Origin of the sequence: Fictibacillus barbaricus (assembly GCF_014635025.1) — a bacterium.
GTDB classification, from domain to species: domain Bacteria; phylum Bacillota; class Bacilli; order Bacillales; family Fictibacillaceae; genus Fictibacillus; species Fictibacillus barbaricus.
On the sequence record NZ_BMCE01000002.1, the window covers coordinates 461,372 to 519,042 of the forward strand.

General features: G+C 40.5%; 55 protein-coding genes, 1 riboswitch and 1 other annotated feature (2 of these 57 running past the window's edge). Of the genes, 3 read left to right on the top strand and 52 right to left on the bottom strand.

Translation table 11 applies throughout. The features are described 5' to 3' along the window. The 4 genes from ffh to smc all read right to left on the bottom strand — a co-directional run. Positions 1 to 286: the beginning of a signal recognition particle protein gene (ffh, locus tag IEV52_RS11685; protein ID WP_188402716.1), read on the bottom strand. The gene continues 1,061 nt to the left of window position 1, outside the view; 286 of the gene's 1,347 nt are visible here — the first part of the coding sequence; its start codon is at positions 284 to 286; its stop codon lies off the left edge, out of view. 15 nt (positions 287 to 301) lie between these two features. Further along, the gene (locus IEV52_RS11690) at positions 302 to 625 is read right to left on the bottom strand and encodes a putative DNA-binding protein (RefSeq protein ID WP_188402717.1); all 324 of its coding nucleotides are present in this window, start codon (positions 623 to 625) and stop codon (positions 302 to 304) included. Between the two features lie 648 nt (positions 626 to 1,273). Beyond that, positions 1,274 to 2,263: a signal recognition particle-docking protein FtsY gene (gene ftsY, locus IEV52_RS11695; RefSeq protein ID WP_188402718.1), complete on the bottom strand. Its 990-nt coding sequence runs from the start codon at positions 2,261 to 2,263 to the stop codon at positions 1,274 to 1,276. Positions 2,264 to 2,277: 14 nt separating this feature from the next. Then, positions 2,278 to 5,844, bottom strand: coding sequence for a chromosome segregation protein SMC (gene smc, locus IEV52_RS11700; RefSeq protein WP_188402719.1), 3,567 nt, complete (start codon positions 5,842 to 5,844; stop codon positions 2,278 to 2,280). Positions 5,845 to 6,327: 483 nt separating this feature from the next. Between smc and IEV52_RS11705 the strand changes: the two genes are divergently transcribed. Further along, a complete protein-coding gene (locus IEV52_RS11705) occupies positions 6,328 to 6,552 on the top strand; it encodes a DUF1128 domain-containing protein (protein WP_188402720.1) in 225 nt (74 codons plus the stop codon). Positions 6,553 to 6,599: 47 nt separating this feature from the next. Here the strand turns inward: IEV52_RS11705 and rnc are convergent, their stop codons facing one another. The 11 genes from rnc to IEV52_RS11760 form a co-directional block, all read right to left on the bottom strand. Continuing rightward, positions 6,600 to 7,310, bottom strand: a complete 711-nt coding sequence (gene rnc, locus IEV52_RS11710) for a ribonuclease III (protein WP_229754342.1) — start codon at positions 7,308 to 7,310, stop codon at positions 6,600 to 6,602. A 185-nt stretch (positions 7,311 to 7,495) separates the two neighbouring features. Then, positions 7,496 to 7,729: an acyl carrier protein gene (gene acpP / locus IEV52_RS11715; protein WP_066289334.1), complete on the bottom strand. Its 234-nt coding sequence runs from the start codon at positions 7,727 to 7,729 to the stop codon at positions 7,496 to 7,498. A 91-nt stretch (positions 7,730 to 7,820) separates the two neighbouring features. Beyond that, positions 7,821 to 8,561 (bottom strand): 3-oxoacyl-[acyl-carrier-protein] reductase, encoded by a 741-nt coding sequence (gene fabG / locus IEV52_RS11720; protein ID WP_188402722.1) that lies wholly within the window; start codon positions 8,559 to 8,561, stop codon positions 7,821 to 7,823. Next, the gene (fabD, locus tag IEV52_RS11725) at positions 8,554 to 9,504 is read right to left on the bottom strand and encodes an ACP S-malonyltransferase (RefSeq protein ID WP_188402723.1); all 951 of its coding nucleotides are present in this window, start codon (positions 9,502 to 9,504) and stop codon (positions 8,554 to 8,556) included. Before fabD ends, fabG begins: the two co-directional genes overlap by 8 nt. 2 nt (positions 9,505 to 9,506) lie before the next feature. Continuing rightward, on the bottom strand, positions 9,507 to 10,505 hold the full coding sequence (plsX, locus tag IEV52_RS11730; RefSeq protein ID WP_188402724.1) for a phosphate acyltransferase PlsX: 999 nt from the start codon (positions 10,503 to 10,505) through the stop codon (positions 9,507 to 9,509). Between the two features lie 6 nt (positions 10,506 to 10,511). Then, positions 10,512 to 11,084, bottom strand: a complete 573-nt coding sequence (gene fapR, locus IEV52_RS11735) for a transcription factor FapR (protein ID WP_188402725.1) — start codon at positions 11,082 to 11,084, stop codon at positions 10,512 to 10,514. A 173-nt stretch (positions 11,085 to 11,257) separates the two neighbouring features. Further along, complete coding sequence (gene recG / locus IEV52_RS11740) at positions 11,258 to 13,294, bottom strand: ATP-dependent DNA helicase RecG (RefSeq protein ID WP_229754269.1); 2,037 nt, start codon at positions 13,292 to 13,294, stop codon at positions 11,258 to 11,260. 2 nt (positions 13,295 to 13,296) lie between these two features. Then, the gene (gene sdaAA / locus IEV52_RS11745) at positions 13,297 to 14,184 is read right to left on the bottom strand and encodes an L-serine ammonia-lyase, iron-sulfur-dependent, subunit alpha (protein WP_188402726.1); all 888 of its coding nucleotides are present in this window, start codon (positions 14,182 to 14,184) and stop codon (positions 13,297 to 13,299) included. A 12-nt stretch (positions 14,185 to 14,196) separates the two neighbouring features. Then, the gene (gene sdaAB, locus IEV52_RS11750; RefSeq protein WP_188402727.1) at positions 14,197 to 14,859 is read right to left on the bottom strand and encodes an L-serine ammonia-lyase, iron-sulfur-dependent subunit beta; all 663 of its coding nucleotides are present in this window, start codon (positions 14,857 to 14,859) and stop codon (positions 14,197 to 14,199) included. A gap of 94 nt (positions 14,860 to 14,953) precedes the next feature. Further along, the gene (locus IEV52_RS11755) at positions 14,954 to 16,630 is read right to left on the bottom strand and encodes a DAK2 domain-containing protein (protein WP_188402728.1); all 1,677 of its coding nucleotides are present in this window, start codon (positions 16,628 to 16,630) and stop codon (positions 14,954 to 14,956) included. Between the two features lie 15 nt (positions 16,631 to 16,645). After that, on the bottom strand, positions 16,646 to 17,008 hold the full coding sequence (locus IEV52_RS11760) for an Asp23/Gls24 family envelope stress response protein (RefSeq protein ID WP_066240675.1): 363 nt from the start codon (positions 17,006 to 17,008) through the stop codon (positions 16,646 to 16,648). A 235-nt stretch (positions 17,009 to 17,243) separates the two neighbouring features. On the opposite strand from IEV52_RS11760, the gene rpmB reads away from it, so the two are divergent. Continuing rightward, positions 17,244 to 17,432, top strand: a complete 189-nt coding sequence (gene rpmB / locus IEV52_RS11765; protein ID WP_066240673.1) for a 50S ribosomal protein L28 — start codon at positions 17,244 to 17,246, stop codon at positions 17,430 to 17,432. Positions 17,433 to 17,625: 193 nt separating this feature from the next. Here rpmB and spoVM read toward each other — a convergent pair whose 3' ends face one another. The 17 genes from spoVM to IEV52_RS11850 all read right to left on the bottom strand — a co-directional run bounded on the left by spoVM (position 17,626) and on the right by IEV52_RS11850 (position 35,530). Then, positions 17,626 to 17,706, bottom strand: a complete 81-nt coding sequence (gene spoVM, locus IEV52_RS11770) for a stage V sporulation protein SpoVM (RefSeq protein WP_066240671.1) — start codon at positions 17,704 to 17,706, stop codon at positions 17,626 to 17,628. Positions 17,707 to 17,811: 105 nt separating this feature from the next. Next, complete coding sequence (locus IEV52_RS11775; protein WP_188402729.1) at positions 17,812 to 18,456, bottom strand: thiamine diphosphokinase; 645 nt, start codon at positions 18,454 to 18,456, stop codon at positions 17,812 to 17,814. Further along, positions 18,453 to 19,022 (bottom strand): energy-coupled thiamine transporter ThiT, encoded by a 570-nt coding sequence (gene thiT / locus IEV52_RS11780; protein ID WP_188402730.1) that lies wholly within the window; start codon positions 19,020 to 19,022, stop codon positions 18,453 to 18,455. The genes IEV52_RS11775 and thiT overlap by 4 nt, the downstream gene beginning before the upstream one ends. A gap of 95 nt (positions 19,023 to 19,117) precedes the next feature. Continuing rightward, positions 19,118 to 19,224, bottom strand: a riboswitch (TPP riboswitch). 20 nt (positions 19,225 to 19,244) lie between these two features. After that, positions 19,245 to 19,892, bottom strand: coding sequence for a ribulose-phosphate 3-epimerase (gene rpe, locus IEV52_RS11785; protein WP_188402731.1), 648 nt, complete (start codon positions 19,890 to 19,892; stop codon positions 19,245 to 19,247). Continuing rightward, on the bottom strand, positions 19,892 to 20,782 hold the full coding sequence (rsgA, locus tag IEV52_RS11790) for a ribosome small subunit-dependent GTPase A (protein WP_188402732.1): 891 nt from the start codon (positions 20,780 to 20,782) through the stop codon (positions 19,892 to 19,894). Before rsgA ends, rpe begins: the two co-directional genes overlap by 1 nt. 2 nt (positions 20,783 to 20,784) lie before the next feature. Then, entirely contained in the window at positions 20,785 to 22,806 is a 2,022-nt protein-coding gene (gene pknB / locus IEV52_RS11795) for a Stk1 family PASTA domain-containing Ser/Thr kinase (protein WP_188402733.1), read from the bottom strand. Then, the gene (locus IEV52_RS11800) at positions 22,803 to 23,657 is read right to left on the bottom strand and encodes a Stp1/IreP family PP2C-type Ser/Thr phosphatase (protein WP_229754270.1); all 855 of its coding nucleotides are present in this window, start codon (positions 23,655 to 23,657) and stop codon (positions 22,803 to 22,805) included. Before IEV52_RS11800 ends, pknB begins: the two co-directional genes overlap by 4 nt. After that, positions 23,569 to 24,654 carry a dual-specificity RNA methyltransferase RlmN gene (gene rlmN / locus IEV52_RS11805; protein WP_188402735.1) on the bottom strand — a complete coding sequence of 362 codons (1,086 nt, stop codon included), beginning with the start codon at positions 24,652 to 24,654 and terminating at the stop codon, positions 23,569 to 23,571. Before rlmN ends, IEV52_RS11800 begins: the two co-directional genes overlap by 89 nt. Next, positions 24,647 to 26,020, bottom strand: coding sequence for a 16S rRNA (cytosine(967)-C(5))-methyltransferase RsmB (gene rsmB, locus IEV52_RS11810; protein WP_188402736.1), 1,374 nt, complete (start codon positions 26,018 to 26,020; stop codon positions 24,647 to 24,649). Before rsmB ends, rlmN begins: the two co-directional genes overlap by 8 nt. 2 nt (positions 26,021 to 26,022) lie before the next feature. Then, entirely contained in the window at positions 26,023 to 26,952 is a 930-nt protein-coding gene (gene fmt, locus IEV52_RS11815; protein WP_229754271.1) for a methionyl-tRNA formyltransferase, read from the bottom strand. Positions 26,953 to 26,956: 4 nt separating this feature from the next. Then, positions 26,957 to 27,430 carry a peptide deformylase gene (gene def / locus IEV52_RS11820; RefSeq protein WP_188402737.1) on the bottom strand — a complete coding sequence of 158 codons (474 nt, stop codon included), beginning with the start codon at positions 27,428 to 27,430 and terminating at the stop codon, positions 26,957 to 26,959. Positions 27,431 to 27,448: 18 nt separating this feature from the next. Then, entirely contained in the window at positions 27,449 to 29,857 is a 2,409-nt protein-coding gene (gene priA / locus IEV52_RS11825; RefSeq protein ID WP_188402738.1) for a primosomal protein N', read from the bottom strand. Then, positions 29,854 to 31,065 carry a bifunctional phosphopantothenoylcysteine decarboxylase/phosphopantothenate--cysteine ligase CoaBC gene (coaBC, locus tag IEV52_RS11830; RefSeq protein ID WP_188403895.1) on the bottom strand — a complete coding sequence of 404 codons (1,212 nt, stop codon included), beginning with the start codon at positions 31,063 to 31,065 and terminating at the stop codon, positions 29,854 to 29,856. The genes priA and coaBC overlap by 4 nt, the downstream gene beginning before the upstream one ends. A gap of 141 nt (positions 31,066 to 31,206) precedes the next feature. Further along, on the bottom strand, positions 31,207 to 31,413 hold the full coding sequence (gene rpoZ / locus IEV52_RS11835) for a DNA-directed RNA polymerase subunit omega (RefSeq protein WP_188402739.1): 207 nt from the start codon (positions 31,411 to 31,413) through the stop codon (positions 31,207 to 31,209). Then, on the bottom strand, positions 31,413 to 32,030 hold the full coding sequence (gmk, locus tag IEV52_RS11840) for a guanylate kinase (RefSeq protein WP_188402740.1): 618 nt from the start codon (positions 32,028 to 32,030) through the stop codon (positions 31,413 to 31,415). Before gmk ends, rpoZ begins: the two co-directional genes overlap by 1 nt. A 15-nt stretch (positions 32,031 to 32,045) precedes the next feature. After that, a complete protein-coding gene (gene remA, locus IEV52_RS11845) occupies positions 32,046 to 32,303 on the bottom strand; it encodes an extracellular matrix/biofilm regulator RemA (RefSeq protein WP_066240628.1) in 258 nt (85 codons plus the stop codon). Between the two features lie 554 nt (positions 32,304 to 32,857). Next, positions 32,858 to 35,530 carry a calcium-translocating P-type ATPase, SERCA-type gene (locus IEV52_RS11850; RefSeq protein WP_188402741.1) on the bottom strand — a complete coding sequence of 891 codons (2,673 nt, stop codon included), beginning with the start codon at positions 35,528 to 35,530 and terminating at the stop codon, positions 32,858 to 32,860. 97 nt (positions 35,531 to 35,627) lie between these two features. Here IEV52_RS11850 and IEV52_RS11855 point away from each other — a divergent pair, with 97 nt between their 5' ends. Further along, positions 35,628 to 37,337 (top strand): Rqc2 family fibronectin-binding protein, encoded by a 1,710-nt coding sequence (locus IEV52_RS11855; protein WP_188402742.1) that lies wholly within the window; start codon positions 35,628 to 35,630, stop codon positions 37,335 to 37,337. A gap of 209 nt (positions 37,338 to 37,546) precedes the next feature. Here the strand turns inward: IEV52_RS11855 and IEV52_RS11860 are convergent, their stop codons facing one another. The 20 genes from IEV52_RS11860 to pgeF form a co-directional block, all read right to left on the bottom strand. Then, a complete protein-coding gene (locus IEV52_RS11860; protein WP_229754343.1) occupies positions 37,547 to 38,206 on the bottom strand; it encodes a class I SAM-dependent methyltransferase in 660 nt (219 codons plus the stop codon). A 30-nt stretch (positions 38,207 to 38,236) separates the two neighbouring features. Continuing rightward, positions 38,237 to 38,875 carry an orotate phosphoribosyltransferase gene (pyrE, locus tag IEV52_RS11865; protein ID WP_188402744.1) on the bottom strand — a complete coding sequence of 213 codons (639 nt, stop codon included), beginning with the start codon at positions 38,873 to 38,875 and terminating at the stop codon, positions 38,237 to 38,239. Then, positions 38,844 to 39,578: an orotidine-5'-phosphate decarboxylase gene (pyrF, locus tag IEV52_RS11870; RefSeq protein ID WP_188402745.1), complete on the bottom strand. Its 735-nt coding sequence runs from the start codon at positions 39,576 to 39,578 to the stop codon at positions 38,844 to 38,846. Before pyrF ends, pyrE begins: the two co-directional genes overlap by 32 nt. Next, entirely contained in the window at positions 39,551 to 40,489 is a 939-nt protein-coding gene (locus IEV52_RS11875) for a dihydroorotate dehydrogenase (RefSeq protein ID WP_188402746.1), read from the bottom strand. Before IEV52_RS11875 ends, pyrF begins: the two co-directional genes overlap by 28 nt. Beyond that, positions 40,486 to 41,256, bottom strand: coding sequence for a dihydroorotate dehydrogenase electron transfer subunit (locus IEV52_RS11880; RefSeq protein WP_188402747.1), 771 nt, complete (start codon positions 41,254 to 41,256; stop codon positions 40,486 to 40,488). The genes IEV52_RS11875 and IEV52_RS11880 overlap by 4 nt, the downstream gene beginning before the upstream one ends. Beyond that, the gene (gene carB, locus IEV52_RS11885) at positions 41,253 to 44,459 is read right to left on the bottom strand and encodes a carbamoyl-phosphate synthase large subunit (protein WP_188402748.1); all 3,207 of its coding nucleotides are present in this window, start codon (positions 44,457 to 44,459) and stop codon (positions 41,253 to 41,255) included. The genes IEV52_RS11880 and carB overlap by 4 nt, the downstream gene beginning before the upstream one ends. Next, complete coding sequence (locus tag IEV52_RS11890) at positions 44,452 to 45,549, bottom strand: carbamoyl phosphate synthase small subunit (protein WP_188402749.1); 1,098 nt, start codon at positions 45,547 to 45,549, stop codon at positions 44,452 to 44,454. Before IEV52_RS11890 ends, carB begins: the two co-directional genes overlap by 8 nt. Further along, positions 45,546 to 46,838, bottom strand: coding sequence for a dihydroorotase (locus IEV52_RS11895; protein WP_188402750.1), 1,293 nt, complete (start codon positions 46,836 to 46,838; stop codon positions 45,546 to 45,548). Before IEV52_RS11895 ends, IEV52_RS11890 begins: the two co-directional genes overlap by 4 nt. Further along, entirely contained in the window at positions 46,813 to 47,733 is a 921-nt protein-coding gene (locus tag IEV52_RS11900; RefSeq protein WP_188402751.1) for an aspartate carbamoyltransferase catalytic subunit, read from the bottom strand. Before IEV52_RS11900 ends, IEV52_RS11895 begins: the two co-directional genes overlap by 26 nt. Positions 47,734 to 47,863: 130 nt before the next feature. Further along, the gene (locus IEV52_RS11905; RefSeq protein WP_188402752.1) at positions 47,864 to 49,183 is read right to left on the bottom strand and encodes a solute carrier family 23 protein; all 1,320 of its coding nucleotides are present in this window, start codon (positions 49,181 to 49,183) and stop codon (positions 47,864 to 47,866) included. 166 nt (positions 49,184 to 49,349) lie between these two features. Next, complete coding sequence (gene pyrR / locus IEV52_RS11910; protein WP_229754272.1) at positions 49,350 to 49,892, bottom strand: bifunctional pyr operon transcriptional regulator/uracil phosphoribosyltransferase PyrR; 543 nt, start codon at positions 49,890 to 49,892, stop codon at positions 49,350 to 49,352. 194 nt (positions 49,893 to 50,086) lie between these two features. Beyond that, a complete protein-coding gene (locus IEV52_RS11915; RefSeq protein WP_188402753.1) occupies positions 50,087 to 51,001 on the bottom strand; it encodes an RluA family pseudouridine synthase in 915 nt (304 codons plus the stop codon). Next, positions 50,994 to 51,458, bottom strand: a complete 465-nt coding sequence (gene lspA / locus IEV52_RS11920; protein ID WP_188402754.1) for a signal peptidase II — start codon at positions 51,456 to 51,458, stop codon at positions 50,994 to 50,996. The genes IEV52_RS11915 and lspA overlap by 8 nt, the downstream gene beginning before the upstream one ends. Before the next feature lie 139 nt (positions 51,459 to 51,597). Next, the gene (gene ileS, locus IEV52_RS11925; RefSeq protein ID WP_188402755.1) at positions 51,598 to 54,360 is read right to left on the bottom strand and encodes an isoleucine--tRNA ligase; all 2,763 of its coding nucleotides are present in this window, start codon (positions 54,358 to 54,360) and stop codon (positions 51,598 to 51,600) included. Positions 54,361 to 54,455: 95 nt separating this feature from the next. After that, positions 54,456 to 54,691 (bottom strand) — a binding site (T-box leader). 39 nt (positions 54,692 to 54,730) lie between these two features. Beyond that, positions 54,731 to 55,240 (bottom strand): DivIVA domain-containing protein, encoded by a 510-nt coding sequence (locus IEV52_RS11930; protein ID WP_188402756.1) that lies wholly within the window; start codon positions 55,238 to 55,240, stop codon positions 54,731 to 54,733. Between the two features lie 76 nt (positions 55,241 to 55,316). Continuing rightward, entirely contained in the window at positions 55,317 to 56,090 is a 774-nt protein-coding gene (locus tag IEV52_RS11935) for a YlmH family RNA-binding protein (protein WP_188402757.1), read from the bottom strand. Between the two features lie 9 nt (positions 56,091 to 56,099). Then, positions 56,100 to 56,372: a YggT family protein gene (locus tag IEV52_RS11940; protein ID WP_188403897.1), complete on the bottom strand. Its 273-nt coding sequence runs from the start codon at positions 56,370 to 56,372 to the stop codon at positions 56,100 to 56,102. A 28-nt stretch (positions 56,373 to 56,400) separates the two neighbouring features. Beyond that, on the bottom strand, positions 56,401 to 56,832 hold the full coding sequence (locus IEV52_RS11945) for a cell division protein SepF (protein ID WP_188402758.1): 432 nt from the start codon (positions 56,830 to 56,832) through the stop codon (positions 56,401 to 56,403). 12 nt (positions 56,833 to 56,844) lie between these two features. Further along, on the bottom strand, positions 56,845 to 57,525 hold the full coding sequence (locus IEV52_RS11950) for a YggS family pyridoxal phosphate-dependent enzyme (protein WP_188402759.1): 681 nt from the start codon (positions 57,523 to 57,525) through the stop codon (positions 56,845 to 56,847). A gap of 7 nt (positions 57,526 to 57,532) precedes the next feature. Beyond that, on the bottom strand, positions 57,533 to 57,671 hold the final stretch of the coding sequence (pgeF, locus tag IEV52_RS11955; RefSeq protein ID WP_188402760.1) for a peptidoglycan editing factor PgeF. Its footprint extends 683 nt past the window's final position; only the last 139 of its 822 coding nucleotides appear in the window; its start codon lies beyond the right edge, outside the window; the stop codon is at positions 57,533 to 57,535.

The following is a 57,671-nucleotide window of genomic DNA, read 5'->3' on the forward strand; positions in this document are numbered from 1 at the left end:
CTGCGATCTTGCTTTGTTCCCCGCCCATAAGTGCTGTCAGTTCATCATTAACAACTTTTACTACTTGCTGCCCAGGTGTCAGGCTCTTTAAAACTTCCTGACCCACTGCGCGTTCAGATACTTTTTTCACAAAATCTTTTACTACTTTAAAGTTAACGTCCGCCTCAAGAAGAGCAAGGCGTACTTCCCTCATCATTTCCTTTACATCCGCTTCGTTTACTTTCCCTTTTCCACGAATTTTTTGTAAAGTGTTCTGAAGACGGTCGGCTAAACCTTCAAATGCCATCTCACTGAACGCCTCCTATTCCATATTTTCAAGGCGATCGATAATTGCAATTACGTTATCAGGTTCAGATTTCAGAAGCTCTCTTAAAGATGACAGCAACTGATCACGTTCCTGAAACTTTGCAAAAAGCCCTAACTTCTCTTCGTATTCTTCCAGCATCGCCTCTGTCCGTTTAATATTATCATAAACGGCCTGGCGGCTGACATTATATTGTTCAGCAATTTCACCGAGAGAATAATCGTCCAAGTAATATAAACCCATGTAATTCTTTTGTTTAGGGGTTAATAATGATTGGTAAAAATCAAATAGATAATTAATTCTCATTGTTTTATCGAGCATTTTTCCACAACCCTTGTTAAGTGAAATGCCTTTACGTGAATACTATACAACTACACCATTTAGATGTCAAGTTTTTTTCTTGACTTTATACGAAAAGCTGAGACAACCGATTAGACACGACAAGCACATAATCTCCTGACAACGGATACGCTCTTTGTATCCTAGGAAGGAGAGAATGTGACCTCGAGTGTCTGGTTGTCGAAGCTGGACATATGAAATGTTGAAGCGGCTCGTTTAAAAGCGACAAGCACAAAAGTTTTCGAGTGCGAACACGCATTTTGTGTTCCTCGAGAAAACGTTGTGACCTCGAGCTTTTAGCCGCTGAAACTGGACTGGGAAAAGCTGAGACAACCGTTTAGACACGACAAGCACATAAAATTTCAAATTCCGTGATAATCCCATCTTTTTACGTGATCTCGTCTATTTTTTACGTGATGTCGTCTATTTTTTACGTGATATAAGCTGTTTTTTACGTGATAATAACCATTTTTTACGTGATCATGGTTATTTTTATAGTGTTCATCAGCACTTTACTATTTGGTAGCGTGTTTTTCAGATGTTTGGTTAAAAAAATAGCATTATCGGCTTATTCTCTCCGTTTTAATAACCATTTCCATGACCTTCTAAAAGTAAAAAAAGAAGCAGATCTTACTCTGCTTCTTCCTCTTCCGTTCCCGCAAATAAACCATACACAAACTGATCAGCATCAAACTCTTGCAGATCATCGATCTTCTCACCTAAACCAACAAACTTTACTGGAATATCTAGTTCATGGCGAATTGCTAATACGATACCGCCTTTAGCCGTTCCATCAAGTTTTGTTAACACCAGACCAGTAACGTCTGTAGACTGACCGAATGTTTTTGCTTGGTTCATTGCATTTTGTCCAGTCGTTGCATCAACTACGAGCAGGACTTCGTGAGGAGCTCCAGGTATTTCACGTTCAATTACACGCTTTACTTTTGAAAGCTCGTTCATTAAATTAACTTTATTTTGTAATCGGCCAGCTGTATCACAAAGTAAAACATCCGCTTTTCGGGATTTTGCAGCCTGGATGCTGTCAAAGATAACAGCAGCGGGATCGGCTCCTTCATGGTGTTTGACCACATCAACTCCAGCACGTTCTCCCCATACTTCCAATTGGTCGATAGCTCCCGCACGGAAGGTGTCTCCTGCAGCTAATATAACTTTCTTCCCTTCATTCTTCAGCTGATGAGCAAGCTTACCGATTGTTGTCGTTTTTCCGACTCCATTCACCCCTACAAATAGAATCACAGTCATTCCATCGGTTTGCATGTTCAGTTTGTTATCGCCACCATCTTTTTGAAGCATTTCAGCCAATTTTTCGGTGATCGCAGAACGAAGCTCCATCGGATCTTGTATGTTTCGGGTACGAGCTACATCTTTCAATTCATCAATGATATCGAGAACAGTATGGACTCCCACGTCAGCACCGATCAAGATTTCTTCTAGTTCTTCAAAAAATTCTTCATCTACCTTTCTGAACCTTTTTAGAAGGTCATTCACTTTAAATGAGAAAGAATTTCTTGTTTTCTCGAGACCGCTCTTAAATTTTTCTGATGAGGCATCAGACTGTTGATTAGAAAATTTTTCTTTTAAACGTTTCAAAAAACTCACTATCGATTTCCTCCCTATGATGTTACAAGTTCTTTCGTTTCTTCAAGTCTTACCGATACCAGTTTTGATACTCCGGATTCCTGCATCGTTACTCCATAAAGTACATCCGCTTCTTCCATCGTACCTTTTCGGTGAGTAACCACAATAAACTGTGTTTCTTTACTAAACGTACGTAAGTATTTAGCAAAACGATTTACGTTGGCATCATCCAGCGCTGCTTCAACTTCGTCTAATATGCAGAAAGGTACTGGTCTAACTTTAAGGATCGCAAACAATAATGCGATTGCCGTTAGAGCCCTCTCACCGCCTGAAAGCAAGCCTAATTGCTGAAGCTTTTTACCAGGCGGTTGTGCCATAATATCAACACCAGTTGAGAGCATATCTTCTGGCTGAGTTAAAACGAGATCTGCGCGGCCTCCGCCAAACAGCTCTTTGAAAATAACACCGAAATGAGAACGGATAGAAGTAAACGTTTCTTCAAACCGATTCTTCATCTCTTCATCCATCTCGGAGATTACACCATACAGTGTATCCTTTGCTTCAGTTAAATCATTCCTTTGCTCTGTAAGAAAATCAAAACGCTGACTGACTCTGTCATATTCTTCAATTGCTCCAATGTTAACAACACCCAGTTCTTCAATAGCCATCTTGATCAATTTTACTTTTCGTTTTGCATCCTCCAACGGAATCTCAAGTCTATGCTTTTGTTTAGCACCTTCATAAGATAATTCATATTCCTCACGAAGGTGGGATAGCCTTGACTCCAATTCCACATCGAGTCTGTTGATGCTGACTTCTTCAGTTTTTAGTCCATCACTCAGCTGTTTATACTGACGTTTCGCCTCTTTTAGTTCAGACTCCATTTTTTCAATAGATCGGAATGATTCTGTTCGCTCTTTTCTTCGTTCAGCGATTAGCTTTACAGCATTATTTTTTTCATGTCTTCTTTGAAGGATCTGTTCATCAAGTGAATCTTCACCAGATGAGCTAGAGTTCATTTCCTCTTCAAGAAGCCAATAGTCTTCTTCCGTTTCTTTACTTTTGGATTCAACACTTTCAAACTCTTCTTGTATCCGGAAGCTTTTTTCTCTTTGGTTCGCTACCTGTTGTTCAAGTTCAGCCGCTTTAATCTTTAGTAGCGTTAAAGCCTCTCTTAGTTCTTCTTTTGAACTTTGATTCATCTTCTTCTTTTCAGTCAAATCAGCAATCGTCATTTCAAGTGCTTTTCCAGATTCAACTGCAGAATCAAGTTTCTTTTCAAGTTCAATGAGGCGTGTGTCTGCAGCAGTTCTTTCCGTTTCAAAGGAAAGCTTTTCACGATCATATAACTGTAATCTGTCATTTAAACTTTTTTCTTCAATCTCTACTTCTCTCAAAGAAGATTTAAGCTCTTGCTCTTGCTCTCTTAATTGCTCTCCCTCGATTTGAAGCATCTCAAGTTTTTCTTTTTTCTTTGAAACTTTTGATTTCAATTCTCCAACTTTTTCTTCAAGCTGAAGGGTTTGCTTTTCCATTGAAGATATTTTCTCCGATAAAGAATCAATTTCTCGTTGTCTGCTTAATAGAGAACTGCTTTTTTGTTTCAAGCTTCCTCCAGACATCGACCCTCCTGGTGAGACTACATCTCCTTCAAGGGTTACGATTCGATATCGATAGTTCACTTGTTTTGCAATGCTGTTTGCCCCAGCCAAGTCTTTCGAGATAATAATGTTTCCAAGTAAATTCCCAACGATATTTTTATACTTGGATTCAAACTGAACCAGGTCAGATGCTATTCCAACAAAAGAATCTAATGTACTTGCCTGATTAGCATCAATACTAGAGAGCTGACGGCTTTTTATTACATTAAGAGGAAGGAATGTCGCTCTACCGGCTCTTGATTGTTTCAGATATTGAATAGCTCTCATAGCATTCTGTTCATGATCGACAACGATATGCTGCATGGATGCACCTAATGCTGTTTCAATAGCTGTTTCGATCTCTGAAGGAACGGAAAGAAGTTCAGCAACTGCTCCTTCTATTCCTGACAGCTTTGTTTCTTTAGCCTTAAGAACCTCTTTTACGCCTTGCATAAAGCCTGCGTACTCATCCTGCATGGATTCCAGCATCTCTTTTTTAGACTTGAACTGCTGTATAAATTGATAAGCTTGGTACAATTTGTCTTGTAGAGAACGGGATTCTTGATCTTCTAACGATATCTCTGATTTTAGAGACTGGTATTCTTCTTGCTTTCTTTTCAACTCAGATTCCGCTTTACCGTATGCTCTTTCTGCTTGTTCTCTCGTCTTTTTTAGTTCTTCTCTATGCACAAGAAATTTAGTGTTTTCTTCATCAAGCCGATTGCTTTTAAAGTTCTGAAGTTTTGCTTGATCCTCAATATAACGCATCTCATTCTTTATCGTTGTCTGTTCATTCAGCCGTTCGAAGTAATCACTTTTTAATTTCTCTAATTCTGCCTCTACATCCATCTCTAAAACAGATAACCGGCTTTCTTCATCTTTAACTTGCCTTTTAACGCTTCTTAATTCTTTTTCTTTATCTTGTAAGATCTCGCTTTCAACTTTGAGCTGATTTTTCAATTCTTCTTTTTTAGCTTTCAGCTGCTGAATCTGTTCCAAGAGTGAGGTTTTATTTTGGTCGTAGTTTTTCTTTCTTTCTTTTAAAACTTCCTTTTTGCCCTCTAGCTTCTCTAATGTTTCACTAGCTAAAAGAAGTGCACCTTGTAATTCATCAATAGATTCGTCCATTGCTTGCATATCAAGTCTAGCTCTTTCGATGGACGATTCACCTTGCCTCACCTTAACTGAAAGCACAGATTCTTGTTTTTGAAGATCGGCTACTAAGCTTTTTTGTTTTTCCCAGCGAAAATGCAGGTCCTCAATCTCCTGTACCAAAACTGCCGTTTCTACGACCTCGAGTTCTTCTTTCTTCTCGAGGTAATCTGTTGCTATTGAAGCTTGTATTTTGAGGGGTTCTACCTGCCCTTCAAGTTCATGGAGAATATCTTCTACACGATTAAGGTTTTCCTGTGTTTCTGAAAGTTTTACTTCTGCTTTTTGTTTACGGGTTTTGTACTTTAAAACACCAGCTGCTTCTTCAAAAATCTTACGTCGTTCATCAGATTTACTGCTCAAGATTTCTTCTACCCGGCCTTGTCCAATAATAGAAAACGCTTCTTTACCAAGTCCTGAGTCCATAAATAACTCTACTATATCTTTCAAACGGCATTGTTGTTTGTTAATTAAGTATTCACTATCACCTGAGCGGTACACTCTTCTTGTAATAGAAATCTCGTTATAATCCAATGGCAGATGCTGATCTTCATTGTCTAATGTAAGTGTAACTTCAGCCACGTTTAATGGTTTACGGTTATCACTTCCAGCGAAAATAATATCTTCCATTTTAGATCCGCGCAGTGATTTTGCAGATTGCTCACCAAGCACCCAGCGTACAGCATCTGAAATATTGCTTTTCCCGCTTCCATTCGGGCCTACCACTGCCGTGACCCCTTGTACAAATTCTACTTGTATCCGTTCTGCAAATGATTTAAATCCTGCTACATCAATTCGTTTGAGGAACATCATTAAATCCCCCTTTTTTCTAGCTTTCATTTATGTATCAAACTATAAAAATTTGTTTTATGTAATATCATGCTTCATTTTTTCCAGATCAGTTGTCTCAGCTTTTCCCAGTCCAGTTTCAGCGGCTAAAAGCTCGAGGTCACAACGTTTTCTCGAGGAACACAAAAAGCGTGTTGGCACTCGAAAACTTTTGTGCTTGTCGCTTTTAAACGAGCCGCTTCAACATTTCATATGTCCAGCTTCTACAACCAGACACTCGAGGTCATATTCCTCTCTCCCTTGACACAAATAGCGTGTCTTCAGTCAAGAGTTATATGCTGGTCGTGTCTAAACGGTTGTCTCAGCTTTTCTATTTTATCATAGATTAACTCTCACATAGTCACAAAGATTGCAGTGTGCTAAAATGAAGTGTGTTTAGACAATTGGTCATATGAGGATTTTGTAACTCACATCAAAATAAGTGTATAAAAAGGAGCCCGTTGAATGGACTTAACCAATCAAAATCATGAAAACTTATCGTTTATGATTGAAGGATTAAAAAAGAAACTGCAGCTTGTAAACAGCGGATTGATTCAACCTGAAGACTACGAACTTTCTAAGTATGATGATATAAAAGAGCTGTATGACATGGTCATGAAAATGCCTTCTTTCAGCATTCGGGACATGGAAGGCATAGTCGAAGAACTTGCATCTCTTAAAACGAAATAATAGAACCCCCTTAAACGGCAAAGCAGCCAGTTGAAAGGGGGTTTTGTTTAACTCTTTTTTGCAACTTTTTCAATTGCTTCTTGTGCTGCGTGCTGTTCTGCTTCCTTTTTGGATCTTCCATAACCAATTCCGAATGTAGCTTCATTCAATCTGACTTCAGAAACGAATTCACGGTTATGCGCCGGCCCTTTTTCTTGAATGATTCGATAATCAATATGACCTAATCCTTCACGCTGTACATATTCTTGCAGCTGACTTTTAAAATCCATCACATGAGAAAAAGCACCTTCATTTATTCGGGGCACCACATACTGATTTAAAAACTCTTTTACCTTTTCGAGTCCTTGATCAAGGTACAGCGCACCAATGAACGCTTCAAATACATCCGCTAACAAAGCAGGCCTTGATCTTCCTCCAGTATTTTCCTCACCTTTTCCCAACAACACAAAATCTCCAAAATGAAGATCGTTCGCAAACAGAACTAGTGATGGTTCACATACGATAGCTGCTCTTAGTTTTGTAAGTTCACCTTCACTCATGCTTGTAAACTTGCTGTATAGATATTGAGAAATCGTCAGTTCCAGAACGGCATCACCGAGAAATTCAAGTCTTTCATTATCCTCGAAAGTTCTTCCTCGATGCTCATTCACATATGATGAATGCGTAAATGCTTGCGCTAAAAGTTTTTCATTTTCAAACTTAATGTTTAAACGCTCCTGAATCGGGGCCACTTTTTGAATGCGCACTTTGTCATCCATGCCCTTTTTGGAAGCTGATTTAAACCGGTTTTTAACCGTTTTCTTTTGAGTTGATTGCTGTTTTGAACCTTTCATAAACTTCCTCCAAAAAATCTTGTAAAAGGGCTATTTTTGCTTGCAATTGTTCATCCTTTAAAAGGGAAGAAAGCCCCGCTAATTTGCACGGGACTTTATCCGTAAAACACTTATTGTTTGCTGTTTATGTAATCAACAACGTCACCGACAGTTGCAATTTTCTCAGCATCTTCATCAGAAATTTCTAGTTCGAACTCATCTTCAAGTTCCATAACTAGTTCTACTACATCTAGAGAGTCTGCACCAAGATCTTCTTTAAAGGAAGCTTCAGGTTTAACCTCAGATGCGTCAACACCTAGACGGTCCACAACAATCTTTGAAACTCTTTCTAAAACGTCTGCCATTTTGTGTGTCACCTCCTTTCAATAGTATATGCTTTTTCCTTTTAAAAAACTAGAGGCATTCAAAGTCTTTTAAAAGACATGTTTTTAGGGATTACATCACCATTCCGCCATCTACATGAATGGTTTGGCCCGTAATATATGAACTTACATCACTTGCTAAGAATGCAGCTGCTGCAGCAATATCTTCAGGCTGTCCAAAACGGGCAAGCGGAATATTTCTTAGCATGTCTTCTTTAATACCTTCTTCGAGTTTTCCAGTCATATCTGTTTCGATGAAGCCTGGTGCTATGGCATTCACGGTAATGCCTCGGGAAGAAAGCTCTTTAGCGGCCGTTTTTGTAAGCCCGATCACACCTGCTTTTGCAGCAACATAGTTAGCTTGACCAGGGTTGCCTGACACCCCTACGATTGAAGCAATATTAATAATGCGTCCTTGTCTTTGCTTCATCATCTGTCTCGTTACTGCTTTTGTGGTCAGGAATACACCTTTCAAGTTTGTATTGATAACAGCATCCCAGTCTTCTTCTTTCATTCTCATCAGTAGATTATCCCTCGTAATACCCGCATTATTCACAAGGACATCAAGACTGCCGAATTCATCAATAACAGACTTCACCATTCTAGTAACATCTTCTGAACTTGAGATATCCGCTTTAATAGCGAATGCTGTTCCACCATTGGCTTTAATTTCTTCTACAACTTCGTTGGCTCTAGCTTCACTTCCTGAGTAGTTCACTGCCACTCTTGCACCGTTTTTCGCAAAATAAAGGGCAATCGCACGTCCGATACCACGGGAAGCTCCCGTAACCAATACTGATTTATTATTAAGCATCTACTGATTCCCCTTTCAATTTATCAACTGCTGCTTGAATCGATTCTACGTCACTAACTGCTATAACATTAGCTCTTCGATTTACTTTCTTCACAAGGCCAGACAATACTTTTCCTGGTCCTATTTCAATAAAAGTATCTACACCTAAATCCATCAATTCTCTGACCGTTTCTTCCCATCTTACTGGAGAATACAATTGTTCAATCAACTTAAGCTTGATTTCTTCTTTTGATGTAATAGATTTCGCAGTAACATTCGCTATTACAGGTGTTTTTGCATCACTGATTGCAATTTGGTTCAGGATCTCTTCAAATTTCTCAGCTGCTGGTTTCATAAGTGCAGAATGAAAAGGACCGCTGACTTGCAACGGAATCACCTTTGCTCCTTCTGCCTTAGCAAGACCACTTGCTTTTTCAACACCGCCTACAGTTCCAGAGATAACAATCTGGCCAGGGCAGTTTAGATTGGCAACTTGTACACTGTCTCCTTCATTTGATACTTCAGCAGTTATTGCTTCTAAGCGTTCTTGATCAAATCCGATCACTGCAGCCATCGTTCCAACACCAGCAGGCACTGCTTCTTCCATTAGAAGACCTCTATTTCTAACAGCAAACACAGCATCTTCAAAGGAGAGACTCCCTGCAGCAACGAGAGCAGAATACTCGCCAAGGCTGTGACCAGCCGTGTAATCAGCTGAGATGTCATGCTGCTTAAAAACTTCAAGAACGGCTGTTGAAACCGTTAGTAATGCAGGCTGTGTATTTTCTGTTTTCTTTAACGTATCTTCAGGACCCTCGAAGATAATTTCCGAAAGATTCATTGAAAGTCTTTCGTCTGCTTTGTCAAAAATAGCTTTAGCAGAAGGTTCTTGATCAGCTAACTGTTTTCCCATCCCTACAAATTGCGAACCTTGTCCAGGAAAAAGAAAGGCAATTTTCCCCATCGTTATTCCTCCTTTTGATCATCCGATTTTATATGACTCTGAATAGTAGGTACAACATTTTTCTCAACCATATTTACGGTTTGTCTTATCGCGTTTAATACTGCATTAGCATTTGAAGATCCGTGAGCCTTAATAACAGGAGCTGCGAGGCCGAATAACCCTGCGCCACCATACTCCGTATAATCAAGTTTATCCTTTATTCCGCGAAGTTTTGGCTTTAACACACCTGCTGCCAGCTTACTCGTAAAACTGGAAGTAAGCTGTTCTTTAATCATTGAAAACATACTGATGGCTGTACCTTCAATTGATTTAAGTACAAGGTTGCCAGCAAACCCATCACAAACTACCACATCTGCAGCTCCCATAAGTAAATCTCTTGATTCAACATTTCCTACAAAGTTGATATCCGCATCTTCCAATAAGGGAAATGCCGCCTTTGTTAGCGTATTTCCTTTTTCGCTCTCTGTCCCAACATTCAATAAACCAACACGAGGCTTCTCAATGCCTCGAACTTGCTGGCAGTAGATTGAACCCATTAATGCATATTGCAGAAGATGTTCGGGTTTTGCATCCATATTTGCACCAACATCCAGGAATAAAAATCCCTTCCCATCAAGTGTAGGAAGTGTCGGGGCTAAAGCTGGTCTTTCTATTCCTTTTATCCGACCAACATAGAAAAGTCCGCTTGCCATCAAGGCTCCTGTATTCCCTGCAGATATATAGGCATCAGCCTTACCTGATTTCACTTCATTTGCAGCAAGCACCATGGATGAATTTTTTTTACGTCGAACTGCGCGCACAGGCTCTTCTGATGTTTCAATTACCTCATCCGTATGTATAATACTGAACTTGTGATCTGCCGGCAGATGCTGCTTAATTTTCTCTTCATCTCCCACTAATGTAATGGCGAGTTCTGGATATTGTTCTACAGCAAGTAATGCACCTTTTACGATCTCCTGTGGTGCATTGTCACCGCCCATTGCATCAATTGCAATATTCATGCTGAATTAACTTCCTTCCTTTGAATCTTGTGTTGATCTGTACATCGTAAATTCTCCGTTAAACACAAGCTCTTTTTCTACAAAGCTGTTAACTTCTACGATCGATCTTTCCGAACCTGTTTCCTTTACTTTTGCTTTTGCAATAATTCTTTCTCCAACCCTGACTGGCCGGGAGAAACGAATACTCGCTTTTGCTGTTAAAGCAAGCTCATCATTGATAATAGCAACAGCAAGCGAATTGGCTTGTGCAAAAACATGGTGTCCCCTTGCAATCTTATTCCGGGAAAAAACATGCTCTTCTTTAATATCTAATATTGAAATGGCGGATTCATCAAGTTGAAGGTCAATAATTTCTCCAATGACCTCTTCTATTGCCAGTGCTTTAACATCATCAAGCTTTGTTTCCGCAACAGACTTGATTCTTTCTCTTAATTCAGGGATAGAAAGTTCAAGACGGTCCAGTCTGATTGTCTGTACACTGACACTAAACTTTTCTGCCAATTCTTCATCTGTAATAAAAGGTGTTTGTTTTATCGTCTCTCTTAGCAGCTCTTGCCGCTCTTTTTTTGTTTTTTTCATAAATCCTTTCCTTCTTCCATAAAAAGGTCTCATTTATGAGTAAGATAGTTGATCGTTAAATGCAACGCATTAGAAAAGCAGGTACCGCATCAAAGCGTACCTGCCAATTATCTTTCTGCTATTAAGAGCTGGTACTAATAGTAGTATATAGTATCAGTCTGCTTCTTTCAAGATTAATCTAGTCTTTCTTTATCCAGCACACCTTGACTGGTTAGAATCTCTCTAATTTGTTGGTACGTATCGCTGCTCCAGAACTCATCTGAATTGACTAACCTGGCTGCGTCATTTCGTGCAGTTTCTAATATACGATAATCGTGAACAAGATCAGCTACTTTAAAGTCCGGTACACCGCTTTGTTTATTGCCAAAAAAATCACCGGGACCCCTTAGCTCAAGATCCTTTTCAGAGAGTTCAAAACCATTCGTTGTCTCTGTCATAATTCTCATTCGCTCTTGTCCCTCTTCTGTTTTCGGATCAGCAATGAGAACACAATAAGATTGGTCACTGCCGCGTCCAACCCTGCCCCTCAGCTGATGAAGCTGGGATAAACCAAATCTCTCTGCGTCATATATGACCATGACTGTTGCATTTGGCACGTTCACACCAACTTCAACAACAGTGGTAGATACTAGGATCTGACAGTTATTCGCTGCAAACTTCCTCATTACCTCATCCTTCTCTGTTGGATGAAGTCTTCCGTGCATTAAACCAACATTATACTCTTGAAAGTAGTTGCTGAGCTGCGCATGTACATCAATAGCATTTTGCACATCAACCTTTTCAGATTCCTCGATCAAGGGACATATCACATAAGCTTGCCTGCCGCTTTCGATTTCCTTTTTAATAAAATCCAGAACCCTGTCTAACATGCCATGCTTAGCCCAGTGTGTAATGATTGGTTTTCTTCCTGCTGGCATTACATCAATCGTTGATACATCCATGTCACCAAAAGCTGATATCGCAAGTGTCCGAGGGATAGGTGTAGCAGTCATAAAGAGAACATCCGGGCTTTCTCCTTTTTCCCTGAGCACCCTTCTCTGATTCACGCCGAACCGGTGCTGCTCATCTGTAATCACTAAACCTAGATTTTTAAAATTTACTTCGTCTTGAATGAGAGCATGTGTACCAACCATGATCTGTATCTCACCTTGACTTAATAGGTTTAATGTTTCTCTGCGCAGTTTACCTTTTACCGAGGAGGTTAAAAGGGCTACTGTGATGCCAAACGGGGTGAAGAGCTCCTTTAACGACTGAAAGTGCTGTTCTGCCAGTATTTCAGTAGGGACCATCAAAGCACCTTGTCTATTTGCAGTTACTGCGGCGTATAATGCGATTGCGGCTACGACTGTTTTTCCAGATCCAACATCCCCTTGGAGCAGCCGGTTCATACGGCTAGCAGCAGACAGGTCCTTTAAGATTTCATCCACCACTCTCTGCTGAGCATCCGTCAGTTGGAACGGCAAGGATTCAATAAACCCATCTACTCGTTTCCTGTCAAACTTCAAAGAGGCTCCTTTTGACTGCTGTCTGTTCCATTTTCTGAATATCTGCATCTTTAGTTGAAAAAGCAATAGCTCTTCAAAAGCCAGCCTTCTTCTCCCTGCTTTTAAAACCTGAAAGTTCTCAGGAAAATGCATCATTTTAAGTGCCGTTTCTTTGTCAGGAAGCCGGTATGCCTCTTTAAGTTCCTGCGGCAGAGGATCGGCTATCTGTCCTGAAAACTGACGAAACGCCTGATCTATTATTTTGCGCATCGTTTTTCCATAGAGCGAACCTTTTACCGAATAAACCGGTTCGATCTTTCTATCATCTGAGAATGCTCCAAAATGCACATCACTTACCGTTAAGGTCATTTTATTACGATCCCATTTACCTGTTACAGTCAGAGTCTGACCTAGGGAAATTTGATTTTTTAAGAACGGCCGATTAAAGATGGTAGCGGTTATCAAATATTTACCGATTAGCATCCTGAAAGACAATCTGGATTTTTTTTTCGGAAAATAACGCAGAGAAGGTTCAGAATGAACCTTCCCTTCGATTGTTGCCTTTTCATCGTGTGAAATCTCTGCCAGATCTTTCTTCTGATAATCTTCATATCGATACGGTAAGTATTCAAGCAGATCTTCAACTGAATGTATCCCCATGCTTGCTAGTTCTTCAGCTTTCTTATCACCTATTCCTGCTACAGCTGTTATGGATTGAGTAAGCATCGTTACTTCTCGTTTAGCGGAATGCCGAAGATTTTTGCTTCTAGCTCTCTTCCTGTTGGCGTAGCAGCTAAACCGCCAAGTGCAGTTTCGCGCAGAGCAGATGGCATCGTTTGTCCTATTTTATACATCGCATCAATAACTTCATCACAAGGAATGCGGCTAACGATACCCGCAAGTGCCATATCTGCAGCAACAATGGCATTACTTGCACCCATCGCATTCCTTTTTACACAAGGAACTTCTACTAATCCTGCTACAGGATCACAAACCAGCCCAAGCATATTTTTTAAGGCGATTGCCATCGCTTCAGCAGATTGAGCGGGTGTACCGCCAGCCAATTCAACGATTGCTGCTGCAGCCATTCCAGTTGCAGATCCAACTTCAGCTTGACAGCCGCCAGCCGCTCCAGAAATAGAAGCATTATTTGCCACCACAAAACCGAATGCTCCAGCAGCAAACAAGTATTCAATCATCTGCTCGCGCGTTGGGTTCAACTTTTCTTTTAACGCAAACAATGTACCAGGAACCACACCTGCAGATCCTGCAGTTGGTGTTGCACAGATCGTTCCCATTGCAGCATTCACTTCATTGGTTGCCATCGCTTTACTTACCGCATCAAGCATAAGCTCTCCAGAAAGAGACCTCCCTGTTTTGATATACGTTTGAAGCAGTTTACCGTCACCGCCGGTTAAACCAGAATGAGACTTCACGTCTTCTGTTATACCGCGCTGAACCGCTTCTTCCATAACTTTAAGATTTCTATCCATGAATGCGATGACTTCTTCTCTTGTACGGCCAGTTACATCCATTTCCTGCTCGATCATAATAGAAGAGATCTTGCATTTTTTTGATTCAGCCAACTCTATTAACTCAGCTACATTACGAAACATTCTTCTCACCTCTTAGTCGTGTATCTTTACCACTTGCTGAACAATAGGGAGAGAACTTAATTCGTCAATGATGATTTCATCTGCATTCTGATCAATCTCAATAACCATCAGAGCTTCTTTCCCTTTTTCTTTCCGCGATACTTCCATATGTCCGATATTAATTTCATGCTTTGCTAAAATATTTGCTACACCGGCAATTGCACCGTATTTGTCGTTATGAACAATAAGAAGAGCAGGATGATTACCTGAAAGCCTTAAAGAGAAACCATTTAGTTCTGTAATTTCAATTTTTCCTCCGCCAATGGAAATGCCAACGACTTCAATCTTATCATTCTCATCACCAATAATTACACGTGCTGTATTAGGGTGATCGGTTACCGCATCTTCAGCAGTCATAGAAATTTTAATACCTTCCTGCTTCGCGATTGTAAGCGCATCCACAATCCGAGTATCAAAAGTATCATAATCTAATATACCACCCACTATAGCCACGTCTGTTCCATGACCTCTATAGGTTTTAGCAAATGAACCATAAAACGAAATCTTTGCGTATTCTGGTTTTCTGCCAAATAGATGCCTTGCTACCCTGCCGATTCTCGCAGCACCAGCTGTATGTGAACTTGACGGTCCGATCATGATGGGACCGATTATATCAAACACACTTTTATATTTCATGATGATCTCCTTCAAATTACGTTTTTTCCAATAAAATAAGTATCCCCTCTTAACTTTATCATACTTTAAGTTTAAGAGAGAATACTTTTCATTTTTACTCTACTGACAGAATGAAAGAATAGATCGGCTGTTTTCCATTATGGATTTCCGCTTCAGCATCAGGAAACTTATCTTCAATATATTCAGCAAGTTCCTTTGCTTCTTCTTCTGAACTATCTTCACCATAGATTATAGTTACGATCTCTGAATTCTCATCCATCATGTTTGATAAAAGCTCTTTCGTAACTTCTTGTTTGTCAGTCTTAGAAGTGATGATCTTCCCTTCTGAGATTCCCATGAAATCACCTTTAGCAATTTCTACACCATCAATGGAAGTGTCTCTCACTGCATAAGTAACTTGACCTGACTTAACAGAAGAGATGGCTTCGTTCATCTTCTTTTCATTCTCCTGCAAATCAGCAGAAGGATTGAAAGCTAATATAGAAGCAATTCCTTGTGGCACAGTCTTTGTACGAATGATCACTACTTCTTCATCAACAACACTTGCTGCTTGTTCAGAAGCCATAATAATGTTGCTGTTATTAGGAAGAATGAATACTTTTTCTGCATTGACTTCAGCAATTGCCTTAACGATATCCTCTGTACTCGGATTCATGGTTTGTCCGCCTTGAATCACTGATGCTCCCATAGATGAAAACATCTCTTCAATGCCTTCGCCCATCGCAACAGTTACGATGCCGTACTCTTTCTTTTTCGCAGAGACTTGCTGTGAATAAGAAGGGATCACTTCATTCTCGCTCTCTAAAATCGCTGAATGTTGTTCACGCATATTTTCAATCTTGATATTAATCAAGCTTCCATAACGGTGAGCTAGAGTCAGCATGTTTCCTGGCTGTTCTGTATGAATATGAACTTTAACCACATCATCATCAGCAACAACTAAGAGAGAGTCACCGTGCTGATTTAATTCATTACGGAAATTAGTTTCATCGAATGGGTTGTTCTTAATCTTGTTCGCTTCAAATTTAACCATAAACTCCGTGCAATATCCAAAATGGATATCTTCAGTTTTCATGTGGATTTGTGCTTTATGATGTTCAGCATTAACGAGTTCACCCATTGAAGGACCATTGACAGACACTTTTGGCAGTTCTTTTCCTTCAAGTACTGCTAAGAATCCTTCATAAACCGTAACTAACCCTTGACCGCCAGAGTCTACAACGCCTACTTCTTTTAGAACAGGAAGTAGATCCGGAGTCCGGTTTAAAGAAGCTTTGGACTCTTTTACAAGTTCCTTCATGATGTATAGAATGTCATCTGATTTTTTAGCTTCTTTTACAGCCTTTTTAGCAGCATCTTTCGCTACAGTTAAAATCGTTCCTTCTACTGGTTTCATTACTGCTTTATATGCTGTTTCAACACCTTTATCAAATGCATTAGCAAATTCAGCCGCTGTGATAGAATCTTTTCCTTCTACTGCTTTTGAGAATCCTCTAAAGAGCTGAGAAAGGATAACACCTGAGTTTCCTCGAGCTCCCATCAACAGACCCTTTGCAAATGCACTTGCAACGGCTCCAATCTGATGAGAAGTATTCTTTTCAACTTCCTTCGCACCAGAAGTAATGGTTAGGTTCATGTTTGTTCCTGTATCACCGTCTGGCACTGGAAATACATTAAGTGCATCGACCATGGCCGCGTTTCTTGATAGGTTTGAAGCACCCTCGAGCACCATTTTTGAAAACTTTTTTCCGTCTAAAACTTTTAAAGACACAAAACTTCCTCCTAACTAAGGGGTTGTCACCCTGACACCCTGAACGTAGATATTGACCGAGTCAACCGCCAAACCAAGCATTTGATCCAGGGTATATTTCACTTTGTTCTGAACGTTATGAGCCACTTCAGAAATCTTTGTTCCGTAACTTACAATAATATACATGTCGATATGTACTTCATCTTCTTCTTGTCGGACAACGATCCCCCGGGAGAAATTTTCACGTCCTAATAGTTCAGTTATTCCATCCTTTAATTGTTTTCTTGATGCCATGCCAACAATTCCATAACAATCGATTGCTGCTCCACCAGCGATAGTGGCAATCACTTCATTAGAAATATCAATTTGACCATAGGTTGTTTTCATTTCAATGGACATGCTTACATCCCCCTTTAAATTGTTAAATGGCTAACAAATATTTTACTATACATCAGTCTATTTTGAAAGGACTACTACATTTCACACCATGTAAATAGTATTGTCAAGGGAATTTACTTGAAAACCTTTTATGAATATGTTGCAATGCTTCGTGAGTCATGCTAATATTATTTAGTATTTAACATACGATTGAATTGATGCAAAGCTTTTTTGCTGTAAAGGAGGTTCACCTACTATGGCTCGTAAATGTTTTATTACTGGAAAAGGACCTAAAACTGGTAACAAGCGTTCTCACGCGATGAACAAATCAAAGAAAAGCTGGGGAGCTAATGTCCAAAAGGTTCGCATTCTTGTGGACGGAAAGCCAAAGCGCGTATACGTATCTGCTCGTGCCCTTAAATCTGGGAAAGTTGAACGCGTATAAATAAAAACAGCAGCTATAGCTGCTGTTTTTTTATTTCTCCTAAAAAATTGTAGTCTGCACCTGAAAGCATGCTTTTAGGTGCAGTTTTTTTCGTTTTCAATATTCATTGCGTGAAACTTGAACACGTACCGTAACATCGTCGCCGAATATCCTTTTAAAACAAAAAAAGCGCCTTGGGCGCTTTTTTTGTTTGTTATCCTTTTTTAAAAGAACCTAAGATGGCACGTACGAATCCCCCTAAGAATCTAGGAAGTTTAATGGTATAAAATTTCATCTTACCCCTCCTCCAGGCCCATAAAAAATGATAAGAACAGAAACATAAAATACTTTATTCCCCTTTTTATGAAATGGTGCTTCGGGGCCTGTATTCCGTAATTTTTTAATCACGGCTCTTTACCATCAATATTATGCCGCAGTCGAAAGAATAAGTACCACTTTTATTTACAAGCTCATTTGAGATGCAAAGTGATGATCCAGCCTTTAAATCTGCATTGTCCAAAGGATATTTAAAGCCTTTTAATGTAATCCCTTTAACCACTTCACTATGTGAGAGAAAGGAGAAATAGGTATACTTTTTGTCTTGCTCCACTTCGTACGTACCTGGAAGTTTTAGTGAGATCTCATTTCTGATATCTATTATTCTTACGTCCACTTTGCTGAAGCGGCTTTTATATAAGAGCTGCGTATTCATTAGTTCATGATCCAGTCTTCCGCCTGTCGCTCCAAACAACAGAAGCTCTTCTGGACTCTGTTCCAACGCCCATTCTACGGCAATTTCCATATCTGTTAAATCTTTTTCAGAACGGTACAGATTAACCTTTATCTCTTTATGAAGAATCATATTTTTTTCAGCAGCCGTAACAGAATCAAAATCACCAAATGCGTATTGCGGAACGATTTCTTGCCGCAAAAGAAACAGCGTGCCCCTATCAACACCAATCCACAAACAGTCTGTTGTGCTGTCGTATTCCTTTAAGTCAGGAATTAGGTGTTCAGGGCCGCCTGCAACAATTCTTATTTTCATGCTGCTTGGTGATAACCGCTTCGTGCAGCATGCAATAATTTTGGAGCTGTGTTTGTTAACAGGATCACAACAAGTGATGTGATCGCAAAGATTACAATCATGAATGAACCATTATACAAGAAAGAATAAAGCCAGACGTTCATTTCTTCAGCTAGATCACTAAAGAAGATAACACCTGAAAATACGTGTGAGAACGTTCTTAATAAACAGCCTACAAGGATACCTGTTACCATCAATAATGTTCTTTTTGCTCTATTTTGTGTAATAGATGGAGCAAAGGCACCAGCCACGCCCGCTAAAGCAAATGCTAGAGGATAATCAAGAACTAACTGTGCAGGGTGGATAACATACGGATTAACGAGAAGCTGGAGCAAACCAACGACTAATCCTGTAAAAACACCTGCTTTTAGACCCCTTCTAAAAGCCATTAAGAAGATTGGAACCATCTCAAGAGATACGGAACCACCTTGTGGCCAAGGACCAGCAAACTTAATCAGTCCTAGAATTAATGATAGAGCAGACATAATAGCTATTTCTGTTAATAGGGAAATATTGTTTTTTTTCATTTTTCATCCTCCTATTCGTAGTTTAAGAAGAAAATAAAAAAGCAACCGGCATGTGAGCGCGGTTGCTTTAAGATTCATGTTAATAGAAGTCAAAAAGTCATACGACTCCACATCCCTACGCAGGTATGATCCAGCTTCAGGTTCAAAGGGTCGGGAGAACACTCCCCTCTCAGCCCTTTAAAGGACTCCCCCTGTGGTTGCTTATTTTATTGTTCGGACCTATTATACACCACGTATAGAGCGGATTGCATCTTTTAAATCTTTTTTCCCATAAATGGCAGATCCCGCTACTAAGACGTTTGCACCTGCTTCTATACAGAGAGGTGCTGTTTCCGGGTTTACACCACCGTCTACTTCTATTTCAACATCCAACCCATGTGTCTTAACTAGATCAGCAACTTCTCTGATTTTTGGGACTACACCTTCAATAAAAGATTGTCCTCCGAATCCTGGGTTTACTGTCATCAATAAAACAAGGTCAATGTCGTTGATAATATGTTTAATGGAATCAACTGGTGTAGCAGGATTAATAACTACCCCTGCTTTAACACCCTGTTTTTTTATAAGTTGTATGGTCCTATGAAGATGCCGTGTCGCTTCAACATGAACGGTTATAATATCGGCACCAGCCTTTGCAAATGCTTCGATGTATTGATCTGGATTTTCAATCATCAAGTGAACATCTAAAGGTAATTTTGTAACAGGCCGAATCGATTGGACAACAAGTGGTCCAATCGTAATATTTGGCACAAAATGCCCATCCATAACATCTACATGAATGTAATCTGCACCTGCAGCCTCAACTGCCTTTATTTCTTCGCCTAACTTTGAGAAGTCAGCCGAAAGTATAGAAGGAGCTATCTTAATCATTAGTACCTCCGTTTTTGATCTTTTATTTCTTGTAAGAAACTCACGTAATGGTCGTACCGAAATTGAGGAACGACTCCATCTTCTACACCTTTTTTAACAGCGCATTTTGGTTCAGATGTATGGGAGCATCCTCTAAATTTACAGTCTCCGCGAAGTCGGTCCATCTCCGGAAAATACATAGACAAGTCATCCGCTTCGATACCCATAAAGTCTAATGAACTGAAGCCAGGTGTATCTGCAACCAATCCGTTTCCGAACATCAATAATTCAACATGTCGGGTAGTATGTTTTCCTCGTCCCAGGTGGCTTGAGATCTCATTGGTTTCAAGCATCAGCTCCGGATTTATTGCATTTAATAAGGAAGACTTCCCAACACCTGACTGTCCTGCAAAGACCGTCACTTTGTCTTTAAATAAAGGATAAAACATCTCCAGGCTATCGTCTGTCTTAGTAGAAGTTGGAATAACGTCGTAACCAAGATTTTTGTAAGTTTCAATATATTTCTGTATCTCATTCATATCGTCTGATTGTTTAACAAGATCCATCTTTGAGATACAAATCACAGGCAAAATATCATTTGCTTCAATATGCACAAGGAACCGGTCTAATAAAAGCGTGCTAAAATCAGGTTCAGTTGCTGAAAAAACGAGAATGGCTTGATCTACGTTCGCAATTGGAGGACGGACTAATTCATTTTTACGTTCTTTTACATCAAGGATATATCCGTCTGTAATGTTGCTTGACTCATATTCTACCCAGTCACCAACCAGAGGGTTAACCTTCTTCTTGCGAAAGTTCCCTCTACCTCTGCATTGGAAAACTTCTGGTTTTCCAATTTCTTTTACGTAGTAAAAACCAGCGAGCGCTTTAACAATTCTTCCTTCAGGCATGCTTAATCACCATCGTCCCCTTCCTCTTCATCATTATTATTTTGGGCAACCGAATTTTTGATATCATCGTATTTTATCGTCTCGGATTTTTGTTCTTTTCCATTGATATAAACTGCATATGAAGCAGATCCACCTTCGGCTATTGTTAAAGGAATCTGATATTTCTTTGTTTCTGTAATGGTTTCCTCTATAAATACTTCATTTCTAGCATTTTTATCCGAATAAACGATCTTTACAACAACAGGTTGTTTTTCATTTTTCTTATCGAGTTTTACTTCTATCTCTTTTGTCGTGGTACGGTCTCCTGATGGTTCTTCGCCATCACTTGGTGGAGGCTCTTCGGTTTCTTCAGGACCATCTGATAAAACAACGGAAATCGTCGCGCCTTTTTCAACTTGAGTAAATGGTGAAGGATCTTGTGAAATCACTCTGCCTTTTTCTACAGTTTCAGAAAACTCAGTTGAAAATTCTACCGTTAATCCGGCATTCTCAGCAAAAGTTTTAACATCTTGTTCTGTTGCACCAATCAGGTTCTCTACTTGAACGGTAGGAGTTCCTGAGCTTACTGTTAAAGTAACAGTCGTTTCTGCAGGTGTCACTTTCACATCTCTGTCAGGACTTTGAGCGAGCACTGTTCCTTCAGGTTCAGAATCTGACTCTTCATAGTTGATCTGAATACTGGAGCTAGAGAAACCGGCATCCGTTAATGTATCTTTAGCAGCATTAACATTTAACCCTTCTACATCAGGCATATTTTCCTTTTCTGGCCCTTTTGATACATATAAGGTAATAACAGCGTTCTTCTTAACTTTTGTACCAGGTGATGGATCCTGCCTAATAACATGTCCTTCTTCTATTTCAGGATCAAATATTTCCTGCCGTTTAACATCAAGTCCTTTAGCCTTCAAAGCATCAAATGCATCAACATATTCTTCTCCTAATACATCAGGCACGTCTACTTCTTCAACGTAAAAGATATCAGGCAGGATGGTAAAGGCTGCAATAGTTGCACCCCCTAGTAAAAGAAAAGAGATCAGAAGAATGAGCCACCAATTTCTTTTCTTCTTCTTGGGCTTCTCCGGTTTCTTCTCTTCTTCTATCATACTGGTTTTTTCTATCGTTTCTACAGGTGGAACAATGGGAGGAATGTACTTTGTTTTTTCATCTTCATCACTGTCTTCATTCCATTTTTGCTCATACATCCGGTCTGGATCTAGTGCAGAACTCATATCTCGTAGGAGCTCTTCGGCACTGTCGTATCTTTTTAAAGGATTTTTAGCTAATGACTTTAAAACGATGTTTTCCACACTTTGTGGAATTTCGGGATTCAGTCTTCTTGGTTCGATCACATTTTCTTGCAAGTGCTTTAATGCAACAGATACTGGAGAATCTCCGACGAACGGCACTCTTCCCGTTACCATCTCATAGAGTACTGCACCAAATGAATAGATATCCGATTTTGCGTTTGCAATACCGCCCCTGGCTTGTTCGGGAGAAAAGTAATGAACAGAGCCTAGAATAGAGTTCGTATGAGTAATCGTAGCTGACGTTATAGCTAGAGCGATCCCAAAATCCGTTAATTTTGCCGTACCGTTTTCTGTTATTAGAATATTGTGCGGTTTAATGTCTCGATGGATTATTCCATGATCATGAGCGACTGCCATCCCGGAAACAATCTGTTTCATGATATGCAATGATTCCTCAACGGATATTTTCCCATGTTCTTTTATGTATTGTTTGAGTGTTTTTCCCTGCACATATTCCATTACGATAAAATAGATTTCCTCATCTTCACCAACATCATAAATGCTGACAATGTTCGGATGATCTAAACTAGTAGCTGATTCCGCTTCCCTCTTAAATCTTCTGATGAAATCTTCGTCTTTATTAAACTCTGAACGAAGCACTTTTACAGCTACATCTCTATCAAGAATTAAATCTTTTGCTCGATAAACGATGGCCATTCCGCCGTCACCAATTATTTCTAAAAGCTTGTAGCGGCCACTGACTCTTTTTCCAATCATGTTATTGCTTCCCCTTTTGTATCTGTGTCAGAACTATTCTGTATAAGGATAGCAGTTATGTTATCTTCACCACCTGCATCTTTTGCCCAGGTGATTAATTTTTCAACTTTTTCCGTAACCGTTTCTTCAGAGTTATCCAAAGCTTCATGAATTCTCTTAAATGAAACTTTATCTGATAAACCATCCGAACATAGCAATAGGTAGTCACCTTTGCTCCAGATGATCTCGTTTAATTCGGCTTCTACCGTTTCATCCGTACCCACAGCTTTCATGATCATGTTTCTTCGTGGATGGATCTCTGCTTCATCCTCTGTTATCTGACCAGATTTAACCAATTCTTGAACAAGTGAATGATCATCTGTTACTCTTTTAAGTTCACCGTTTGAAAATAGATAACAACGGCTGTCCCCAATATGAGCAATGGTTATCTCGTGGTTTGTCCCGAGTGCGGCAACAATAGTTGTCCCCATCCCTCTCGTTTCCGGATTCCCTTGAGAAAATTCAAAGATATGCTTATTCGCATCTCTTAAAACGTTTGTAATCCATTCTTTTACATTCCCCATATTTTCTTCAAACTGTCCCCAAGCTTCTTTCATTACTTTCAGGGCTTCCTGGCTCGCGATATCACCTGCTTTATGTCCGCCCATACCATCAGCGATAACTGCAAGAAAGTGTTCACCTTTTGTGAACACTTCTCCGCTATCTTCATTATGCTTCCTTACCATTCCAACATCTGTTTGAAAGGCAATCTGCATTCCCCCGTCACCTCGTCTCTTCTTTACGTTCCTTAGCCCGCAGCTGACCGCAAGCTGCGTCAATATCGTGCCCTTGTTCTCTTCTGATGGTGGCATTGATGCCTCTGGAGGTTAACGTCTCTAAGAACTTAAATATTTGTGTTTTCGGTGTTCTAACATAATCTCTTTCAGGTACATAGTTTACTGGAATCAAATTCACGTGGCACTTTATATCCTTAATTAAGTCAGCTAATTCATTAGCGTGGTCCACTGAATCGTTTACTTTTCCAAAAAGACCGTATTCAAACGTAACACGGCGACCTGTCTTTTTAATGTAATAACGAATCGAATCCATCAATTCATTTAACGGATACATTCTGTTAACAGGCATTAGACGGCTTCTTGTTTCTGTGTTTGGTGCATGAAGTGATATGGCAAAGTTGATCTGCATCCCTTCATCTGCAAACTTATATATATATGGTACTACACCACTAGTAGAGATAGTGATGTGACGAGCCCCTATATTTAAACCTTGATCATGGTTGATGATCTTCAAGAAAGACATAAGGCCTTCGTAGTTATCGAATGGCTCGCCAATCCCCATAACAACGACAGAACTGACTCTTTCATCTGTTTCATCCAATGCTCGTTGAACTTGAAGAACTTGCGCGACAATTTCACCAGCTTGCAGGTTACGTTTTAAACCACCTAATGTGGAAGCACAGAACGTACAGCCAAGACGGCATCCTACCTGTGTTGTTACACAAATACTGTTTCCATATTCATGTCTCATAAGAACTGTCTCAATGGAATAGCCGTCTTGAAGTTCGAATAGAAATTTGATCGTACCGTCAGATGATTCCTGTCGAACCACTTCTTTAAGAGGTTTAATATAATAGTCTTTTTCTAATTTTTCACGCAAACCTAGAGGAAGGTTGGTCATCTCCTCGAATGAAGACACACGTTTTTTATAAAGCCATTCAAAGATCTGCTTTCCTCTGAACTTTGGTTCTCTAATGTCCTTTAGCCATGCTTCAAGCTCATGAAGCTCTAACGAAAAGATAGAAGGCTTAATATTTGGTTTTGTTTGTTTCTCTGTTAAAGGTTTAAGCATGTTTCTCACCACCTGTTGTCTTTTTTCTGTATGCTGCTATATAGAATCCGTCGCTATTAAAATAATGAGGCATGATCTGAAGGTCTGATCTTCCATCAATTATATAGGATCTAACATTTTGCGGCATTCTTTCTGTAAAATTCGGGTCCCATTCAAACTCAGGGTGGTTGTCTAAAAACCAATCAGCAACCATCTTGTTCTCTTCTTTATCAACCGTACATGTACTATAAACAAGAGACCCGCCTTGTTTAACCATCTTAGAAGCCGCGTCCAATATATCTTTTTGAATCGCGTTAAGCCTCATGACATCTTCTTCTGTTTTGGACCATTTTAGATCAGGTTTCTTTCTGATTACACCAAAGCCGCTGCAAGGGGCATCTACAAGGACTCTATCAAACGTTTCAGGTAAAAATTTTTCTGTTACTTTCCTTGCATCCAATACAGAAGCCTCGATATTCTCAAGATCGAGACGCTTGGCTTGTTTATTAATCAAATCGATCTTATGCGCATGCAGATCGAGAGAGATAACCTTTCCTTTTCCTTGCATAAGTTCGGCCATATGAGTTGACTTGCCACCGGGTGCTGCACATGTGTCCAATACATAATCACCTGGAGCAGGATCTACAGCTCGTGCTACAAGCATAGAACTTTCATCTTGAATGGTAACCAAACCTCTTTTATATACTTCAGTTTCAGGAAGGTACCCTTCTTTTATTATGATACCCTCTGGAGACAATTCTCCTTCTTCAGCGACAATTCCTTCTTCTTTCAGCTGCTTCAACACGTCTTGTCTATTCGTTAGATGTGTGTTTACTCTTGCTGTTACCGATGAAGCAAGAAGGTTTGATTCTGCCATCTTCTTAGCGTCTTCTTGTCCAAACTGATCGCTCCAACGTTCAAAGAGCCATTGTGGCATACTATATATCAGCGCATCTTTCTCTGAACCTTCTCCCGCTTTCTTATCCATTGAAGCGGTGCCTTCACGCTGAAGCTTTCGTAAGATTCCGTTCACAAGACCTGCCAATCCTTGATGACCTCTTTGCTTTGTAATTTCTACGGCTTCATGAATGATGGCATGGTCAGGAACTCTGTCCATGTAGAGCATCTGGTAAATCGATAAACGCAGTAAAGTAAGGACCCACCGATCTTTTTTCTTAACAGGTTTGTTCAGCAATTGATCTACATAGAAATCAATCGTATTTTTGCGCTGTATCGTTCCATACACGATGTTTGTTAAAAGGCCTTTATCCACATTTTTTATGTTGGCATTCTGCAGGGTTTGGTTAAGCTGCAAATTGCTGTATGCCTGATTTTGTTCAATTTTTAGTAAAACGTCAAGGGCGATCGCCCGTATGTTGTTTTCCAACTTTACTCACCTAATTTCAAGCCTTTTGCTATGCTTGCTCCTTTAAGATAATCACTTGCCAACATTCTCTTTTTCCCTGAGAGCTGCAAGTCTGTAATAATAATGCTAGTCTTGTTTCCTGTTGCGACCTGAAGCCCACTTTCTTGTACAGCTATTACTGTCCCAGGCTCTGCATCGATATTTGTCTCTTGTTTTTCACCCCACCAAACTTTTAAGGGCTGCCCGTTTAAATACGTATAAGCTACAGGCCATGGATGAAGACCTCGGATGTGGTTATAAATTTCTTCACCGGTTAACGTCCAATTAATCTTCTCCTGTTCACGGGTGATGTTCCATGCAAAGGAAACTTCTTCATCCACTTGCGGAATAGGTTTTATCTTCCCTTCAACAAGCAGCGGAATCGTTTCTGACAGCAGTTTTGCACCCGCTGCGCTTAACTTATCGTGCATCGAACCAACATGATCTTTTTCTTCAATCGGTACTTCAACTTGGGTAAGTATATCACCTGCGTCTAATTTTTCAACCATATACATGATCGTAATACCTGTTTTATCGTTGCCATCGATAATACTTTTATGAATAGGAGCTCCGCCTCGATATTTTGGCAGCAATGAGGCATGAACATTAATACACCCAAATTGAGGGGCTTCTAAGATGGCCCTTGGCAAGATCTGACCATACGCAGCTGTGACAATTAAATCTGGCTGAAGTTTCAGAATCTCTTTATAGTCTTCACGCAGCTTTATTGGTTGATACACGGAAATCCCGTGTTTAATCGCTTCTTCTTTTACAGGTGTTTGCTTAATTTCTTTTTTTCTTCCGACCGGCTTGTCCGGTTGAGTAACTACCCCTGCAACATCATAGCCATCTTCAACGAGCTGACGAAGGACGGGTACAGAAAAGTCGGGTGTTCCCATAAATAATACTTTCATGTTCTTATCCCTCCAATTCCTCATTCTTATAATAGGCGATAACTTTTGAAGTAAATAAAATCCCATGAAGATGATCGATTTCGTGCAGAATTGCTCGTGCCAGAAAATCATTTGCTCTTATAGTAAATGCTTTTCCATTCTCATCTTGGGCAGTTACTGTTACTTCATAAGGACGTTCAACTTCACCGAATAGACCTGGAAAACTTAAGCACCCTTCAGGACCGGTCTGACTGCCGGATGTTTTTTTTACCACTGGGTTAATCAAGACGATCTGTCCTTTATCATCTCCTACATCAACTACAGCGATTTGTTCTGCGATCCCGATCTGCGGTGCAGCAAGTCCAACACCTTCTGCATCATACATCGTCTCAAACATATCTTGAACTAACTTTTTTAGATCCTTATTAAACGTTGTTACTGGTTTACATTCCTTTTCTAGAACTGGATCTGGATGTTCTACGATTTTTCTTATTGTCATGGTTTTCTCCTTAACTAGCTACATAAGTGTTTGGGCGTTTAAATCTCCCGTTATTTGAAGATCTTTAATGTCTTTATCTTTTTGGAAATGAGCGATGATCTCTTCAAACCATACTCTTAGCTCTGGCTCATTTTTGTATTTTATCATGACCTGATAGCGATATCTATCCTTCACCCGCGCGATCGGCGAGGTTACAGGACCTAGCAGAAGACTATCATGTGATAAGCGTTTTGATAAGTAGGTTGCTGCTTTATCACTCGCATCAACGACTTGCATCAAATCAGGATGACTGAACGTTAATAATCCCAAATAGTAAAAAGGCGGGTATTGGTGCAGCTTTCTTGCTTGCATTTCATGATTATAGAAGGTGTGATAGTCATGTTTTGATGCAAGCTGAATGCTGTAATGCTGTGTGTCATAGCCTTGAACAATTACCTTTCCTTCAAGTTCATGTCTTCCTGCCCGTCCGCTTACTTGTGTCAAGAGCTGGAACGTTTTCTCTGAAGCCCTGAAATCAGGTAGGTGAAGCATCGTATCAGCAGCCAGTACACCCACTAATGTTACCTTGGGAAAATCAAGTCCCTTTGCAATCATCTGGGTACCGAGCAGGATATCCGCTTCACCGTTCTCAAATGCAGTTAATAATTTTTCATGACTGCCTTTTTTTGAAGTCGTATCAACGTCCATCCTGATCACACGCGCTTCAGGCAAAACTTTAGCCAGTTCCTCCTCAACTTTTTGAGTGCCTGTTCCGAAAAAACGAATATGCTCTGAAGAACATGACGGACAGACTGAAGGAGTACCTTCTTTATAGCCGCAATAATGGCATTTTAATTCTCCGTATCTTTTATGAAAGGTTAATGAAATATCACAATGAGGACAGTGGGCTACATAACCACAATCTCGGCACAATATAAAAGAAGCATATCCCCGCCGGTTCAGAAAGAGTACGGATTGTTCACCTTTTTCAAGACCAGTTTTTAATTTATCCATTAATTCTTTTGAAAACATGGAACGGTTACCGTTTTTCAATTCTTCTCTCATGTCAATTATCGTCACTTCTGGCATCGGATTGGAATGAACACGTTTTGCGAGTTCTGCTAGCTGATAACGTCCTTTTTGTGCTCTTGCATACGTCTCTAAAGCTGGTGTTGCACTCCCAAGTACGATAGGGCACGAGTGAAATTTCCCTCTCCAAATCGCAACATCCCGTGCATGGTATCTTGGATGGTCTTCTTGTTTGTAACTCGTTTCGTGTTCTTCATCTATAATCACGATTCCTAAGTTTTGAAAAGGAGCAAATATGGCTGACCTTGCCCCAACAACAACCGAAACTTCTTTTCTAAGTATCTTTCGCCATTCATCATATTTCTCTCCGATTGATAACCCGCTGTGCAGCACAGCAACAGCGCTCCCAAACCGCCCTTTAAAACGGTTCACCATCTGAGGTGTAAGTGATATCTCCGGAACGAGGACTATAGCTTCTTTCCCTTTATCAAGCACAGATTGAATGGATTGTAAATAGATCTCTGTCTTGCCGCTACCTGTTACACCGTGAAGAAGTACTGTTTGATGATTATTATTTTCAATAGAATGTAAGATGGGCTTTATCGCATTCTCTTGATTTTCCGTTAGTGGGAGAGGCTTTGATGGCTTCATCTTTCTTCCTTGAAACGGATCTCTATAAACCTCTTTTTCTTCAATATGAAGTATCCCTTTTTTAACAAGCGTTTGTGCTGTTGTATGAGAAGCACCTGTTTCTGTTAGAATTTCTTGCAGAGGATATTCTCCAGACGGTCTATTGACCAATTCTCTAAGCAGAGCTTTTTGCTTCTCTGCTTTCTTTTGATTTTGCTGAATAGTGTCTTTCGCTAAATCTTTACTAGCAAGCGAAACGAATTTAACTCTCTTCTTGTTGGCTTTATTTTTCACTTTATAGACTACGTCCAGTACTCCTTCTTTTGCAAGGTTCTGCAGCGTCTTTAAAAGATGTGGGTTTTCATTGGTAATATCACTCACGTTTATTTCGTTGTTTGCTGAAAAGAGAGAAGCGATCGGATCTGTCAGCTTCTCGGGAACTAATACTTGGAATGCTTTTTCATAAGTCGCTTTCATTGCAGCAGGGAGCATGGCTTGATAGGCCGTTATATAAAAACTTAGTGTGTTTTCAGCAAGCCATCGTCCGAGCTCAATTAATTCGGAAGTCAGAACAGGAAGCGGATCGAGTATTTCTATTATGTTCTTCATTCCTTTAACAGTAGAATCCTCCTTAATTTCGAGGATGAAACCTTGCAGCTTCCTTGGTCCGAATGGAACGATAACCCGCATTCCAGGCTCTGCCCATCCTTCCAATTCTACAGGGATTCTATAGTCAAACGTTTTGTTCACACTGCCAGATGGAACATCGACAACGACAGCTGCTATCATCGACCCATCAGTTCCAGCACTTCATTTAATATTTCTCTGGCCGCTTTCTCTTTTGAGAGAATAGGAAGAGGTTTCATTGAACCATCTCTTTTAATCATAACAATTTCATTCGTATCACTTCCAAAGCCGGATCCTTCTTTTGAAACATCGTTTCCAACAACCATATCAAGGTTCTTTCTCGCTAGTTTATCTTTTGCATAAGTTTCAAGATCTTCTGTTTCTGCTGCAAATCCAACTAATATTTGATGTTCCTTTCTCTCACCTAGAGCTTGTAAAATATCATCTGTTTTCTTAAGCTCAATCGTCCATGTATCATTTTTTTTCTTGAACTTATTTGCATGTACCGTAACAGGTGTATAATCAGCAACCGCTGCACATTTGATCACAACATCTTGTTGACTATAGTGAGATAAGGTTTTATCATACATTTCTTTAGCTGAAGTTACGTTTTCCACAAAGACTCCTTCAGGAACCTGCAGCGAAGTTGGACCTGTTACTAATGTTACATCAGCTCCTAGTTTCTTAGCTGCAGAGGCAATAGCGTAGCCCATTTTACCAGAAGAGTGATTTGTAAAATAACGGACCGGGTCTAATTCTTCTCGTGTTGGTCCGGCAGTCACCAGTACTCTTTTTCCTTTAAACGGTTCTTTTATTTCGTTATTTTTTTCATTAAAATAATCATGAACGGACTCTATTAATTCTTCAGGCTCAGCTAGTCTTCCTTTACCAATCCATCCGCATGCAAGAAGTCCCTCATTAGGTTCAATAAAACGGCAGCCATATGCGGCAAGTGTTTCCATGTTTTTCTTCACAGCTGGATGATTAAACATGTTTACATTCATTGCAGGTGCAATCAGCACATCTGCTTTTGTAGCAAGTAAAGTCGTAGTAAGCATATCGTCTGCTATTCCGTTTGCTAGTTTTCCGATAACGTTAGCCGTTGCAGGTGCAATCAAAACCAGATCTGCCCAGTCTGCTAGATCGATATGACTAACTACTGAAGGCTCTTTTTCTTCAAACGTATCTGTATATACTTCTTGGCGTGTCAGCGTTTGAAAGGTAAGTGGTGTAATGAATTTTTGAGCAGAATGTGTGAGTATCACTCTTACTTCATATCCGCTTTGGTATAATCTGCTTGCTACAGTTGCTGCCTTGTATGCAGCGATTCCGCCTGATACAGCAAGCAATACTTTTTTCTTTTCCATAATAAACCCCTTTCGCCGCTCTTCTCTTTTGCATTTCACATCTATTTTACAGCATTTATATGTATTAAAAAAATTTATCGAAAGAAACAAAGAACAAAAAAATAACAACCTTTTATCAAGGTTGCATATTTTTTCGATTTTCTATTAATCTTCAGGTGTTTCTCCAACTTTTGTTAACACACCAGATTGAATTTCTTCAAGTGCTTTCCCCACGAACTTGTGTGACACAGGTTTAGCTATCTGCTGGTTGTCATACTTTTGAATCTCTCTTGCACGCTTAGAGCTAAGAGTTACTAATGAATATTTTGAATCTATTTTTTCCATAAGAGAATCAATGGATGGATATAGCATTATTTGTCATCTCCTAAAATTTTTTCGTATTTTGGACGAACTCTGTCTACCCGGCAATGTTCTGTTGTAATGATCGCTTTAATTCGATTACAGGCAGATTCAATCTGATCATTTACGACAGAATAGTCATAATGCTTCATGAGTTCTATTTCTTCTTTGGCAACAGACATACGGTTGTTGATTAAATCTTCCGTTTCTGTGCCGCGTCCAACAATACGACTTCTTAATTCATCCAGGCTTGGTGGTGTTAAAAAGATAAAGACCCCTTCTGGAAAAATATTTTTTACTTGAAGTGCACCTTGAACTTCAATTTCTAAAATTACGTCTTTGCCTTCATCAAGTGTTCGGTTTACATAATCGATCGGCGTCCCGTAATAGTTGCCTACATATTCTGCCCACTCGAGCAATTCTTTGTTCTCAATCATGTTAAGGAACTCTTCTTTTGTCTTAAAGAAGTATTCTACCCCATGCCGTTCGCCTTCACGCGGCTTTCTTGTCGTTGCTGAAACGGAGTATTGAATGTCCAGCTTTTGTTCACGAAGCGCTTTACAAACAGTTCCTTTTCCAACACCCGACGGACCGGAAAGTACAAACAGAATGCCTCTTTCTTTTTCCATAAAAACCTCCACAACCTAACTTTCTTCTGAGCCCTCATCAACCGACATCAGTCTGTGAGCTACAGTTTCTGGCTGTACAGCTGACAAAATGACATGATCACTGTCAGTCACAACAACCGCTCTCGTTCTGCGGCCATATGTAGCATCAATCAACATGTTCTTTTCTCGTGCAACCGTGATTAATCGTTTGATCGGTGCAGATTCTGGACTGACTACCGCAATGATTCGGTGAGCAGCAACAATATTTCCGTACCCAATATTAATTAATTTCATCTCTAAACGCCCCTAACCTGCTACTATTCTAGCCAAATGGAATAACGGGTCATACGCTACTTGTACGATATTGTGAAAAACTGTACACATGTTCCTATATTTTAGCATACAAATCCTGAAATCTAAACTAATTTCGCTTATTTGCGGAAATATCGTGATCTATCTTCGGCGAATGAATAGAAAAGAGTGTGAATGCAATTCTACGTGTACGTATGAAAATCTCTCGTTGCACTCGTAAATCTCTCGTTGCGCTCGTAAATCTCTCGTTGCGCTCATAAATCTTTCGTTGCGCTCGTAAATCTCTCGTTGCGCTCGTAAATCTCTTGTTGCGCTCGTAAATCTCTCGTTGCGCTCATAAATCTCTCGTTGCGCTCATAAATCTCTCGTTGCGCTCGTAAATCTCTCGTTGCGCTCGTAAATCTCTCGTTGCGCTCGTAAATCTCTCGTTGCGCTCGTAAATCTCTCGTAAATCAGCAAATTTTTAACAAAATTTGCTCGTTTTCAACAAAAAACAAAAGAAGCTGGCCCTAATATTATTAGAGCCAGCTCTTATTTTATCGTGTTTCTCTTTTAAACAGCTGAAAACCTGCTAAAGCAAATGTTGGTATAGATGCCATACCCATTACGAGAAGCCATTGTCTTAATGAAAGCGGAACAGTATGGAAAATATCCTGCAGGGGCTGTACATACATAACAACGAGCAATAATAGAATGGATGAGATTACTGCCAGCACAAGGTATCCGTTCTGGAACGGATTTCTGTGGAAGACGGAACGTTCACTTCTGCAATCAAACACGTGAATCAACTGGGCCATAACAAGAGTCGCAAAGGCAACAGACTGGGCCACAATCAATTGATCCGGATTTTCTTTTAACGTTACCCAAAACGCTAATATCGTGGCTGCACCGATTAAGAATCCGCGAGAAACGATCTTCCAGCCAAGTCCTCTAGAAAAGACTCCTTCTTTTGCTTGTCGAGGTTTTCTTCTCATCACATCTTCTTCGGCTTGATCGACCCCTAAAGCCATTGCCGGCAGACCATCTGTTACAAGGTTTACCCATAAAATCTGAATCGGCACTAAAGGAAGCGGCAATCCCATGATCATCGCAAACAGCATGACCAATATTTCACCTACATTTGATGCCAGAAGATAACGAATAAACTTTCTGATGTTTTCATAGATGTTTCTTCCTTCTTCAATCGCAGAACGGATCGTAGCAAAATTGTCGTCTCCTAATACTAAAGATGAAGCTTCCTTTGCCACATCCGTTCCGGTTATCCCCATCGCAATCCCAATGTTGGCTGACTTTATGGCAGGCGCATCATTTACTCCGTCACCTGTCATTGCTACAACATGGCCTTTACGCTGTAAGGACTTTACAATCTTTAATTTATGCTCTGGCGAAACCCTCGCATATACGTAAACATTTTCAGTTACTTTGTCCAATTCTTCATCGTTAAGCTGAGCAAGTTCAGCACCTTCCATTACTCTACCGCCAGCAGGAAGCATGTTCAATTTCTTTGCGATGCTCGCAGCTGTCACTACATGGTCACCTGTAATCATAACGGTTTTGATACCGGCAGTATGGCAATCTCTTATACTTTGTTCAACCTCAGGACGAGGCGGATCCATCATACCTTGCAGACCTACAAAAGTGAGGCTTCTTTCAGCAAATGATGCTTGAGCGAAATTTTCCCCATCTTTTAATGGCCTTATCGCAACCGCAATCGTTCTTAGCGCCTGACTTCCAAGAGCGTAGATCGCTTCTTTAATTCTTTCTTTATGTGCTTGTTTGATTAATTGCCTTTTGTCATCCCATACAATATAGTCACTTTTTTCGAGCAGAACATCTGGAGCACCCTTAACAACGAGCATCTGGTTTCCATCCGTATCACGTACAATAACACTCATCATCTTTCTAGTAGAATCAAATGGGAACTCCTGCTGAATAGTAAACTGTTCACTAAGCGACTCTTTTGTGATCCCCGCTTTATATGCACTAACAAGTAACGCCGTCTCAGTTGGGTCACCGATTTCCAGAAGAGAACCTTTCTTTTCTTCTTCTAAAGAAGCATTGTTGCAAAGTGCAGCGTATGCCAACACTTCTGTTAATTTATCTTCGCGTTTATCACTCTCTTTAATTCCAGCTCCAACCACTTCAAATCCATCTTCACCGACTGTCCATTGTCTGCCTTGTGACCAAACACGAGTTACAGTCATTTTGTTTTGAGTTAGAGTACCTGTTTTATCAGAACAGATTACCGTAGCACAACCGAGCGTTTCAACTGAAGGAAGCTTACGGACGATAGCGCTTTTCTTAATCATCTTTTGAACACCTAGTGCCAGGGCGATCGTAACAATAGCCGGAAGGCCCTCTGGAATAGCTGCTACGGCTAGTGACACACCTGCTAAGATCATGCTGTATAGATCATGCCCTTGCATAACACCTGCTAGTACGACAAGAACCGTTAACAAGAGTGCAAGAGCGATTAAGATTTTCCCAAGTTGTTCAAGCTTCATCTGAAGAGGTGTAGCTATGTTTTCGGCTGTTTGAATCAAGTGTGCGATCTTACCCATCTCTGTTTTCATACCGGTTGCTACAACGATTCCTTGTCCCGTTCCTCTTGTGACCATCGTTCCCATGAACGCCATGTTCTCCTGATCACCAAGATTAAGTTCATCGGCAGAAATAAGATTGTTATGCTTTTGTGCAGGAACAGATTCCCCTGTTAGTGCTGACTCCTCAATCTGCAGTCCTGATGTTTTTAAAAGCCTTATATCAGCTCCAACCCTGTCACCGCTTTTTACTTTAATGACATCTCCTGTTACAACATCTTTGGCTGCGATCGAAACCCACTTACCTTCTCTTAAAACTTGGGCAGTCGGTGCAGAGAGCTCTTTTAACGAGGCAAGTGATCTTTCCGCTTTTCTCTCTTGAATAAACCCTAGAATTCCATTCATCACCACGATCAAGATGATGGCGATCGCGTCTAGATATTCTCCAAGAAAACCCGATAGTAATGTAGCAGCCAGCAAAACAAGAACCATAAAGTCCTTAAATTGTGCTAGGAACATCAGAATAGCAGACTGCTTTTTCCCTTCTTCTAATTGGTTCGGTCCATCTAGCTTTAATCGCCTTTCTTGCTCACTTTTCGAAAGACCTTCATCCATCCTGCTGTTCAGTATGGATTCAATTTCGTCTTGCGGCAGCTGATACCAATTCATAGCTTCCACCTCTGATAAGATTAGTTAATGCCATTTATATGCAGGCATGTCCGCAAAAATGCTATACTATGAATCAGAAATAAGAGGTGAACCAAACATGAGTTTTGATGGAATAATGACACGTGCAATAACTGTAGAATTGCAGAACACACTTACGTCAGGCCGAATTTCAAAAGTCTATCAGCCACATAAGACTGATCTTGTATTTACAATCCGTGCGAACGGGAAAAACCATAAGCTATTATTATCAGCTAATCCTTCATTTGCCAGAGTGCATCTGACAGAGCATTCCTATGAAAACCCAGACACTCCCCCGATGTTTTGTATGCTGCTCAGAAAACATTTAGAAGGCGCATTTATTGAAAAAATTGAACAGCTGGATCTGGAGAGAATCATTACGATTACGGTAAAAAATCGCGATGAGATTGGGGACGAAACAACTAAGGTCTTATATATTGAGATCATGGGAAGACACAGCAATATTATATTAGTTGACGAAAAATCAGAAAAAATTATTGATAGTATTAAACATATTCCCAGCTTTCAGAATCGGCATAGGACCATTCTTCCGGGGTTTCGATATGTGATGCCTCCTGCGCAGGAAAAAACGGATCCTTTCACGATAACAAATATGGATGAGTTTATATCAAAAATTTCCTGGAACGAAGGGAAATTAGATAAGCAGCTTGTTGCAGGATTCAGCGGATTCTCACCTTTACTTGCAAAAGAGATCGTTCATCGAGCAGGACTATCTGTTAAAGAGGATGTAGCGAGCGCTTTCTTTGGGGTGATGAAACAACTTTCAGATCAAAACTACGAACCTCATATGATCGTTAATGAAAAGAAAGAATATTTTTCTGTTATCCCTTTGGGACATGTTACAGGCGAAATTCGTCACTTTGACACAGTAAGCAAAATGCTCGATCGTTTTTTTTATGGTAAGGCTGACCGGGACCGAATCAAACAGCAGGCAAACGATTTAGAAAAATATCTTTCTAACGAGTACGATAAGATATCAAAAAAGATTGGCAAGCTTGAAAAAGAACTGCAGCAAACGGTAAACGCAGAAGAGTATCAACGAAAAGGAGAGCTTCTAACTGCATATATGTATCTAGCTAAAAAAGGGGATAAAGAAGTTGAGGTTGAGGATTATTTCTCAGAGGATCAGCCTCTAGTGAAGATTACTCTCGATCCTCTTAAATCTCCTTCAGACAATGCACAAAGCTACTTTAAAAAATATGCGAAACTAAAAAAGTCTGTTTCTATTATTAAAGATCAGATTGAAAAAGCTAAGAATGAATTACTTTACTTTGAGAGACTGATTGTTCAGATGGATTCTGCTTCCATGAAGGATGTCGAAGAAATTCGTGAAGAACTTGGTGAAGGCGGATATTTAAAACACCGGCAAAGTAAAAATAAGAAAAAACAAAACAAGGCGCCTATGCCTGAAAAGTTCGTATCAACGGATGGAACAGAAATTTTAGTTGGTAAGAACAATAAACAGAACGATTACTTAACATTCAAATTATCAAGAGCGAATGAAACATGGCTTCACACTAAAGACATCCCTGGCTCTCATGTACTCATCCGTTCATCCTCTCCAAGTGAGTCTGCTATTAAAGAAGCTGCTGTATTAGCAGGTTTTTTCAGCAAAGCGAAAAATTCGAGCTCAGTACCCGTTGACTTTACATTAGTAAAACATGTAAAAAAACCAAATGGAGCAAAGCCTGGATTTGTTATTTATGATAATCAGCAAACTCTTTTCGTGACGCCTGATGAAGATCTTGTATTCCGTTTAAAGAAATAAAAGACTTTTTTCGAAAACTTTGTAGCTTTTGTAAGTAGTTGATATCCGTTCTAGGTTGCTTCGCTTTCCGCGGGGTGTGCGGTGAGCCTTCCCGGCGCTTTGCACCATTAGGAGTCTCACCTGTCACACTGATCCCGCTGGAGTCTCGCACCTTCCACTTCTATCAACTTTTCAGAAAAGAGCCGAATAAAAAAAGCAGGACAGCCTGATCAGCTGTTCTGCTCTTTTTTTGCCGTGCTGATGATCGCAAGACCACCTAATACTTCTTTATGCTTGATCTCTGTAAAATGAAGGTCTTGAAGCAATCCTGTCATTTCATTCTCCGTATAACGGTGTCTTCTCGTGCTTACATTAGACCATTTTAATAGAGCCGTTCGTTCAAATCCTGATATTCCATTTTCTTTTGCATAAGAAGCTGCAGTCTCTTGACTCATCTTTTCGGTTGGGTTCAGCATTGCAATCATACCACCATCATTAAGAATACGATGAATTTCCCTAATCCCTTTAGCTGGATCTGGCAATAAAAACATCACACATGTAGAGAAGGCTAAATCAAACGTTTTTTCTTTAAATGGGAGATTTTCTGCGTCTGCAACTAAAAACTCGCTTTTACCACTTAGTTCATGATAAAAGAATTGCTGTATGCTCGCCTTTACCATTTCCGAAGACAAATCCACTCCGACTAGCCTTTTGGCTTCCTCTGCTCCGCGCAGCAGCAATCTGCCCGTTCCGCAGCCAACATCTAGAACTTCTTTATCTGTCCATGATCCTGTTGTGTCTTTTAATGTATCATGAATTTGTTTTAGCCATGTTGTGCGTGCCATGCCATCAAAAAAAGAGACAAGCTCATCAAATTCTTCACCGTTCATTTTTCTCAAAATCGTAATCTCCTTAGAAAACTATTTGGAAAAAGAGGCAGCTCCCCAATGTTCAGGGTCTTGTTGCCATTCTTTTAATAAAGAAAGCCCTTGCTCGCTAATCGTTCCGCTCTCTTGTGCTTCCTCTATTAATGTACTAAAGTTTGTAACGGTTTGAAAAGTAATATCTATGTTACCTAGTGCATCATCCGCTTTTTTCAATCCGTAGCTAAAGATTGCTACAACACCTAGAACTTCGATTCCTGCTTCACGAAGTGCAAGAACAGATTGGATAGAACTTTTGCCAGTAGAGATCAAATCTTCTACAACTACCGCTTTTTTGCTTTTTTCTGTTAATCCTTCGATCTGCTTCGCTTTTCCGTGAGCTTTTGCGCTGGATCGAACGTAACACATCGGCAGGTTCATTTGTTCAGCTACAAATGCGGCATGAGGAATTCCCGCTGTAGCTGTTCCAGCAATAAGATCCGCTTCAGGATAATGATTTTGAATTAACGTTGCAAGTTCTTCAGCAACTTGTTTACGAATCTCAGGATACGCAATAATCAAACGGTTATCACAATAAATGGGAGACTTCATTCCTGAAGACCACGTGTATGGCTCCTCTGGTGAAAGTGTTACAGCTTGAATGTTAAGCAAATGTTGGGGAATTGTTGTTTTCATGACTTTCTCTCCATTCATTTAAGATTTCTTCATATGTGTGCAGCGGCTGCTCAGATTGGGTAATACTTCTTCCTATTACCATATAATCTGACCCCTTTGCCGCTGCTTCCGCTGGTGTTGCAATCCGTGCTTGATCATGGGTATCTGAGCCACTAGGCCGGATTCCAGGAGTTACCGTCAAAAAGTCTTTTCCACAAACGTTTTTTATCTCCATAGTTTCTTGTACAGAGCAAACTACACCATCTAAGCCTGAATCTTTCGCAAGTTTAGCGTAGTGAGATACACAATCTTTTAAACGAGTATCCTTGATCAGAAGCTCTTCCTTCAAAACTTTTTCTGTTGTACTTGTAAGCTGTGTGACTGCAATTAATTTCGTGTGGTGAGCACCAGATGCAAGGAGTCCTTCTTTTGCAGCCTTCATCATCACCATACCTCCAGCAGCATGAACATTGACCATGTCAATGTTCAGTCCACCAAGTACTTTCATTGCTTTATGAACGGTAGTCGGAATGTCGTGAAGCTTTAAATCAAGGAATACACGAAAGCCTTTATCCTTCAGCCATTTTACAAAGGAAGGACCTTCTGCGTAGAAAAGTTCCATTCCAACCTTCACATATGGCGACTGACCTTCAAAGCTTGCTAAGAACTTCTTTGCTTTGTCTGCGTTTTCAAAGTCTAACGCGATGATAACGGGGTTTTCCATTGCTTTGTGCTCCTTCCTGTCATCTCACTTATATTTTCCATGCCGATCTCATCCAGCAGTTCTGGAAGTTTCTCAATGATCTCCGGACAAACATATGGATTTACGAAGTTTGCCGTTCCAACCGCTACAGCTGATGCTCCTGCAGACATCATTTCAAGGACATCTTCAGCCGTACTTACACCGCCCATACCGATAATCGGAAGAGATACCTTTTGGCTTACTTCATAGATCATTCGAATAGCTACTGGTTTAATCGCTGGACCCGATAGTCCGCCTGTCTTGTTTGCCAGGATAGGATTACCCGTTCTCCAATCCAGTTTCATGCCAACTAAGGTATTGATCATGGAAAGGCCGTCCGCACCCGCTTCTTCTACAGCCTGTGCCATCTCTACGATATTAGAGACATTAGGCGAAAGTTTTACGTACACTGGTTTTTTTGAAACATCCTTCACTTTTCTCGTTAAGTCAGCAGCTGATTTGTAATCCGTACCAAAATGAATCCCGCCTTCTTTTACGTTCGGGCAAGAAATGTTTAGCTCCACAGCTGATACGAGTGGCGAAGCTGAGATTTGTCTTGTTACTTCGATATACTCTTCTTCTGTTGATCCTGCAATGTTTGCAAGGATCGGGATGTTATATTTTTCTAGAGCAGGAAGTTCGTTCTCAATAATGTTTCTTACGCCTGGATTTTGAAGGCCGATTGCGTTTAACATCCCGCTTTCTGTTTCAGCTACTCGAGGTGTTGGATTGCCAAAGCGACCTTCAAGTGTAGCTGCTTTGATCGTAACACCGCCTAAGACACTTAAGTCATACCATTTCGCGTATTCTTTTCCGAATCCAAAACAACCTGATGCAGGAAGAATGGGGTTCTTCATATTTAATCCTGGCAAGGAAACACTTAGCCGACTCATAGCACAACCTCCCCCATTTTAAATACTGGTCCGTCACTGCAGATTTTCACATAGCCTGACTTCCTGGTTTCAGTTGGGCATACACAAGCAAAGCAAGCGCCGATTCCGCAGCCCATTCGTTCTTCCAAAGAAAGATATCCGTCTAAGCCGCCAGCTCTATCTTCTACAGCTTTTAGCATAACTGCTGGGCCAACAGAGTAGATGACAGGTTCATCTTCAACGCAAGCCCCCATGGCATCTGTCACAAAACCTTTTATACCTAGAGATCCATCAACTGTTGTCACAATCGTTTCTCCAATAGCTTGGAACTTTTCAACGTAAAAGCTGTCCTCGACCGATTGATAACCTAAGATAAAAGTAACCTCGATTCCTTTTTTCTTCAGGTGTTTACCAAGGTAGTAAAGTGGCGGTACACCAATTCCTCCACCAATAAGCAACGCACGTTTGTTCACAGCAATGGCATCCATATCAAATCCGTTGCCAAGCGGTCCGAGTACATCAACTAACTCCCTGGCTTGTTTTTGGCTAAGCTGTTTCGTCCCTTCACCTTGAGCACGATACAGCAGTGTCACTTCCTCTTGATCATGGTCCACATCACAAATGGAAAGAGGACGACGTAAAAGTTTAGAAGATTGATTCCCTACACTGACATGGAGAAACTGACCAGGTGTAGTCATACTGCCTACACCAGGGCCAGTCAATTTCATCTCATAGATGTTTCTCGCGATCTCCCTATTCGACGTAACCTTTAATAAATGCTTCCTCATACGAGCACCTTTTCTTTTTTTGTAAAGGATGAAAGGGCGTGTGCTGAGAAGGAGATGGATTCAAGTACTTCTAAAAGAGCTACAGATGTATCTAAGTTTGTCAGACATACTACTCCATTCTCCGCACATTCTCTTCGGATTCGGAATCCGTCTCTAGCTGGAATCTTTCCTTTTGTCAGTGTATTTACTACAAATTGCGCTTCACCTTTTCTAATCACATCAAGCAGGTTTCGTCCTTCAGAACCGATCTTGCCAACCACATCCACGGGAATGCCTTCTTTTTCGATAATACTTGCCGTTCCTTCTGTTGCCATGATCGTGTAACCAATCTCGTAAAATCGTTTTACCATATCCAGTGCTTCTTCTTTATCTTTGTCTGCTACCGTGAAAAGTACGGTTCCATATGCAGGAATCTTCATGCCAGACGCGATTAATCCTTTGTAGAGTGCCTTCTGCAGATTCTTATCTCTTCCCATTACTTCTCCAGTAGACTTCATCTCAGGTCCTAAGTAAGTATCTACACGGCGAAGTTTTGCAAATGAGAATACAGGGACTTTTACAGAAACTTCATCAGCTTCGGGTTGGTAGCCTGTTTCATATCCTTGCTGTTTTAAACTCTCTCCCAAGATTACTTTTGTTGCTACGTTCGCCATTGGTACACCGGTAATCTTGCTTAGGAACGGTACTGTTCGGCTTGAACGAGGATTTACTTCTAATACATACACTTCATCTTTGTGCCAAACGAACTGGATATTTAACAATCCAATAATCTTTAAGCCTTTTGCGATTGCAATCGTTCGGTCTATAATCTTTTCCTTGATCACTTCGGGAAGTGTTTGCGGAGGATAAACCGCAATCGAGTCCCCGGAGTGAACACCAGCTCGCTCAATGTGCTCCATCATTCCCGGGATGAACACATCTTTCCCATCAGAAATCGCATCGACTTCAATCTCTTTTCCTTCAAGGTATCTATCAACTAATACGGGGTGATCAGGATTAACTTTCGCAGCGTTTTCCATGTATTGAAGAAGCTCGCTTTCTTGATACACGATTTCCATCGCTCGGCCGCCAAGAACATAAGAAGGTCTTACGAGCACCGGGTAACCGATTGAAGTCGCAATCGTAACAGCGTCTTTTACTGAGAATGCCGTTTTTCCTGCAGGCTGCGGAATCTCAAGCTGCTTCATCACTTGTTCAAAACGTTCTCTATCTTCAGCAAGGTCCATGCTGTCAAGTGAAGTACCTAGAATCTTTATGCCTCTTCTTTCAAGTTCTTCAGATAGGTTGATCGCTGTTTGACCACCGAATTGTACGATGACACCTTCCGGCTTTTCATGTTCGATCACATGCATGACATCCTCTACAGTCAATGGTTCAAAATAAAGTTTGTCAGACATACTGAAGTCTGTAGAAACCGTTTCTGGGTTGTTGTTGATAATAATCGCTTCATAACCTGCTTCCTGTATCGCCCAAACCGTGTGTACAGTAGCGTAGTCAAACTCGATTCCTTGTCCGATCCGGATCGGACCTGATCCTAATACGACAACACTCTTTTTAGCCGAGATGATCGATTCATCTTCATCTCCGTATGTTCCATAATAGTATGGTGTTGCAGATTCAAATTCTGCTGCACACGTATCGACCATCTTGAATACTGGTTTGATTTTTTCGTTTAGTCTGAATTGATAAAGCTCATACTCGTCCATTTCCCAAGCATCAGCAATCCAACGGTCGCTGAAGCCTTTTTCTTTTGCTTTCTTCAATATCACAGCGTCTTTTTTACGTTCTTTTATACGCTTTTCTAATAGTACGATACCGTTCAATTTTTCTAAGAAGAAAAGATCGATCTTTGTCCATTCATGAATCTCTTCGACCGTAACGCCCATTCTAAAGGCTTCTGCAATATAGAACAGTCTCTCATCATCTGCTCTTAAGATTTTTTCTTCTACTTCTGACTTTGTTAGATTCTTCTCTTTTACATCAAGGTGGAAAGCTGAAATTTCCAGCGAACGCACAGCTTTTAAGAGTGATTCTTCAAAATTGCGTCCGATAGCCATAACTTCTCCGGTTGCTTTCATCTGCGTACCAAGCTTACGGTTTGCTCCTTCAAACTTATCAAACGGCCATCTTGGGATTTTTGAAACAATATAGTCAAGCGCAGGTTCAAAACAAGCATATGTTGTACCTGTTACCGGGTTTTTAATCTCATCAAGTGTGTATCCCACAGCAATCTTCGCAGCAAGCTTCGCGATCGGATATCCTGTCGCTTTTGATGCCAGTGCAGATGAGCGGCTTACACGCGGATTTACTTCGATCACAAAGTATTGAGAGCTATCTGGGTCTAGTGCCAGCTGTACGTTACATCCACCCTCGATTTGAAGAGCTCTGATAATTTTTAATGAAGCATTTCTTAATAACTGATAGTCTCTGTCAGTAAGGGTTTGGCTGGGAGCCACTACGATTGAATCCCCTGTATGAATACCGACCGGGTCAATGTTTTCCATGTTACAAACAACGATAGCTGTATCATTTTTGTCTCGCATTACTTCATATTCAATTTCTTTAAATCCTGCAATACTCTTTTCGATCAGTACTTGTCCGACAGGGCTTGCATGAAGACCAGCTGGTGTGATTTCTAAGAATTCTTCTTCGTTTGTTACAATTCCGCCTCCTGTTCCGCCAAGTGTAAACGCAGGACGAATGATGACAGGATAGCCATTTTCCTCAACAAAAGCTCTAGCTTCATCCATATTGTGTACGATTGCACTCTCTGGAACCGGTTCATTTAACTCTCTCATTAGTTCTCTGAACAAGTCGCGGTCTTCTGCTTGCTGGATGGACGGAAGCTTCGTACCTAACAATTCAACGTTGTATTCTTCTAATACGCCTGAATTATAAAGTTCAACAGCAAGATTAAGACCGGTTTGTCCGCCAAGTGTTGCAAGAAGTCCATCTGGACGTTCCTGCCGGATGATTCTAGAAACAAATTCAAGTGTTAAAGGTTCGATATAAACTTTATCTGCCATATTTGGATCTGTCATGATCGTTGCAGGATTTGAGTTTACTAGAACAACTTCATATCCTTCTTCTTTTAAAGCTTGGCAAGCTTGTGTACCAGCATAATCGAATTCAGCTGCTTGTCCAATTACGATAGGTCCTGAACCAATCACTAGAATTTTTCGGATATCATGTCGTTTAGGCATATTGCATCAAACCTTCTTTCTTAGTTGTTTTAATCATGTTCATGAACTCGTCAAAGATCGGATTTGAATCTTGTGGTCCTGGTGATGCCTCTGGGTGATACTGAATAGAAAAGGCTGGTTTCACTTTATGTTTTAAACCTTCTACTGTTCCGTCATTGACCGCTTGATGTGTAAGCACAAGTTCTGTTTTTAATAATGAAGCTTCGTTTACCGCATAACCATGATTTTGCGAGGTTAGTGCGATTTTTCCAGTCGCCAGATCTTTTACAGGATGGTTAGATCCTCGGTGTCCAAACTTTAATTTTTCTGTATCAGCGCCGCATGCAAGGGCTAATAGCTGATGTCCAAGGCAGATTCCCAAGATCGGGATATTATGTTTTAACAATTCTTGAATCATTGTAATACCAGAATGTACGTCTTTTGGATCTCCTGGCCCATTGCTTAGCAGGACACCATCAGGCTGCAAGCGAATGATATCAGCAGCTGTCGTGTTATATGGAACAACGATTACATCACATAAACGTCTTGATAATTCTCTTAACATCCCGCTTTTTACACCAAAATCAACAACAACTACTCGGTATCCGCTGTTCGGTAAGTGGTAGGGAGACTTTGTAGAAACCTTTTTCACTTGGTCAGTCGTTAATGGTGAAGCATTCAATTCCTTAATGATCTCTTCAGCATTTTCAAGGGAATTTGTCATTTTTCCTTTTAATGTTCCATGTTGACGGATCTTTCTTGTTAACTTACGTGTATCAATTCCATATAGCCCAGGAATATCTTTTGCAGTCAGCCAGCTGCTTAATGACTGCATACCTTCGTGATGATTAGGAAACTCAGCATGTTCATTTACAATGATTCCGCTCGTTGCCGGATGAATTGACTCGTAATCAGAACGGTTGATTCCGTAATTCCCAACTAACGGATACGTAAAGCAGATGATCTGATCGCAATATGAAGGATCTGTCATGACCTCTTGATATCCTGTCATGCTTGTTGTGAATACAACCTCTCCGCTTGATTCACGTTGTGAACCAAAAGCAAGTCCGTTAAAAATTGTTCCATCTTCTAAAATTAAGTAGCGTTTCATACTAAGCTCTCCTCCTTGTGGTAAACAAGCTTTCCATCAAAAATGGTAGCAATCGGCCAGCCCTTGCAGACCCAGCCATCAAATGGTGTGTTTTTTCCTTTTGATACAAACTCATTAGCGTTGATTGCTTCTTCTATATCTAAATCTACAATCGTTAGATCCGCATTTGCCCCTTCAACAAGCGTTCCATATGGCAGATTAAAGCTTTCTGCCGGTGTCTTCGTCATCTTATCCACCAGCTCTTGCAATGTGAACCTCTTCTCTTTTAAAACAAGCTCTGTATAGAGAAGCGGGAATGCTGTTTCCAGACCAACGATTCCAAAAGGTGCAAGCTCAACATCTTGTGCCTTCTCTTCTGTACTATGCGGTGCATGATCTGTTGCGATAAAGTCCAATGTTCCTTCTTTTAACCCTTGGATCAATGCTTCACGATCTGCTTCACTTCTTAGCGGCGGGTTCATTTTGTAATGAGTATCATTTGGCTTAATATCTTTGTCACTTAAGATCAAGTGATGCGGTGTTACTTCTGCTGTAACCTTTATACCAGCACGCTTTGCATCTCTAATAACACGTACAGATTCTTTTGTACTCACATGGCAAACATGGTATCTTGCGTCTGCCGCTTCTGCTAATAGTACATCACGTGAGATATGAACCGATTCACTTACAGAAGGAATTCCAGGAAGTCCTTCTTTTTTTGTAAACTCTCCTTCATGAAAAGCTCCACCTTTAGGAAGAAGTGTGTTATCTTCGCAATGCGCCACGATCACTGCTCCAAGTCGGCCCGCTTCTTTCATTGCGTTTAGCATCATCCCCGCTGACTGTACACCTACACCATCATCTGTAAAAGCAAAAGCTCCCCCTTTTAAAAGAGTCTCAAAGTCTGTACGTTCACTGCCGACCTGGCGAGTTGTTATGGATGCATAAGGCAATACTCTGCAGCTTGCGGTGTCTTTGATTTTTCGCTGAACGAGCTCTAGCGTTTCAGCACTGTCTGGAACTGGGCGTGTGTTAGGCATAGCAGCTAGAGTTGTGTAGCCTCCCTTAACCGCAGCTTTTGTACCTGTCGCAATCGTTTCTTTATGCTCGCCACCAGGTTCTCTTAAGTGAACATGCAGATCTATAAATCCAGGGGTAACAAGTTTTCTGTCTGCCTCAAGCACGTTATGCTCACCTGCAGGAATATCTTTCTCCACTTTTTGAATCACATTATTTTCAATCAGAATATCTGTTTCGATCAGGTTGTTGTTCCCATCTAAAATGTTAGCGTTTTTTAATAAGTAGCCCATCGTTTACCGCCTCCTGATTTGTTGTTAATGCCCACTTCAAAACAGCCATTCTGATAAAAACTCCATTTTGAACTTGTTTAAAGATCCTGGAGCGTTCACATTCTACGAGACCGTCTGCAATTTCAACCCCTCTATTGACTGGTGCGGGGTGCATGATGATACTGTGAGCTTTCATTCTTTTTTCCCGCTCTTCTGTTAAACCATATTGCTGATGATAATCCTCTTTTGTTAATAGCATAGAAGCACTGTGTCTTTCATGCTGAATTCTTAACATCATTAATGCATCTGCCGCTTCTACTGCTTCGTCCATCGGAATGAAGTCTTCTTTCCACTCATTCACAAACCACTCTTCTGGGCCAGAGAACAAAACTTTAGCTCCCATCTTTCGAAGGACTTCTGCGTTTGAGCGAGCAACGCGGCTGTGCAAGATATCTCCTACAATTACTACTGTTAGACCCTGCAGGACGATAAATTCCTGTTGAATCGTCAGTAAGTCTAAAAGAGATTGTGTTGGATGGTTCCCGCACCCATCACCTGCATTGATGATCGGAACATTTATTTTTTCAGCTAAGCCGTCAAAATAGCGGTCTTGAGGGTGCCGTATGACAAACGCCTCAACCCCTATCTCCTCTAGTGTTCTTAACGTGTCGTAAAGTGTTTCTCCTTTTTGGACAGAAGATCCGTTCACTTCAACGTTTAAAGGTTTCATGCCAAGCCTGTGCTCTGCAGCTTCAAAGCTGAACCTTGTTCTTGTACTTGGCTCAAAAAATAAATTCGCGATCATTTTCTTGTGGAAAATTTCATCTTGTTTTCCGCCATTAAATTCTTCTGCTTTGTTTAAAATGTATTGAATGTCTTCGATCGATAACTCATTCATTGATAGCAAGTGATTCATCCAAAACTCTCCTTTTTACATAAAAATAGCACCCTGAAAGTATATTCAGGGTGCCCTTAACAGAAGAAGCAACTAAGTTCCTCTCTGTCGTTCACCCTTTTAAGTCTCTCGTACTTAATTAAAAGGTGTATTATGCAGCTGTGTCGTTACCGTTTTTCTTAAACATTTTGTTCATTAGATCTTCATCATTCTCTCTCCCAGGCAGCACTAGGTTTAATACGATTCCAATCAGAGTTGCTAAAGCCATTCCGGCAATTTCAAAGTTAGCATTGATCTTAAGTGCTGCTCCGCCAATCCCGGTTACTAAGATAACAGATGAGATAATCAAGTTTCTCTTGTTTCCAAAGTCAATGTTATTATCAACAAGCATTCTTAAACCAGATGAAGCGATGATTCCAAAAAGCAGGATGGATACGCCGCCCATTACAGCCGTTGGGATCGTGCTGATTAATGATGTAACTTTCCCTGAGAATCCGAACAGGATCGCTGTCACAGCAGCTCCCCCGATCACGAAAACCGAGTAAACCCGAGTTATGGCTAATACACCAATATTTTCGCCGTAAGTAGTTACAGGAGGTCCACCGATTAAAGAACCGATCACAACTCCCATTCCATCTCCTAAGATCGAACGATGGAGGCCAGGCTTTTCAATAAAGTTACGTCCTACTACTTTGGATAGAACCAGCTGATGTCCGATATGTTCTGCGATGGTTACCGCAGCGACCGGCATCATGATCATGGCGATACTCCACGAAAAATCAGGTGTGTATGTTACAAACGGCACGATAAAATCAGGTGCTTGAATCCAGTTTGCTTCTGTCACCTTCGTAAAGTCAACAATTCCTCTGATATAAGCAAAGATGAAACCAGCTATAATTCCGATTAAGATCGGGATGATTCCTAAGATTCCTCTAAAGAAGATGGAGCATACGATGGTTACTCCAAGCGTAAAGAGTGCAACAGTAAAGTGTGTTAAGCTGTATTTCTGTGTTACAGGATCATTCATCGCCATACCTACTGCAACGTTTGCAAGTCCTAGCCCGATTACGATAATGACAGGGCCTACTACTACTGGCGGTAAAACTCTCATCAACCACTTAAAACCAAAACCTTTTATCAATAGTGCAACTGCTCCGTATACTAAACCTGCCAGGAAACTTCCCAGCATAGCCGCCTCAGGGCCCCCGAAAGCTTTAACCGTTATGATTGGAGTTATAAAGGCAAAGCTGGATCCAAGATAAGCTGGAATTTGTCCTCTTGTTACTAAAAGGTACGCCAGTGTTGCAAGCCCACTCGATACGAGTGCAACCCCAGGATGAAGTCCTACTAAGAACGGAACCAGCACTGTTGCACCAAACATGGCGAATAAGTGCTGAAGGCTTAGTGTAAACCATTGAACCGGTGATGGTTTTTCATGTACATCTAAAATTGCTTTCGTATTGTTTTCCATTTAAAAGACCTCCTAATTAAAAGCTGAAACGACCGTTTATAGCCATAAAAAAACCTCTTCTGCTTTAGCAAAAGAGGCCGCGGAGGCACATGTGCACGCACTTCCTCGTGCCGCACATATTTTATACCTCCCTTGCCAGCCTCTCTGGACTGAATTTAAAGGGACATTATTTATTTGTTGAGATGGCTACTTCATCAAAACCATCTACTTCGATCAATGAAGCAGATATAATTTCTTCACTTGAAGTCGGAACATTTTTACCAACATAATCTGCTCGGATCGGCAGTTCCCTATGACCTCTGTCAATCAGGACAGCCAATTGTATATTGGAAGCTCGTCCAAGATCCATTATGGCATCCATACCAGCTCTTACCGTTCTCCCCGTATAAAGGACATCATCCACTAATATGATCTTTTTATCTGTTACTTCAACGGGGATATCTGTGCCTTTTACTTCCGGTTCAGAATCATCTGTTTTGATCTTAAGGTCGTCCCGGTATAATGTTATGTCAATTACACCTACAGTTACAGCGTTCCCCTCGATCTGTTCAATTCGTTCAGCAAGGCGTTTTGCAAGAAATTCACCACGGGTTTTTATGCCGGCTAATACGATGTTTTTGACTCCTTTGTTTCGCTCGATAATTTCATGAGCGATTCGGGTCAAAGCTCTTCTTATTGCCTGGTCATCCATTAAAACTGTCTTTGACATAATTTACCCTCCTCTTTAAAATCGCTTTGCCTTTAACCGTTTTCCAAACAAAAAATCCTCTCACCACATTTGGCGAGAGGATAGAGAGACCCCATTTAGGGTTTCTCATAAAAACGTTTCCTTCTCAGCCTCACGGGACTAAAGTTAAAGGACTATTTAAGCTACATTGATTATGACAAACTCGTATTTGTTTGTCAACTTCTTTTCTCTAAAAGATCCAACAACTCACTCATTTCAGCTGGGATTTCACGTTCAAACTCCATATATTCACCCGTTCTTGGGTGTTCAAAACCCAACGTTTGTGCATGAAGAGCTTGCCCTTCGATCGGAAGTGTCTTTGAAGGGCCATACTTCGGATCACCTGCAAGCGGGAACCCAATATATTTCATATGAACACGAATCTGGTGAGTTCTTCCCGTCTCCAATTGACACTCCACATACGTGTAATTCGTAAACCTTTTTATAACATTGAAATGTGTAACAGCATCACGACTGTTCTCATCAGTAACCGTCATCTTTTGGCGGTCATTCTTGTCTCTGCCGATCGGTGCATCGATCGTTCCCTGATCATGAGGCATAACCCCATGAACGATCGCCTTATAAACACGAGTCGTTGTTTTGGCTTTAAGCTGGTCGACAAGAGACTCATGTGCCATATCATTCTTTGCGACCATCAGTAATCCTGACGTATCTTTATCAATACGGTGTACAATCCCAGGGCGCAATACACCATTAATGCCTGAAAGATCTTTACAGTGCGCCATAAGTCCATTCACAAGTGTTCCGCTGTAATGTCCCGGTGCTGGATGAACGACCATCCCCCGGGGTTTATTCACAACGAGTACATCAGAATCTTCGTATACGATATCAAGATTCATCTCTTCTGGAACAACATCAAGGATTTCAGGTTCTGGAATCTCAATTTCAATAACATCACCAGCAGCACATTTATAGTTTGACTTAACTGGATTATTGTTTAATAAGACAATCTTATCTTTAATCCAGCTCTGGATCTGTGAGCGTGACCACTCATCCTGGACTTCAGACAAAACTTTATCAATACGGTTCCCTTCATGTTCAGTAGATACCGTATAATCAAATTTACTCATTTTCTGTCTCCTTCTTTTTGCTTTCCATAAAACTTTGTATAAAAATAAGACCAACACCAATTACAAGAGCACTGTCCGCAACATTAAAGATAGGGAAATCATAGCTGCCGATCTTCACATCAAGAAAATCGACCACTTCACCATGCAATAAACGATCGATAAAATTCCCAACCGCTCCGCCTAGGACAAGAGCAAGAGCCGTTTTAAGCAGTGTGTCATGTGCATGTTTTTGAAGATAGTAGATGACTGCCCCTACCACGATAATCGTTATTATAATAAAGAAGTAGCGCTGATCTTGCAGAATCCCAAAAGCTGCTCCCCTGTTTCGGTGCGAGGTTATGTAAAAGACTTGATCAATGATAGAAATGGATTGGCCCAATTCCATTTTTTTTACGATCAGCCACTTTGTCGCCTGATCTACTGCGAAGATTAGCAAAGCTACAAGATAATAAAACAATAGAACTCCTCCGATACAGAATTAATGTCTTTATGAATTGTAGCACAGCAATCGGACGTTCTACAATTTAATTTACCCAATCACAACCGAAGTACCTCATCAAAAGAAAAAAATCCCGCGATTTGCGGGATTTTAATCATTATGCGTAATGTTTTTCAACTATACCTGCACAGCTTGCACAAAGTGTAGGGTGTTTTTCATTCTTTCCTACGTCTTCTGACACAACCCAGCAGCGTTCACACGTTTCGCCTTCAGCGTTTGTTACGGAAACTGCTACATGCTCATACTTGCCTGCTGATTCAGGAGCTTCAGACTTAACGCCCCTAACGGTCGCTTTAGAAACGATAAAGAGTTTATTTAACTCTTCAACACTTTCCAGCCAAGGTTTAAGTGACTCTGTAGGATATAAAGTGATGGAAGCAGTTAGAGATTTACCGATCGTTTTCTGGCTTCTTGCTTCCTCTAATGCTTTCAATACTTCATCACGAACATCCATAAATACGTCCCATTCTTTTTCAAGCTGTTCTGTACCCGTATAGTTCTTCACTTCTGGCATCGCAGTTAACTGAACACTTGCTTCCTCTACACCAGGGATGTATTCCCATACTTCATCTGCAGTGTGAGAAAGAACAGGTGCAGACAATTTTGTTAGTGCCATTAACGTTTCGTATAGAACAGTTTGAATGCTTCTGCGTTTATGATCATCCTCTGCTTGGATATAAAGCGTATCTTTTGCCATATCTAAGTAGAAAGAGCTCAGTTCGATCGTACAGAAGTTGTGGATCGTATTATATACCGTAATAAACTGATAATCTTCATATGCCTTCTTAACTTTAGCAACGACCTTATCAAGTTTAACCATCATGTATTTCTCAAGATCAGGCATCTCCTCAAAACTCACGGAATGCTGCTGTGGATCAAAGCCATGAAGATTTCCTAATAAGAAACGAAGTGTGTTTCTGATCTTGCGGTAGACTTCAGCAACCTGCTTTAAGATGTCATCGGAAACACGCACATCTGATTGATAATCTACGGATGACACCCAAAGACGGATAATATCTGCTCCAAGCTGCTTCATAACCTTGATCGGATCAAGCGTGTTACCGATTGATTTACTCATCTTACGACCCTCTCCGTCTAATACGAACCCATGGCTTAGAACAGCTTTATAAGGAGCTTTTCCTGTAATAGCAACAGATGTAGAAAGTGACGAGTTAAACCATCCACGGTATTGGTCAGATCCTTCTAAATAAAGATCTGCCGGACGCACTAAATTTTCTCTTTCTTCAAGTACACCCCAATGAGATGTTCCAGAATCAAACCAAACGTCCATGATATCTGTTTCTTTTGTAAAGCGGCCATTTGGACTGTGAGGAGATGTAAATCCTTCTGGCAGCAAGTCTTTTGCTTCTCTTTCAAACCAAACATTTGAGCCATACTCTCTAAATAGTCCTACAACGTGAGCGATCGTTTCTTCTGTAAGAATAGCCTCGCCATCTTCACCGTAAAAAACAGGGATTGGTACTCCCCAAGCTCTTTGACGAGAGATACACCAATCTTCACGGTCCTTAATCATATTGTGAAGACGTGTCTCACCCCATGTTGGAACCCAGTTTACTTCTTCGATCGCACGAAGCATATCTTCACGAATTCCTTTAATAGAAGCGAACCATTGTGCAGTTGCACGGAAAATAACCGGCTTTTTTGTTCTCCAGTCATGAGGATACGAGTGAGTAATAAATGATAGCTTTAAGAGTGCACCTTTTTCTTTCAATGCCTCAGTTATCGGTTTATTCGCTTCATCATAGAACAGTCCTTCAAATCCAGGAGCTTCTTTCGTCATGACACCTCTGTCATCAACCGGGCAAAGGACATCAAGTCCGTACCGCTTACCTACTAGGAAGTCATCTTCCCCGTGTCCTGGAGCTGTATGAACACATCCTGTTCCAGCGTCCGTAGTAACGTGGTCACCAAGCATTACAAGTGAATCACGGTCATACAATGGGTGGTGTGCCAGAACATTCTCGATTTCAGCGCCTTTAAAACGTTTAACCACTTCTGCCTGTTCCCACTCAAAATCTTTTTTCAGTGTCTCTAATAGCGCTTCAGCAACAACGTATTTTCCATTCTCTGTTTGCAAAGACACATAATCTAATTCAGGATGAACAGAGATCCCTAAGTTTGCAGGAATCGTCCAAGGAGTTGTTGTCCAAATCACAAGTTTTTCATCTGTATCAAGAACACCTTTTCCATCTTTAACATCAAAAGCTACAAAGATAGAAGCAGATCGTTTATCTTGATATTCAATCTCAGCTTCCGCTAATGCAGATTCCGATGAAGGTGACCAATAAACAGGCTTAAGACCTTTATAGATCAAGTCCCTTTTTGCCATTTCGCCAAACACTTCGATCTGTCTTGCTTCATACCCTTTATTTAGAGTGATATAAGGATTTTCCCAGTCACCGCGAACGCCTAAACGCTTGAATTGTTCACGCTGATGATCCACTTGTTTAAGAGCGTATTCTTCACAAAGTTTACGGAATTCAGCAACCGTCAATTCCTTGCGTTTTACTTTTCCGCTTTTCGTTAACGCTGTTTCAATCGGAAGACCATGTGTGTCCCAACCAGGAACATATGGTGCATAATGACCTGTCATTGATTTAAAACGAACAATGATATCTTTTAGAATTTTGTTTTCGGCATGCCCGATATGAATATCACCGTTTGCATATGGAGGACCATCATGCAAGATAAACGGCGGGAGACCCTTCGTTTTTTCTAGTACCATCTCGTAAATGTTAAGCTCTTTCCACTTTTCTTGAACGACAGGTTCTCTTTGCGGAAGATTTCCACGCATCGGAAACTCTGTTTTAGGCATTAATAGCGTGTCTTTATAATTCATTACCTTTCCTCCTTAAATTACAATAAAAATATGGATGACAGTTATTGGGAGGCTGCAAATAAAACAAAAAACCTTCTCGCCCCCACTGAATGAACAGAAGGGACGAGAAGGTTAACCCGCGGTACCACCCTAATAGGTCTATGATTGTATCAAAACCATAAAACCCGCTTAGTCATCCGTAGCGTGGATGAAGCGCCTAAACTTACTGCGAATTTCAGTTCAGGAACTCAGGGGTGATCTTCAAATACTTCTCTATTGCCAGGCTTTCACCGTGCCCCAGCTCGCTAGAATAGATTCACAAGTACTTTACTGTCCCCGTCTTCGTCACATATTAATCTTAGAAAAGTATATGCGATTTTTTAAATGAATGTCAAGCTTCCGTCTTTACTTCCTGAAGTTCATAGCCTTCTAGGTTTTCAGGGGCATTTAAGGAATCCCAGTCGTCGTTCTTTAACATTTCAAGTTGTGCCTCAATCAGCATTCTAAACCTTGTGCGGTAAACGGACGACTGCTTTTTTAGTTCATCAATCTCCATGGAGATTTTTCTGGATTTAGATAAAGCTTCATTAATAATTCTATCAGCGTTCTTTTCAGCTTCTTTTACGATCAAACGAGCTTCTTTATTCGCTGTTCGTTTTACTTCTTCACCTGTTTCTTGCGCAATAAGTATAGATTTATTCAGTGTTTCCTCAATATTTTTAAAATAAGAGATTTTTTCTTCGAGGCTAGAAACTGTTTCTTCTAATTCTTTCTTTTCACGAATAACCGCCTCATAATCTTTAATGACTTGATCTAAAAAGTCATTTACTTCGTCTTCACTATACCCTCTGAAACCTCTTGTAAATTCCTTATTATGAATATCCAATGGTGTTAAAGGCACGACAGCCACCTCCATAGATGCGTTATTTTTTACCTAAATTCGACAAAATTTCGGCCATTCCTTCTATACCCAGAAATTATTTTAATAAGCCGTACCGAATGCGCCACTTTTCTTTCTTAGTCGTTCCCTCAATGGCAATCAGTTTGCTTCTGCCAAATCCTCTTACTGATAGTTCATCGCCTTCCATTACTTCAACTGATACTTGGTCTGTAATCTTATGGTTGAGCTTAACACGACCTTGCTGAATCAAAGGTGATGCTTTTGCACGTGATAAGTTATAAACCTCAGCAACAACTACATCGAGCCTCAGTGAAGAAACAGTCCCGCTTTTTTCGTTATACTCTGTTTTAATTTCAATCAATTGGTTCTCTTGAATGTCTGCTAATTTAACTCCGGTCCTACCGATCTTAGTTAGATTCAGTTCGATAAAACCTGCAATCTCTTTAGCACAAATAAATTGAACCTTATCACCATCAATTAATATATCGCCATACTTTCCTCTTTTTACACCAATATTCATTAAAGCGCCTAAAACGTCTCTATGTTCGATAGCAGCAAACTTAGCTGGGTAGTTGATATCATAACAAACGATCTGAAAATCTTCCTCTTTCGCATCTATGTATTCCGGATACAAAAAAGCTCGCTTTCGTTCAGAAAAAGAAGAGCCTCCCCATAAAGAGAGGCGCACTTCTGTATCATTACCCAGAATCGTCTTCACAATTTCCTGTTCACGGGGATCCAGGAAGTCCGTTAGTTTCGGACTGTACCGTTCAACGACTTCTGTTTTCCAATTTAATACCCGATCCACAAATTCATGTTCTTCCGGTCTGTAATGCTGGTAAATACTCATAACAAAACCTTAGAAAGAACGAGCTAGCATATTAGCAACTGCATTGACTCCATATTGAGCAAAATGCAGTGCCATCAGAGCTACGATTGGCGAAAGATCAATCATACCAAGCGGCGGAATAATCTTGCGAAAAGGAGATAGATATGGTTCAACCAGTCTTGCTATAACTTGCCCAATTGAAGATTCCCGAGCATTCGGAAACCAAGAGAGAAGTATGTACCCGATAATCATGTAATAGTAGATTTGTATTAGAGTTTGTACTACGTCTGCAATTGTAAATATGATATTCAATAATTTTCACCTGCCTGATTTAATCTTCGTCCATCATTTCTGAAATCGAACCGGATACATCTACATTTTCAGGTGTACACAAGAACGTGTTCGGACCTAGCTTTTGAATGTCTCCTCCAATGGCATAAACGGTTCCTGATAAAAAGTCTACGATTCGCTTTGCTTGATCATGCGGAATTCTTTGCAAATTCATAACGACCGCTCTTCGATTTTTCAGTTGATCTGCTATATCCTGAGCTTCTGCGTATACACGAGGCTCCACTAGCACAACCTTAACCTGTTGTTGGATGCTTTGAAGGCTAACTACGTTCGGCTTACCTTTTTTTGCATTCGAAGTATGAGAAGGAGTAATCTCATCTTCTTCAGCTAACATCTCTTCTTCGAAGTCGTTTTCATACTCATATTCGTCTTCCAGATCAAAAAAGCGCTTGAATTTTGTTTTGATTCCCATTTGTTCCACCTCCTAAAATTCTTTTCCTACTAAGTTCGTGCCTATTCGAATAAAGGTTGCTCCTTCTTCAACGGCGATTACATAATCGTTTGACATTCCCATTGAAAGTTCAGTGCAAGGTGCGTACGCCAATTCTTTTTTCTGAATTTCCAATTGCAGCTGCTTTAAAGTTGAAAACACGCTTCTGATCAAGGATTCATCATCTGTAAAAGGTGCCATCGTCATAAGACCTGCAACTTTTATACGGTCATAGTCTTTTAATTTATCGACAAATGGAAGCACTTCTTTTACTCCTAGTCCATGTTTTGAATCTTCTTCAGCAATATTTACTTGAACAAAACAGGAAATTGGCTTTTCTGCTCTTTTTTGGATCTCTTTAGCCAAACTTATACGGTCTAAAGAATGAATGTAATCCACGTGCTGGATAATATCTTTAACTTTTCTCGTTTGCAGCGTTCCGATGAAGTGCCATTTAACTGATGCTTCTTCAAGAAACTCTTTCTTGCTTAACAGTCCTTCAACTCTGTTTTCTCCGATATGTTCCACACCTGCTAAAACAGCCTCTTTCGTTGTTTCATTACTCACATATTTCGTCACCGCGATTAAATTAACGCCCTTTGCAGATCTGTTTTTTTTATCGCAGGCAGCTTGGATTTCATTCCATATATGGTTTCTGTTTTCGATTATTCCCAAATCCAGGTTAAACTCCTTTCGTGCCAATGAAACTCATCATTCTTCCAGTCTTGCCTCTGTCTTTACGGTGTGAAAAGAACAGATCATTTTCGCAGCTCGTACATTGATCTGAAACCGTAATGTTTTCTGGAAGTAATCCCGCGAGT

Coding starts and splice junctions, on each gene's coding strand:
- IEV52_RS11690 (WP_188402717.1), bottom strand. CDS start 625: ATGCTCGATAAAACAATGAGAATTAATTATCTATTTGATTTTTACCAA.
- smc (WP_188402719.1), bottom strand. CDS start 5,844: ATGTTCCTCAAACGAATTGATGTAGCAGGATTTAAATCATTTGCAGAA.
- IEV52_RS11705 (WP_188402720.1), top strand. CDS start 6,328: ATGGACTTAACCAATCAAAATCATGAAAACTTATCGTTTATGATTGAA.
- rnc (WP_229754342.1), bottom strand. CDS start 7,310: ATGGATGACAAAGTGCGCATTCAAAAAGTGGCCCCGATTCAGGAGCGT.
- acpP (WP_066289334.1), bottom strand. CDS start 7,729: ATGGCAGACGTTTTAGAAAGAGTTTCAAAGATTGTTGTGGACCGTCTA.
- fabG (WP_188402722.1), bottom strand. CDS start 8,561: ATGCTTAATAATAAATCAGTATTGGTTACGGGAGCTTCCCGTGGTATC.
- fabD (WP_188402723.1), bottom strand. CDS start 9,504: ATGGGGAAAATTGCCTTTCTTTTTCCTGGACAAGGTTCGCAATTTGTA.
- plsX (WP_188402724.1), bottom strand. CDS start 10,505: ATGAATATTGCAATTGATGCAATGGGCGGTGACAATGCACCACAGGAG.
- fapR (WP_188402725.1), bottom strand. CDS start 11,084: ATGAAAAAAACAAAAAAAGAGCGGCAAGAGCTGCTAAGAGAGACGATA.
- recG (WP_229754269.1), bottom strand. CDS start 13,294: ATGCTTACTCAATCCATAACAGCTGTAGCAGGAATAGGTGATAAGAAA.
- sdaAA (WP_188402726.1), bottom strand. CDS start 14,184: ATGTTTCGTAATGTAGCTGAGTTAATAGAGTTGGCTGAATCAAAAAAA.
- sdaAB (WP_188402727.1), bottom strand. CDS start 14,859: ATGAAATATAAAAGTGTGTTTGATATAATCGGTCCCATCATGATCGGA.
- IEV52_RS11760 (WP_066240675.1), bottom strand. CDS start 17,008: ATGTCCATTGAAATGAAAACAACCTATGGTCAAATTGATATTTCTAAT.
- rpmB (WP_066240673.1), top strand. CDS start 17,244: ATGGCTCGTAAATGTTTTATTACTGGAAAAGGACCTAAAACTGGTAAC.
- spoVM (WP_066240671.1), bottom strand. CDS start 17,706: ATGAAATTTTATACCATTAAACTTCCTAGATTCTTAGGGGGATTCGTA.
- IEV52_RS11775 (WP_188402729.1), bottom strand. CDS start 18,456: ATGAAAATAAGAATTGTTGCAGGCGGCCCTGAACACCTAATTCCTGAC.
- thiT (WP_188402730.1), bottom strand. CDS start 19,022: ATGAAAAAAAACAATATTTCCCTATTAACAGAAATAGCTATTATGTCT.
- rpe (WP_188402731.1), bottom strand. CDS start 19,892: ATGATTAAGATAGCTCCTTCTATACTTTCGGCTGACTTCTCAAAGTTA.
- rsgA (WP_188402732.1), bottom strand. CDS start 20,782: ATGCCTGAAGGAAGAATTGTTAAAGCGCTCGCTGGTTTTTACTACGTA.
- pknB (WP_188402733.1), bottom strand. CDS start 22,806: ATGATTGGAAAAAGAGTCAGTGGCCGCTACAAGCTTTTAGAAATAATT.
- IEV52_RS11800 (WP_229754270.1), bottom strand. CDS start 23,657: ATGCCACCATCAGAAGAGAACAAGGGCACGATATTGACGCAGCTTGCG.
- rlmN (WP_188402735.1), bottom strand. CDS start 24,654: ATGCTTAAACCTTTAACAGAGAAACAAACAAAACCAAATATTAAGCCT.
- fmt (WP_229754271.1), bottom strand. CDS start 26,952: ATGAAAGTATTATTTATGGGAACACCCGACTTTTCTGTACCCGTCCTT.
- def (WP_188402737.1), bottom strand. CDS start 27,430: ATGACAATAAGAAAAATCGTAGAACATCCAGATCCAGTTCTAGAAAAG.
- priA (WP_188402738.1), bottom strand. CDS start 29,857: ATGATAGCAGCTGTCGTTGTCGATGTTCCATCTGGCAGTGTGAACAAA.
- rpoZ (WP_188402739.1), bottom strand. CDS start 31,413: ATGCTATATCCATCCATTGATTCTCTTATGGAAAAAATAGATTCAAAA.
- gmk (WP_188402740.1), bottom strand. CDS start 32,030: ATGGAAAAAGAAAGAGGCATTCTGTTTGTACTTTCCGGTCCGTCGGGT.
- remA (WP_066240628.1), bottom strand. CDS start 32,303: ATGAAATTAATTAATATTGGGTACGGAAATATTGTTGCTGCTCACCGA.
- IEV52_RS11850 (WP_188402741.1), bottom strand. CDS start 35,530: ATGAATTGGTATCAGCTGCCGCAAGACGAAATTGAATCCATACTGAAC.
- IEV52_RS11855 (WP_188402742.1), top strand. CDS start 35,628: ATGAGTTTTGATGGAATAATGACACGTGCAATAACTGTAGAATTGCAG.
- IEV52_RS11860 (WP_229754343.1), bottom strand. CDS start 38,206: ATGAACGGTGAAGAATTTGATGAGCTTGTCTCTTTTTTTGATGGCATG.
- pyrE (WP_188402744.1), bottom strand. CDS start 38,875: ATGAAAACAACAATTCCCCAACATTTGCTTAACATTCAAGCTGTAACA.
- pyrF (WP_188402745.1), bottom strand. CDS start 39,578: ATGGAAAACCCCGTTATCATCGCGTTAGACTTTGAAAACGCAGACAAA.
- IEV52_RS11875 (WP_188402746.1), bottom strand. CDS start 40,489: ATGAGTCGGCTAAGTGTTTCCTTGCCAGGATTAAATATGAAGAACCCC.
- IEV52_RS11880 (WP_188402747.1), bottom strand. CDS start 41,256: ATGAGGAAGCATTTATTAAAGGTTACGTCGAATAGGGAGATCGCGAGA.
- carB (WP_188402748.1), bottom strand. CDS start 44,459: ATGCCTAAACGACATGATATCCGAAAAATTCTAGTGATTGGTTCAGGA.
- IEV52_RS11890 (WP_188402749.1), bottom strand. CDS start 45,549: ATGAAACGCTACTTAATTTTAGAAGATGGAACAATTTTTAACGGACTT.
- IEV52_RS11895 (WP_188402750.1), bottom strand. CDS start 46,838: ATGGGCTACTTATTAAAAAACGCTAACATTTTAGATGGGAACAACAAC.
- IEV52_RS11900 (WP_188402751.1), bottom strand. CDS start 47,733: ATGAATCACTTGCTATCAATGAATGAGTTATCGATCGAAGACATTCAA.
- IEV52_RS11905 (WP_188402752.1), bottom strand. CDS start 49,183: ATGGAAAACAATACGAAAGCAATTTTAGATGTACATGAAAAACCATCA.
- pyrR (WP_229754272.1), bottom strand. CDS start 49,892: ATGTCAAAGACAGTTTTAATGGATGACCAGGCAATAAGAAGAGCTTTG.
- IEV52_RS11915 (WP_188402753.1), bottom strand. CDS start 51,001: ATGAGTAAATTTGATTATACGGTATCTACTGAACATGAAGGGAACCGT.
- ileS (WP_188402755.1), bottom strand. CDS start 54,360: ATGAATTATAAAGACACGCTATTAATGCCTAAAACAGAGTTTCCGATG.
- IEV52_RS11935 (WP_188402757.1), bottom strand. CDS start 56,090: ATGAGTATTTACCAGCATTACAGACCGGAAGAACATGAATTTGTGGAT.
- IEV52_RS11945 (WP_188402758.1), bottom strand. CDS start 56,832: ATGGGAATCAAAACAAAATTCAAGCGCTTTTTTGATCTGGAAGACGAA.